Here is a 57,671-nt window from a genome sequence, read left to right on the forward strand (position 1 = left end):
TTCTACTTGCGTACACGGCCAGATCAACCCTGCCGAACTGGCGCGCGACGGTAGCTCACAGCTTCACCGCCAGCCTTGGCCAAGCGTGGACACGACCAAGACACGTTCTGACGTGGAGATCCGAAGGTCGCCGCGCGAGGCGCAACGGCGAGACCGTCGGCCTCCTTTCGGATCTGAACCGATGGCCGCCCGGCGTGTCTTGCTTGGTGCAGAGAAATGGCCCAGGCCACCGTCGCACTGCTTGCACTCGCCCACTCCAGCGCACGCACCAACACCGCGCCCACGCACCGCAACAACCCTGGCACACCGCAACAGAACACCCGATCCTCGGCAGCCGAATCTCGCCGCCGTGCGCACGCACCAGCTGGCGCTCGCGCGCGCACGCCGCACGCTGGGCAGCCCGGCCGCACGCCCGGACGAGCGCTGAACCAGGAGGAGGTGACCGCGATCGCGCAAGCCTTGTGTGCACGCGATCCCAGCGGCCGCCGCGACCCCGCTCTGGTCGCCAAAGCACTGCAGCACCATCACCTCGATGGCTGGAACCCGACCCGCATCGCCGCCGAACTGAACAAGAACCGCTCCACCATCAGCCGAATCCTCCGCGATGCCGACACCATCCCCACGCCGGCACCGGCGTCTTCGAGCCCTCCAATCAGCAAGATCGGAGCCACCGAATCTCCGGGGGCCACCCGTTCGGAAGCCGATCTTTCCCGCGCCTTCTGAACGCCTTCTCGAAAGAAGCGGGTGCAGCGAGTGTCTCGACATCAAGGAGCAACCAGTGTTGGATGATACGACCAGTGTTCTTCCGAGTGCCCTGCAATCTGTTTCGCCTCACACCAGCGTTGTCGGTTTCCGGGCGGACGAGGGGGAGATCCGCATGGATACCGATATCACCTGCCCGCACTGCCACAGTCTCGATCTCGTGCAAAGCGTTCCTGCCCTGCACGCCGACGGTGTGTCCACCAGCTTCAGCAGCGCCAACCACACCGGCGTCGGCATCTCCACCCACGGGTTCGTACCCGTCATCGGCACCTCCGACATCGAGCGCACGAATACCAGCGCCCTCGTACGGGCTTTGCCGCTGGGGCCCCGAGAGCAACCACTCGGCACCCTTATCAAGTGGGGCTTACTCCTCCTCATCCCCGCCTTGCTTTTCATCGCACCGACCGTCGCCACAGTCGCTGACCACCCACTATGGAAAGCGGTGATCTCGGCAAGCCTGTCTCTGGGGTGCATCGCGGCACCTGCTGGCATTGTCCTGTTGTTCGCCGCGCTTCGTGCTCGCGACAATGCCAAGATCCGACGGGGCCGTCCGGCAGCGTGGGCGGTGTGGAGCTCAGCCTGGTATTGCCACCGTTGCGGTCTCGCGTACTGGCCGGTCTCACCAGCCCCATCCATCCCGGCGCGGCAGGGTTTCGCACCGGGACAGTTCCAGTGGTTCGTATGGAGCGCCGGGCACTACGCCCGGGCGTGACATCGATGCCCTAGCGGTTCACGTCGGATTCCCGCTTGGCGCCTCTATCTGAGCTTCGCTCTCTTCGTTGACAGCATCGCCAGGAGCAGTATTTCGATTCTTTCCGGACTGCGTAGTCTTCGGAGCGCCCGCAGGAGCACGTGGCGGGCTGCCGCCCACGATGTCGGCTTTGCTGCGAGCTGCGGCCAGCAGTTGCCGGACCTGCCGTGGTGTGATTTCGAGCAGGTCGGCAATATCGCCGTCGGGGTCGCCGTGGTGTTTGATCGCCGCGACAGCGCTGGCTTGCCGATCACGCTGCACCTCCACCTGTTCGGTGGCCGCAGCCTCGAGTTCAGCTATCCGGTTTCGAAGCTGCTCGATCTCAAAGTCACGGCGCGTGATGATCGCGTTGATCGCCTGCCAGGCAGCGATGTGTTCCGCGACTGCCGCTTTGATCTCTTTCTCCCGCTGACGCTCCCGCACACGGCGCTGCCGTAGTCGATCCCGGGACCGTTCCAAACGTTCAGAGACTTCCGGCGACTTCGCTCCGCGTCTCGGATTAGGCATCACAGGCTCCTATCCCAGCCTGCCAGCCTGATGCTTCCCCGACCCAAATTCTACGCCCCTGAACGCATCCCCCACAAAGTTCCTCCTGTCCTGAGTCGCGCCTGCATGCACTCGGCCCCGTCCCACGAGAGGAAGTCATGCTCGACAAAAATCGCTATGCCACCACCACGCCGGACCGTGCTGTATGGATCGACGATCCGGGCGAATTCATGGCCTCGGTACCCGCGATCCTCGGTTTCGTCCCTCACCGTTCCCTGGTCGTCGCGCTACTCGGCCTGGAGCCCAACCGGCGCATCGCTGCCATCAACGCGGTGATCCGCTCCGACCTGCACGACCCGCAGGACATGGCCGACGCCGTCGCAACAGCGGCTGCTACCAACAGCGCCGACGCGGTCCTCGTTTTCGTCATCGACGACCGGCAGCCTCCGCTGCACCCCTACGACGCCGTCGTGATCGCTGTGCACGATCGGCTCGCCGAGTCCGGTATCGAGGTCAAAGGCGCCTGGACCGTGCACCGCATCGCCGCCGGGCAGCGGTGGCACAGCCTGCGCCCACCCCACCGAGCCGGGCGGCTTCCCGATCCATCGACCACCGTCACCGCGGTCGACCGCGTCTACCGAGGCGGGTCGGTCGCACCCGACCGACGGACCCTCAAAGACCTGTTCACCCCGCTGCCCGCACTGGGCAAGCAGATCTCCGAGCATCTCCCCGACGCCGAAACCCGCCTCCATCAAGGTGACGCGGGCGCGCGTACCCGCCTGCGGATCCGAACCATGCTGCACAATGTGGCCACGGCAAATGCCAGTGGGAAACCCGGGCCGCGTGCACTCGCCGAGATCGCCGTCGCCTGGCGCGACACCCCGGTCCGCGACGCCGCACTCGCCCTGGCCGGCACGGTCCACTCCAACGCCGCCGAGCAGGTAGCACTCACCTTGACTCGCACGCAGACCGGGCAGGATCGCGCCCGTGCCGCGGCGGTACTGGCGTTCCTGACCTATCACCGGGGGGAGGGCACCCTGGCAGGGATGGCGCTCGAGGCGGCCCTCACCGCCGACCCCTACAACAGCCTGGCAGCGCTGTTGCGCACCGCACTCGATTGCGCCCTGCCCGCCGACCAGTTGCACTTTCTCGCCCAGCACGCCCGCGATGCCCTGGCCACGGCCGGTGTGGAGATCTCGCCGGTTGCGCTCCCCGACCTGCTGTAACCGCGATTGTCTCGGCGGCATGAGGCAGGAGCAGCCGAGCCCGTGGCACCCCGCCGAGTCCATTTGGGCATCTAGCCCTGACTTCCAGCCGAGGAGATTGCATGTCGGAGGAGTTTCGCCTTGTGCACTTGCCGCTGCGGCTGCTGGTGCGCAATGAGTTCAATACACAGTGGCACGCGTTCGGACCGAATTTTGATGACTTCCACGACTTGGTCCAGTACATCAGGCAGTCCCAGATCTCACGTGCGCGAAAGCGGATTGTGCAGGTCTGGATGCGCGACCGGCGAGAAGGCGGTGAGGCGCGGTACCGGATGACGACCGTGTGGGAAGGGACCCGTCTGTCTTCCGGCATGGGCATGCGCTTCGCCGTGGAAGTCCCCGAATTCCCCCGGGACTACGATGGCCCCGGCTGACAGTCCGGAGACCAAGCTCTGCATCCGAGGACCCGTCATCCGCCTGTCCGCCCCATACGCAGTCCCGGCGAACGTACTTCAGGTCAGTTCTTGTCCTGGCCGGATCTCCCATGTTCCGACATCTGTGTAGAAGCGACCGAACTTTCGCAACCATGCAGCGATCGTCTCGGTTGCCCTCCTGGCGAGTTCGTCGGTCATGCCGGTGCTTTGCTGGAGTGCGGTTTGCAGCTCCACGTTGGTGAGGGTCCCTCCATTTGCCAGAGGCTTCAGGAGGGGAATGGCGTGCAGCCGAGCCTCGATCCAGGCGGAAAACTCGGGTTCGGGTAGCCCGGGCGGGACCCCGAGGAACGCCAGGTCTCGGAGAATGGCCGCTTCGACCGATCGGCTGTATTGTGCCCGCCCGCAGTAGTATCCGTAGACGGCTTCCGGGCGCCGTGTTACCGGGTACCACTCCTGTCGTGGGGAGTGTTCTGGCTCGGCTTTCAGTAGATCAGCTTGCTTTCGAGCCAGTTCCGCCATGTGCGGTGATGCTTGGATCGCTTGCATCTGGATGTCGGTGAGCGCCCGGCTGACCTCGGCGTGGTCTGCGGGGACCTCGACCAGGATCTCAATATTGGAATATGGCGCCAGCCCTGTCGCCTTGCCGGTCAGGTTCGCCGACCCGAGTAAGCACAGATTATCGGCGAGATAGAGCTTCGCGTGTAGACGCGGGCACAACGCGATATGTAGGCGTTCGTCCTCGGCCGCGAGTTCGATAATCTCGGGGTCGGAGACACCGGCCGCGATCTCTTCGGGGATCCAGCGGGTCACACATGTGATGCTCTCGACGGCGCCAGGGACGATAGCGAGCGTGGCGGCCAAGACCTCTTTTTTGATGAACGGTGCCACCAGAGTGACCTGCTCGCGAGCTCCTGCTACGAGTTCTGAGACCTGCCGCCAGATATGGGCGGAGTCGGTCACTAGTCGGTCCCTCCGTCTACGAAGTCGCGGGCATATCGGCCCCACTCTCGTCGGGCGTCGGCGATCCGTTCACGGTCTTTGTCCGGGTAGGTTTCGTCCTCCATGCGAGCCCAAGAGAAGAGCAGGAGCTTGAAGGTTTCGGCTGCTTGTTTGAGCCGGTCACGCAGATCGTCCGCGTCGGCATCCTGGGGTACTTCCTCGAGGACCGCCATCAGCTGGTTGTGGACCGGGTGCCTTTTGTTGAAGATCACCTGAAGCATCCCGGCCATCAGGTCGATACTGAAGAACGCGGAGGTGTCCTGGAAACCGGAGATCCATCGGACCCGCCAGTCCTGTTCGAGGGCTTCCTCGACCATGGACTTGGCGGTGTCTTCGTCGACATGGTGCGACTTGGTGAGGGACTCGACCTGTTCGTGCCGCTTGCTCTCTTCGGTAGCGTCTTTGTCCAGGTCATCGGTCTTGCCGGTGTAGCCCTCCGCTCCACGGCGTTTGACGGTGTCGGTTGCCCTGGATGCGACGTCGTCGCTGTAGCGCTTGTTACCCTTGCGGTTACCGACCGTTTGCTGCTTCAGCTTGCTGCGCATGCTCTTGAGCAGCTTGTTCTCCAGGTGTTCAACCAGGTCGATCAGCGGAAGCCTGGGGTCTCCGAGCTCTTCGAGTCGCTGCTTGAACTCTTTCATGCTTTCGCCCGCTTCGGCGTGGGCTCGCCAGTCGAAGTGCGCCAGCGACGAGAACACCGTGGCGCTCTGCTTGTTGTTCGTCACCCCGAAGACCGAGTCGAGCTCCTGTGGGAACTCGACCTCGATGCCCCACCACCGCTCCGTGGGGTCGTATCCGATCGCCCATGATGTGTCGAGCTCGAGCTCTCGTCCCTGACGGACCAGCGAGATACCGATATTGCGGCCGGCGTGCTTACCCCACGGCAGCCGGCCAGCGTCGGCAGTGGGACTCATTCCGGCGGGCCATGGGTGCCCGTCCACGTCGCCGCGACGAGCCTCGGGCCGGGCAATCGATGCTCGAACCGTAATGGTGTACTTCTTGCCGTTGTGGGTTACCGGGATGTTTTCCACACCTGGCTCGGCTTCGTTGCCCATGAAGTGCGGCATGAACATCGGTTTGCCCGAAAACGGCTCTGGGACAGATTGGGAAGCCATCAGGTAGAGCGGGTCATTGGGTTCTACCCGCTTGAGGGCGCTGTCGACGACCTCCCCGTTGCGGACCGGTGCCAGCCGGATTTCGACACGGCCGTCATTAATGTAGTGCCGGTATATCCGGCCGATCAGGTCCGCGGTGTTCCGCAGGGTAGCTGCGGCGCCGTACCAGTTGACCCTGTCCAGTTCAGACCAGACGACAAGGGTGCCTGTGGGGCCGAGTCCTTCGCTGAGGTCATGCCAATAGGCCGGCAGCGGCTGGTGTGTGGGCTCAGGTACATCGTCAGCCTGGCCCTTTTCTATCTGTTCGAGGCTGAGGTAGGTGTGCATGGCATTGGCTGGCCCGTTGGTCCAGGACCAGACGTCGAGTCGGGTGCACTGTGACATGCTCGAGTTGGGCAGCCCCATGCCGAAGCGGCCGATGCGCGTGGGATCGGCGCCGCGCCCGTCACCGTACTTGAGCGCACGACGTAGCGTTGGGGGATCCATGCCTTCGCCGTTGTCGAGGACCGCAATTTTCTCGACGCGGTAGCTGGTGCGCGATCCGGCCTTCACGGGCGCTTCGCAGGCGAAGACCTCCACGAGTTCAGCCTGCGCGTCGATGCTGTTGTCGATTAGTTCCGCGAGGGCATAGGCGGTGTTCTTGTAGCCGCTGTCTCGCATGGCTTTGACGGTCAGCGTGGGGCTGACGATCCGATAGTTGCCGTCTTCGCTGGTCACGCTGTCTCCCATACGTCTTCCCAGTTGGTGAATGCTTCTGCCACGTCGCCGAATCCGGGCAGTTCCGGGTTGACGACGGTAACGATTTCGCAGGTGGCGGTGCCGCCGGCCTTCGGTCCACGGATCACCCGGCCGACCATCTGGCTGTAGAGAACCAGGGATTTGGTGGGCCGGGCTATCACGGCCGCGCTCGCTGCCGGCGCGTCGAATCCGGTGGTCAGGACACCGAAGTTGCACAGGACCATGGGGCGCCGACCGGCCCCTTTGAAACGAGAAATGACCTGCCCCCGGTGCCGCGGGGAGGATTCACCCGTGACGAATTCTGCATCGACCCCGGCAGCAGACAACACGGCTGCAATCAGGCGGCAGTGCTCCACCGATGCCGCGAATACCAGAATCCGATTGTGCTGCTGAAGAAGGTCGGTGATCGTCTCGATGATCTTGAGGTTCCACTGCTCGTCCTGGGCGAGCTCGGCCAGCATCGTATGCGAGATGTCGAATGACTTCGCCAGGAGTTGCTGCTCGCGGACGGACAGGTGCATCCCTGCCGCGGCGGCCACGGTACGCATCTCTGGTTTCGCTAGGTAGCCCTGTTCGATGAGAGCCGTGACCGGGTTGGTATAGCCCTCGATCTCCAGCATGACTTTCTGCCGGGAAAAGTACTCGGAGAGTTCTTCGTCTTTGGATATATCGGCCCATGTCCGCCCGGGAGTGGCAGTCAATCCGAGAAGCCCGGCGTCATAGCGGATCGTCAGGTCATCGACGACAGCCTGGTAGGTCGGCGCAATGATCTGATGCGCCTCATCGAACACCGTCAGCGTGCTGCGGGCCGCCAGTGTGGTCAGGAATTGTGGGTCGGTTTTTGCGGCGGACACGGCCTTTTCCAGGCCCAGGACAACGAGGCCGTCGGTGAGGCCGTCCAGGGCGGCCGGGGTGTTGCCCCACAGCCGGACTGCCGACAGTGGTCGATCGCCGAGATTCGCCCAGGCCCTGTCGAACTCGGCGGCAGCCTGCTCCAGGAGTTCACGCCCGTGGGCCAGCCACACCACCACGGTCGGTTCGTTCTGCCGCAGATGGTCACAGATCAGGCTCATGCCCGTTCTGGTCTTGCCGACGCCGGTGGGCAGGTGTAGTACGACCCGCCTTGGGCTGTCGTAGAGAAGTTCCTTCACCCGGGCCGCGGCGCGCCGCTGATGCGGAAACAGGGCATAGTCCGGATCGGTTTGCACGCTGTACGCCGGAGGAAGGCAGGGCGCACGGTCGACCGTCAATCCCAGGAACTCGAGGAGTTCGCGTCGCTGTTCCGCTGTCCAGTCGAGGTCACGCAGGCAATCCAGCGGTTGCCGACCGTCGACGAGCGCACCGAGCCTCTGCACCAGTTCGACCTGTTTCGGCTCGGGAAACATTGCGAGTAGCGTGCTGCGCTCGACGTCCTCGGCCACCAGCCGCTCAAGGTCGATATTGACCGAGGCGACCGCGCGGAGTCGATCGCTGTCGGCCGCACCACCATTGAGCAGATCGAGAAGCGCGCACAGCCGGTCACCGAGGCGCTCCCGGATATAGGGCATCGGCGCTGCCGCGATAAGTTCCTTGAAGGAGATGCCCGGTGACCATGTCGTCACTGCCCCTCCCATCCCCGCTGCGAACGGCGGTGCACGCACGCACCATTCGACGCGATCGCCGTCATCGGTCTCCCACCTCGTAGTCGGGCGCGCCGGGCACACCATCCCTATGTGCCGATCCGCTACGCCTCAGCGCGCATGCCATCCTAGTGGCGCTCACCGACAGCCAGGGTAACGCAAGCGAATAAACTTGGCAGAGAGTGGCTTTCGGCCCACCAGGCTCGCTTCGGGGCCATCCAAAGCGCCACATCGCGGGCGGACTCCGGTCCGCGGGGTCAGGGGCCGGCATCTCGATGCGCCGACCCGCCCGCAGGGCTCGCTCTCCGGCTAGGATCCCCATATGCTCCTGGTGGAACCCCGACAGTGGGGAGAGACTTCCACCAGGAGTAGATTGATGTGCATAACGACCGGGAAGGGGTAGCCACAATGGGCGGACCAATCGAGGCAGGCGAGTCCTACCTCGACTACAATGCCACCGCGCCACTCCGCCCCGAGGCACTCGCCGCGTCTGTCGACGCGATGCAAACGGTCGGGAATGCCTCTAGTCTGCACGGCGCGGGACGTCGCGCTGCGGAGAAGGTTAACAGGGCTCGCCGGCAGGTAGCAGGGCTCCTCAATTGTTCACCTGGTGAAGTCATTTTCACCTCCGGAGCCACCGAGGCGAACAACCTGGCCCTGCAGATCTCCTACACCGCCGGAAGATCGCTGGTGACAAGCCCCGTGGAGCACCCGGCCGTGCTCGCCGCAGCGCGGGCTCTGACCCGCGACCACCCTGATGACCTCGTGCTATTGCCGGTCGCCGCGGACGGCCTGGTGGATCTCAGCGCCCTCGACCGGGTCCTTGCCGCGCGTTCCGGCGGCACAGTGTCGTTGATGGCCGCGAACAACGAGACGGGCGTTCTCACCGATATCCGGATCGCTGCCAAGTCGGCCCATGAGGCCGGTGCCGTGATTCATACCGACGCCACACAGGTCATCGGGAGACTCCCTGTGGATGTCGCCGAACTCGATGTGGACTTCCTGTCGCTGTCGGCTCACAAGTTCGGCGGCCCGCAAGGCGTCGGCGCCCTCTACGTCCGCCGCGGAGCGCGCGTGCTGTTTCGTCCACTGCTTCACGGCGGTGGGCAGGAACGAGGCTGGCGTGCAGGCACTCTCAACGTCGCCGGGATAGCAGGGCTGGGTGCCGCTGCTGAGGCAGCGCGTATCAGCATGGAAGAAGAGGCTGCACGAATCGCTGTGCTGCGCGACCGGCTCGAGAGCCAACTGCTCCGGAACGTTCCCGGCTGCCGGATCAACGGCCGACCCGACCAACGCCTACCCGGCGTGATAAGCATCACATTTCCTGGTGTTCCCGCCGACGCTGTTCTGGCCGCTATGCCCGATGTCGCAGCCTCGGACGGTAGCGCCTGTTCGTCCGGTGCCCCGACTCCCAGCCATGTCTTGTTAGCGATGGGACTGTCGCGAGAAGACGCTGATTGCACTATCCGTTTCTCGCTGGGGCACGCCACCACCAGCTCCGAGATCGAGCATGCAGCACAGGCCGTCGTGCGGGCCGTCGCGCAGGTCCGTTCGGCTATGACATAGCCCGAACCTTTCGGGTCGGACCATGCCACGGCCCGCGCCATGCCAGAGCAAACCATTGGACTACAGAGAGGTTCGGATGTCGGACGGTCGACTCGCGGATGCTGCCCATTTCGCCTTCGCGCGCCATGAAACCTTCGCGCCGCGCTTCGGCTGGTTACACAAGTCGTATGTGCAGGTCAGAGACGACCCCAGCGCGTTCCTCGCCGACGATGCGCCCGTGTTGTTCGGCGTGGGCAAGAACATGGTCTACGCGATGCGGTACTGGTCGCGCGCGTTCAAGCTGACTCGTGAGCACTACCCCGCCCCCGGTGCCCGGTCGAAGTTCGCTTACCCGACGTGGGAGGCCCGCTGGCTCCTCGACGAGGACGGCGCCGACCCGTATCTGGAGGAGCACGGCAGCCTGTGGCTGCTGCACTGGTGGCTGGTGTCCTCTCGCCCCGGGGCGAAAAGTCACGCGCCTACCTGGTACACCGCGTTCCACCTCGCTCCATTTTCCCGATTCACGGTGGCAGACCTGACCCAGGTCGTGGTCCGGCATGTCAACTTCTCCTACAAGGAGAGCCCGGTCGAAGCTTCGATCGTCCGTGACATCGACTGTCTGACCAAGATGTACGCCCGGACCGCCCCGGAGAAAGCCGGATCCCCGGGCAACTACGAGGACCTACTCGCCTGCCCCTTCCGGGACCTCGACCTCCTCACGTTCGTCGGGACACGCGGGAAACCCGAATGGCAGTTCACCAGTGGGCACCGCACCACCCTGCCTGCACCAGTCCTGGCCTACGCCTGCCTCGACTACGCGGCCACGTTCACACGTCAGGCCAATTCGATCTCTGTTGCCCGCCTCGCGAACGAACCCGGTTCTCCGGGTCGCGCATTCCGGGTGAGGGAGAACGAAATCGTCAATGCCCTGAAGAAGGTCACCGCAACCCATGGGCTGCTCAACCTGACCGAGACGGTCGGCCAACGCAGCCTCACATTCGCCGCTGACCCGCTCGACTTGGCATGGGAAGTCTTGGACGAACAGTACGGCGGAGTCACCCGCCGCCCCGGATTTCCCAGCCGTGACGAATGGACCGCACGATTCCCCCAGCTGACCGCAGCCGAGCACAGGGAACACGCCACCACGTCCGACAACACCGAGTCGCTCTTCGAGGAGACCGCGTGACCACCGCATCGCCCACGCGCCCCCGCACCAGCGTGACCAGTCCTACGCCACGCTTCCCCGCCGGTATCGAACTCGTCGGCTCGCACATGCGCTCGACCAACCTGGAGCGCGACGTCCGCGACTCCCTGCACGACCCCTACGTCGGCGCCCAGGCCGTCGACGTCATCGAACGGGTCGCCAGTGCAATCGCGGACAATCGACGCACCAGGGCATGGTCGTTCACCGGACCGTACGGGTCCGGAAAGTCCACCCTCTCCAACTTCATCGACGCGCTACTGGGACAAGACCTCGAGCGACGCAAGGAAGCCGAACGCATCCTCAACGAGGCCAGCCCCGCACTCGCGCAGCGTCTCGGCACGGCACGCGACGCCGCGACCGCAGAAGGGTTCCTCGGCGGTGTAGCCACCGCACGCCGCGAACCTCTCGTGGTGACGCTTGCCCGCGCCCTGCATACCGCCGCGGAGCGGCGCTGGGGCAAGCGCATTCCCAAACCGGTCGCCGCGGCGCTCGACAGATGTGCCGACCCGGATTCTGCGGGCGCCAAGGAAATCCTCGAGGCGGTCACCGTCCTGACCTCCGACGGACAACCCCTTCTTCTCGTCATCGACGAGTTCGGCAAGACGCTCGAGCACCTCGCCGGACACAACGAGTTCAGCGGCGCACAGCACGATCTGTTCCTGCTACAAGAACTCGCCGAGAAGGCCGCCGGCGCCAAAGGGCTGCCTGTCTATCTGATGACCTTGCAGCACCTGTCGTTCATGGACTACGCCTCGCGGTCGAGCGAGCTCAAGACCCGGGAATGGGCCAAGATCCAGGGCCGCTTCGAAGACATCACTTTCGTCCCACACCACGGGGACTCCCTAGAGCTCCTGCGCCGAGCCCTCGATCATTCGAACGTGAGCCGCTCCGGACATGCCTTGATCGCCAAGTCGGCGGAGGCATCCGCAGACATCTGGACTCAGCACGGCCTCGGGGTCCTCGCCGACCTCGGGCCCGCGCATTTCGCGGACCTCTACCCGCTGCACCCCCTCACCGCTCTGGCCGCGCCGATCCTCGCCGCGCAGATCGGGCAGCACGACCGCAGCCTCACCGGATTCCTCAACAGTGGCGAACCCAACACCGTCCGATACACGCTGGCCCGTCACTCCAAGCAGAAAACCGACACCGCCGGCACGGTGCAGCTGCCGCAGCTCTACGACTACTTCCTGAACTCCGGTCGCACGACCCTGCTCGCCTCGGTCAACGCAACCCGGTGGATCGAAGTCGATATGCGCATTCGCGAAGCGAACGGCCTTCCGGACGCCGACCAGGACATCGTCAAAACCGTCGGAGTGCTCAACCTCATCGACTCCGACGGCGTCCTCAGCGCCACGGCACCGATGATCCACTTCGCCCTGCACAACCCGACCGAGGTGGACGATCCCGACGCCTTCCTCGCCCTCCAAGAACGACTCACCGGCCTCGTCAAGAAGGGCCTGCTCGTTCGTCGCGAATTCAGCGGCGAGTACCGCGTTTGGCAGGGCACCGATGTCGATATCGACGGCCGGCTCAAAGAGATCACCGCTCACCTCGACGAGGTATCGGTAATTCGCCGCCTCGGCGACTTCGTCCCACAGGCCTTCGTCGCAGGACGCCACAGCCAGGTCACCGGGATGATGCGCGTGTTCTATTCCGCGGTCAGCGGGCCGGAAACCAACCGCATCGCCGCTCCCGACAACCTGAAAGAACCCGCCGACGGTCTCCTCATCTTCCACCTCGGTACCGACGCCGACCGACCGAACGTCGACTCATCCCTGCCGGTACTCGTCGGTACGACCCCCGACCCGAAATCAGTGGTCGCAACAGCGAAATATCTGGTCGCGCTGAAAGAACTCAGCAACGAGCACGACCTCGACCATGTTGCCCGACGCGAGATCACCGAACGAATCGTGCAAGCCGAGGCCGAACTACTCGATCTGGTCCAAGAAGCCTTCTATCCACCGTCGGCCCAGGCGTCGTGGTGTTTGTGGCACAGTGGAATCGCCCCCGCCGCAGAGCCTGACGCCTCAAATCTCCGAGCGCGCAGCCTCAACGGGCTGGTCTCCTTGGCCTGCGAGGCGGTATATCCGCATACGCCGCACATCCGCAACGAGATGCTCGGCCGTCATGTCCTGACAAGTCAAGCTGCCCAGGCCCGCGGCGTACTGCTGGGGGCCATGCTCTCTGGGTCCGCGCAGAAGAATCTCGGCTTCAACGACGGATACCGTGCCGAACGCGCTATGTACAGCGGTGTACTCGCCTACCTCGGCCTGCATCGAGAAAATGGAGTGACGCAGGCCGAAACTCAGCACGACAGTCTTCTCCCCTACGGTTTCTCGCCCCCGGGCCCGGGCCACGAACATGCCCAGCCGGCCTGGAATGCTTTGAACGAGACTTTGACGGCAGCCACCAAGCAAACCAGCCTCGAGCAGGTCATCCGGGTATTGATGAGTCCGCCCTTCGGACTGAAAGCTGGCGTCGTTCCTGTCTTTCTGATCCCGGCCTTGGTCATTCGCCAGCACGATGTCGCCCTGTTCGAGGAGGGTACCTACCTTCCGCGACTTGCTCCTGAGGTGGTTGAACGTCTCGTCAAAGCCCCGGCGCGCTTCTCGATCAAGTGCACCCCGGCCGGAAAGGGCCAGCGTGGTAGCGTCCTCAAGAAGCTGATGGTCTCACTCGGCGTGGAGCCGACGCGTTCCAAGGCCGTACGCAACCCCGACATCCTTCCCGTGGCCCGTGCTTTGATCGCCCGCGTAGCCGGCCTCAACAAGTACGGCAGGACAACCAAGAACATCTCGGCAGACGCTCAAGCTGTGCGTGCGACCATCACCAAGGCGCTCGACCCCGACGACCTGATCTTCAACGCCTTGCCCAGGACGTTAGGGCTGCCCGAAATCGCCACTGACGCGCGGGTAGACGCAGAGGCTGCGAAAACGTATGTCGACCGTCTCACGGCAGCAGCCGATGAGCTTGCCTCCATCAACACCGAACTGCGCACCGACGTCGTGCGTTCTCTGGCCGAGGAGTTCCGCCTGCCCGCGACGCTGCCGACTCTTCGCTCCGAGCTCGCGGCCCGACTTCAGGGATTCAGCGACGCAGCCCTGACATCAGAGCTGCGGGGCTTCGTCGACTTCGCTCTCAGCGAGAGTCTCGAGGACGAGGACTGGCTCGATCCGATCGTCGTCCGGTTGACCAACTCTGCGCTCGGCGACTGGGACGACCGCGAAGCCGACGCCTTCCCGCAGAAGGCACGGGCCATGGCCTCCGCGCTCGACCGCGTCGGGCACCTCCATAATTCCGCCCAAGAATTGCACGGTCCGGAAGAAAAGCTCGACGCGCAGTTGTTGACCTTGACCGACAGCAGCGGCGTCGAACAGCGCACCTTGATCTACATACCGGCACAGGTCCGCAACGACGCAGACACTATGGCCGCGGATGCCGTGAAACAGGCCGAGAAGATACTCGGTCCAGACGGCGCACGCATCCTGCTCGCCGCCCTCGCGCAGCGCGTCGCCGACGTCACGATCGCCGCAAGCGAACGAAAGGACCGGAAGTGACCGACACAGACAACCCCCAGAAGGTCAGGCACGTACTCGGCATCTCCGGCGGCAAAGACTCTTCGGCACTTGCCGTCTACATGCGCGACCGCGTACCCGAGATGGAGTACTTCTTCTGCGACACCGGCGCCGAACTCCCCGAAACCTATGAGTACCTCAACCGCCTCGAAGCCGCCCTGGGCAAACCCATCGTGCGCCTCAACGCCGATCGCGACTTCGACCACTGGATGCAGGTCTACCAGGGAACCCTCCCCAGCCCCCAGATGCGCTGGTGCACCAAGAACCTCAAGATCAAACCACTCGAAGAATGGGTCGGCGACGACAGAGTCATCTCCTACGTCGCGATCCGAGCCGACGAAAACCGACTCGGATACGTCAGCACCAAACCGAACATCGAAGCTGTCTTTCCCTTCCGCGAGGATGACATCGACAAAGACGGCGTCATGCGCATTCTCGACGAGGCCGGCATCGGCCTGCCCGCATACTACGAATGGCGCACCCGCTCCGGCTGCTATTTCTGCTTCTTCCAGCGCAAGCACGAGTGGGTCGGCCTCAAAGAGCGGCACCCCGAACTGTTCGACCGAGCAGTCGAATACGAAGAAAAGGCCCGCTACCGCCACACTGCCATGAAAGGCCGCAACTACACCTGGTCACAAGGCGAGTCGCTACCGGAACTCATCGACCGCAAGGACGAAATCGAGGCCAAACACCAGGTAGCCCTGGAACGCGCCGCCCGGCGAATCAAACCCAACCGACCCCTCCTTGAGGTACTGAACGACGCACTCGACGAAGACGACGATGAGGCAGGCTGCTCGGTCTGCCATCTGTAACGGGGTGCCGGTGCAAGTCCAACACTCGGAGCAGCCGCGAAACACCCTCAGGTCCCTCGCATTACTGGGGCCCTCCACGAAAGCGGAGGGCCCCAGCCCCACCGACCGTTCGCACTCTCTCGTCGCGGGCCCTAATCAGATCATGCCCTGTGTCTTGACTTAACCGACACTCAAGGCATGCGACGGACTGCCACTGACGACTGACGAGAGGGTTTCTCGCCCCTAAGTGCCGCCCGGTCGGGACAACACCGCCTTTATGGGCTCAGAGCGTCCCGATTCCGACGGGTGGCCGACAGGCTTACTGGTTCGCCTGCGGCCGACCAACTGACTGGATGGCGAGCGACCTGGCCTGGTTTGTTGCCATTCATCGAGTTTCAGAGATTTGTAGTCTCTTCGCCAGCTCGTCGATCGCTACCGGATATCGGTCGTTCTTGAGGTTGCGATAGTTTCGCAACGCGCGTTCAATCTGTGCGCGAGAGTTCGGCGCCAAGTGCGCGAGGAGTAGCTGATGCAGGGCCTCGTTGTTCTCTTTTGCAGTGATCATCTTGCCAGCGCGATTGCCACCAGGCGTGTCTTGCCATACTGATGAGAATGGCGCGGAAGTCATCTTCCAGTCCAGTTCTCCCAGTCGACGAAGGAGTTCGGGCCACTCAAGCAGACGCTGGTCCATGATGTGACGGACGGCCTTCGCCACCTGAATCTGGACCGCAGGGCGCATGAACGGATGCCCATCGCCATCACGCCCCTTAGGCGCGCGGAGGTCCCTCGGGGCCGGATGGGCCTCGTAGCGACTACGGACGTTTCCGCAGGCAGCAAGAAGTTCGTCGATACGTTTGACGATTATCTCGTAACTCTCATCGAGAATGTCATCCGTGGCCCGCTGGGAGATCTTGCTCATACTGTCGTGGAGGCCGTATCCAAGGTTGGTGACCAGGTCGTACAGTATCCCGATCGTCGTCCAGGCAGTGCCCGTGACGCCGACCTGGCGGGTGGCCAGCTTGAGTTCGCCATCATGGCCGACCTTGTTGAACACCTGCACCACATTGTCGTGGCCCAGAAAGGGATGGTCATCCAGCAGTCGGCGAGTAAGGATTGCGAACCCGTCGTCTTCATCGAGAGCTATGTTCTCTTGAGCAGTTGTCTTAACCGCGTTGCGATTGATGTTAGTGAAGAGACGGCGAGTCCTACGGCGCCCCGCGTCATCATCGAAATGCGGGACGACTATCACACTAATATCCTCACGCCCCAACTCTGGATTCCGCTTAACCGCATCCTTGATTGCCTTCAAACGATGCTGCCCGTCCAGCGCGAAGAACTGATGGGTGCCGTCAAAAGTGAGCACACCAAAGTTGCGGTCCATCCCTGCCAGTACATCACCATTTTCGGAGTTTTTTTCCATCTCCAGCGGAAGGTACTCCGGGGCCCCTCCCCAGGCTGCGACGATAATCGCACCAAGGAATCGATTCTCGTTTGTCAGTAGGTAGTTGGTTATCTCAGCTGTGCGTGTACCGACCCCCCGCTGGATCATGGTCGCTAGATCTTTGTTGCCACCCAGCTCATGCGCGAAGTTGATCTCACGCGCCACCGCCGCATAGCTCATGAGACACGAATAGTAGGTCCAGTTACCAACTCTTGCTTCAAAAGCCGGCACGAACGTCTTGGAGGGCATAGCGTCTCTTCCTTGCATAGTGTTCTCAGGATGTCCAGGCAGCTCGTGCAGCGCCCAGGCGTCCGCGTAGTTTGGGGCGGTCTGAGTCGTTGAGCGGCGGGTTCCACAAGCGGATGAGCCTCTTTTCCAGACCTCTGATTTTGGTTCGATCGGAGATTGTGGTGCACCAAAATTCCATCGGGCGCAGCGGAAGGTAGCGGCTCAGCTTCTGTTCACGGGTTATCGGTTCGGTATCGGTCCACAAGGCTTCCGGGCTTGCTCGTAAGTAACGACGGTATTCCTTGTACCGCCGACGGATGGTATTGCCGTCACCGGTTCTCGAAGCGCCCGCTTGTCCTACGTACAGAAGCTGAGGGAAGCTGCCATGAGAAGAAGGACGGCCATCCACCGCAAACGCAAACTGAGGCCGCCAGACGAACATGTACAGGCCCGGCTCGTCGGGAAGGCTAGAGGCCAGATTTCCGGTTGCCTCGTAGACCTCCCATGGTGACGCAAACTCCCGCAGGTCATCGTCAAGTTGCGTACAGCTGGCCGCATCCAGCATACGAAGCAGACCGACCTCGATCGGGAGCGCAGGGCTATCTTCTTCACGATACCGGTGCACTATACGGTTCAGCGCGTCCCCGCCCGGCGCACTGGATACAGACATACGCACTTCTCCCGAAAAATCCTGTTGCACAGATGATCCAGTGTGCCAGACGGAGCCGACAGCCCCTGAGCCTCCGCACGCCGCAGCTACGAAATCAACTTCGACACCGACCGGCCGCCCCGGAGGCACCGATCGCCTCCGTTTCGTTGCTCGATTCACGCCACCGGAAACCAGGGAGCAGTCGGACCAGTTGGCGAATCCGCAGCGGCTCATGTCCACCTGGACCAGGGGGCCATGTATCAACTCATGTCGGAGAGGAGCCCAGATCGCACTTCGAGCTTTCTTGCGCGCGCTCGAATGCTCTCAGCCGAGCCAGCGCATTGCGACCGCGTAGCGTCGCGCTTGCTACGCGATGGCCCGCCTTGTTCACGTGGATCCAAATCAAGCCCGACCGTTGCAGTTGACTGAACCGTCACGGGTTTGGGGCCGCTTCCTTCTTTGAGGAAGATGGTCTCCATCATGTCGAAGCGCTACCCGCCCGAGGTTCGTGACAAGGCCGTGCGTCTGGCCCTCGAACGGCTCGATGAGTACGGATCCGCCTACGCTGCTGCGCGTGCGATCGGCCCGCTGGTCGACGTGCATCACGAAACTCTACGGTTGTGGATCAAGAAGGCCCTCGATGAAGCGCCGTCATCGAGTGCGCCGGCCTCGTCGGGCTTGTCGACAGCGGAGCGAGAGGAGCTGGCTCGGCTTCGGAAAGAGGTCCGAGATCTCGAGCAGACCAACGAGATCCTGAAGCTGGCCTCGGCTTTTTTCGCGCGGGAACTCGACCCGCGACACCGCTGATCGTCGGATTCATCGACGAATACCGCCAGGTCTACGGCGTCGAGTCGATCTGCTGCGCGCTCTCGGCGCACGGCGTGCAGATCGCGCCCCGGACCTACCGCAAAGCCCGTCACCGGCCACCGTGTGACCGTGATATCACCGACGCGCTGGTGGAGAACTCATTACGCGATCTGCACGGCGCATACGAACAGATGTATGGACGCCGCAAAATGACCCGCTACCTGCGCCGTCAGGGCCACGAGGTGGCTTTTTGCACCGTCGACCGTCTCATGCGCGAACTCGGCCTCAACGGTGTGGTCAGAGGACGCAGGCAACGAACGACCGCCCCGGCGAAGGACGGTATCCGTGCTGGTGACAAGCTCAACCGCGACTTCACCGCCGCGGCGCCGAACCATGTGTGGGTCGCCGACTTCACCTATGTGTCGACCGGGACCGGATGGGCGTATGTGGCGTTCGTATTCGACGCCTACTCGCGCGCGATCGTCGGCTGGACCACCTCGGCAAGCAAAACGACCGCTCTGGTGTCCAAGGCCCTCAACATGGCCCTCTGGCGGCGCGATCACTACGGGCATCCGGTCGAGCCCGGCCTGATATTCCACACCGACGCCGGGTCGCAATACACGTCGGTGAAGTTCACCGAATCGCTTGCATTGCAGGGACTCTCCGCATCCATCGGTTCAGTCGGGGACGCCTATGACAATGCTATGGCGGAGTCGATCATCGGCTTGTTCAAGACCGAGGTCGTCAACCGGAGTCGTCTGTTCAAGACCCTCACCGAGGTCGAGTTCGCGGTCATGGAGTGGTGCGACTGGTACAACAACGCACGCCTCCATTCCCGGCTGGACTACCTGACCCCGGCCGAGTACGAGTCCGCCTACTACGCTCAAAACCCACCACGCCGACCGGCGCTGGTCTGAACACGAAGCCGGTCCCGAACCCGTGACGGTTCAGACTGAGATAGTCCTCGTATCGCCAGAGTCCGCGACGATCTCGTTTCGGGGCATGCTCACGGAGCAGATAGGTCACACGGACGACTCGCTGTCTAGCTACATCTTCCAGAAGCGCACGTTGCCGAGTGCGTTGCTGAAGGTATCCAGCCATCCCGCCAATGCGCGGTCGTCTCACCGATCGCCTCTGCGGGAAGAAAGGATCCGCAACGCCCTGAGGGCGTCCGAGCGCCGCGCGGAGTCTCGATGCAGAGTGGCCACAACCATCGCGATCATAGCCGGAAGTTGAGTGAGGCAGCTGATGGCCATGAGCACACCAGCCAGATGAGGTATCGCCATGAGCACGATGATCAGCGGGGGCACGCCTTTCGCGCAACGACGGCGGTTCGCACCCAGGAATTATTGGAAAGTACTTATATTCCCTGTTCAACCTGCATGAATTCTGATTATTATGATGCGTGTCACACCGCGTCGTAGAGCCCTCGTGGGCCGCGGAGGCACAAGCCGGTGATCAACTCACTCGCCGCATCAGCTGCCGCAAAGAGCTGCGGCACACAGAGACCACCGGTGTTGATACCGGGCATTGCGCCCTAACTCTGTTGGCCCCACATATCCCCAGCGCCTGGGGATATGTGGCCCACGGATTGTGGAAATATCTCATACCTGCTCGCTCTCAACGCACGTCGTGTTCCGCCACGCGATAGTGGGGATTCGTCGCCGTCACAGCAAATTTCAGCCCACAATCAACGCCGCAACAGCGGCCGAACACGGCAAGGCCGCGGGCCGCTTCAACGACGCACCACTGCCGCTCACACGTAGCCCTCTTGCGAACAACCGCGGCTATCCAGCCCGAACTCACCTCACCCCTTCAATGCCGGCGCGAGGCCATGCCATTCGCGCTGGCCTTCCGTCGTTCCCGGAAGGTGCATCCGTCATGCCTGACACCGTTCCAGCAGCCCCCTGCTCAATCTGTCAACGACAGGACCACCCTGCGAGGCACCTCATTGGTTCCGACGGCCTCTGCCGGCCCTGCTTCACCGAACTGGCCTCCTGCGGCAGTTGCCGGCAACCCGCACTCAACCTCATCACCGTCACCGGCAGCGCCCGGTTGTGCGAGGGGTGTGCGACCCGCTACCAGCCATGCGTGGCCTGTGCGGAACTGACCGGTCCCGGGATGCGCACCGACCACGACGAACCGGTCTGCCCGAACTGTGCCTACGGGTTGTTCGACAGCTGCTTCGGCTGCGACCGGTTCAGTGCCGCAGGCCGGTATCTGTCCGGCGGCTACCGTGCTTGCGCCCAGTGCGCGGCCACCCGCTACCGCGAGTGCAGGGAGTGCGGGACGTTGTTGCGGGAGAACGGGTCCTGCGACCTGTGCGCGCATCCAGGGCGGGTGCGGGCCTACAGCTACAAACCCGACCCCCGCTTCCACGGCGAAGGCCCCTTGTATTTGGGGTTGGAGCTCGAAGTCATCGTCCCCGAGGACCGCTACAGCGAAGCCGTCGCCGCGGCCACGACCCGGCTGGGCAGGTTGGGGTACCTGAAGAAGGATTCCTCGATCCAGCCCACCGGCTTCGAACTGGTCACTCACCCGCTCTCCTATCGCTTCGCGATCGACGAGTTCCCCTGGACCCTGCTCAGCGAGCTCGACGACCTCGGCTGCACAGTTGATGACACCGTCGGCCTCCATGTGCACGCGAGCCGGGCCGGGTTCGCTTCTCCTGCGCATGTGTATCGGTGGATGAAGCTGCTGTACCGCAACGAGACCGAGGTCGCCACCCTCGCGCGCCGCCGCTCCCGCTATGCCCCCTTCGACCGCGCTGCCCGCGCTCGGGCCCGTGATACTGCCAAAGACCATAAGCATGCGGTCGGGTTGGACCGGTATCAGGCGATCAACCCGCACCCACGTCACACGCTCGAGCTGCGTGTGTTCGCGAGCTCTCTGGATGTGGGGCAGGTGCAGGCGGCTCTCGCGTTCACCGCGGCCTCCATCGACTACACCCGCCACCTCACCATCGGCCATATCCGATCGGGCGGCTGGGACTGGTCCCGCTTCGCCGAATGGGTCGCCGACCGGCCGGAGTATGCACCACTGGCGATGGAGATGGAGGCCCTGGCATGTGCCTGCTGACCTACTACCCCGCCGGCATCACCCCGGATCCGACAGCGCTGCACCTCGGCGCGGTGGCCAACCCGCACGGTCACGGGTTCGCCGTGATCGCCGAACCCGAAGGCCGCATCATCGTCGGCCGCGGCATGCGCGCGGAGAAAGTGATCGACCGGTTCCTGGCCATGCGCGACCGCTACCCGCACAGTCCGGCATTGTTCCATTCCCGCTACGCCACCCGCGGTGTGCACACCATGGAAAATTGTCACCCGTTTCGGCTCGGCGGCGACCCGCGCACAGTGCTGGCGCACAACGGGACCATGCCCAAGCGGGTGTGGCCGCGCGCCTATGACTTGCGCTCCGATACCCGGATCGCGGCGGAGGAATACCTGCCCACCTGGCCATTCGGGTCGATCGACACCCCTCGCGGTTTTCGGGGGCTGGAGTCGTGGCTGGGGCCGAGCAGGCTGGTCCTGCTCACCAACGACCCCACGTATCAACGGTCCGCGTATGTGTTGAACGAGCGGGGCGGGGTGTGGGAAGACGGCATCTGGTACTCCAACACCAACTACAAGAGCGCCTACCTGACCCGGATGCGGCGGGCGGTCTGCCGCTACTGCCTGCACCTGGACCTCGACCGGGCGGGCCGGTTCTGCACCCGCTGCGGATGGTGCTTCGGCTGCGAAGCCATCTTCCCGCACTGCTCCTGTGTCCGCCCTCGTAGATGTACAGCGGCCGTGCCGTTGCGCTGACGCCGGCTTCTCGCTTCCGCGCCCGCGTCGGCGGGCTCGATCCCTCTCGATTCTTGACCACTGCATTTCTCGCCCCGCTGCGCTGCCCTCTTCGGGCCGGTGCGGCGGGGCTTTCTCGTTTTTCGCGCTTCTGACCCGATCCCTGTGAAAGGTCGTGATCTGCCCATGCCCTCAGCCCTGCTCACCGAGGTCGCCTGCGGTGACTGCGCGCATACCATCCCGCCCAACCAAGACCCGATCGTGGTCGATGGCGAGTCGTTGTGCTCGGACTGCGCCGCGGACGCGGTGTATTGCGACGAGTGCAGTGAACGCACCCGGGACCCGCAGCTGACCGTCGACGACACCGAGTTGTGTGCCGACTGCGCCCGCCGGTGGACGCAGTGCGACGACTGCAACCGGCACGCCCGCCATATCACCGCGATCATCGACGGTCCGGATGTGTGCGAAGGCTGCGCCGAGGACTACCCGGTCTGCGATGACTGCTCCAACCGTTGCCACGGCACCGACCCGGTCGAGGGCGGTGATGACGTCTGCCGCAACTGCCGCCTCGAGGATTACCACGAATGCGAGGACTGCTCCACCCTGATCCGCTGGGACGACGACTACTGCGCCTCGTGCGCCCCTGATCATCCCAGCCACGACGGAATCCACGACTACACCTACAAACCCGAACCGGTCTTCCACGGCCACGGTCGGTTGTTCCTCGGGCTGGAACTGGAGCTGAAAACCCCGAACTACGCGCTTGTCGAGGCCGCCGAGACCGCGCTCGCCGAACTCGGAGACCTCGGCTACCTCAAGACCGACTCCTCCATCCACGGTTCCGGATTCGAACTCGTCTGCCACCCCATGGATTACTCCTACGCGCGCAGCGAGTTCCCGTGGTCGCTGCTCCCGCGGCTGCGGCTCCTCGGTGCTTTCACCGATGACTCGGTCGGTATCCACGTGCATGTTTCCCGCGACGGTTTCGATAGTCCCGCTCACGCGTATCGGTGGATGAAGTTCGTCTACCGCAACCAGGACCCGGTCACCGTCCTGGCACGCCGCGACACCTCCCAGTGGGCCGACTTCGGCACCTATGCCCGGGAACGGATGGCCGACTACGCCCGCGGTCGACGCAACGGCCTGCGCTACGAAGCGATCAACGTCTGCCCGGCCGACACCTTCGAACTGCGCGTGTTCGCCAGTTCCCTGCACCGCCAGCAGGTCCTGGCCGCGCTCGCCTTCGCCGACGCGTCGGTCGAATACACGCGCGGGCTGACCGCGGCGCAGATCGCGCGCCGACGCGGCTGGGAATGGGCGGCGTTCACCGCCTGGATCGCCACACGCCCCCACTACGCCGCCCTCACCTCCGAGCTCGAGGACCTCGCATGTGCATCCTGACCTTCATCAAACCCGGGATCACCCCCGACACCGACCTGCTGCTGCGCGGCGCGCTGGTCAACCCCGACGGACACGGCTACGCCCTCCACGCCGGCGACCAGATCTTGACCGGCCACAGCCTCGACGCACCCGAGCTGATCGCCGAGTTCACGAAACTGCGCACCCGCCATCCGGACGGCCCGGCATTGTTTCACTCCCGGCTGGCCACCCACGGCGTCGAAGACCTCAGCAACTGCCACCCCTTCGCGGTGGGTGGTGACCAGCGCACCGTGCTCGCTCACAACGGGATCCTCCCCAACAACGTCCACCCGGCGAAGGGGGATCCGCGCTCGGATACCCGCATCGCCGCCGAAGACTTCCTGCCCCGCCAGCCATTCGGGTCACTGGATTCCTGGGCCGGCCGGGAGCGTCTGGAGCGATGGCTGGGCAGCGACAAGCTCGTGCTGCTCACCGTCGACCCCGCCTACAAACACCCCGCCTACATCTTCAACGAACATCGCGGGCACTGGATCGAAGGCTCCTGGTACTCCAACGACACCTACCGCTGGCGGCTCTGGCTCGACGAGGCCGGCTGCGAGGCCTGCGGGGAATACGAACCCGACAGGTTCGGGCCGCATTGCCCCACGTGCGGGCATTGCGAGGAATGCCGGAGACCGTTCCCCGCGTGTGTGTGCCCTGATCTCGACGGGCTCGAACGCTACGCCGACCTCGAGCTCGATCACTGGCTCTACGACACCGCCTGACCCACACCCGGCTTCCGGCCTCTCAGACCCGCGTGCGAGCGCACTTCGCGCGGATCCCGCCGCGCGGCACTCGCGCGCCCGAATTCGAGGTGATCATGAATTCCTCCCCCACCAACGGCTCTGACGATGTTCCCGAGCGGCTGGCGGGTTCACCGACCGCTCAGGGCATGGCGGTCCCCTATATCACCGTGGCCCATCGTGATCGTTCCCGGCCGGTGTGGGGTCAGCTCGATCCCGCACGGCTGCTCACCGCGCTGGTGGACCGACTGTGTCAGATCTGCGGCCAGCCACTCGAGGACCCGGCCGTGCTGCATCTGCGCCCCGCCGACTACCTCCGCGGTATCACCCCCGAACCGGCGACCCACCAGGATTGCGGCGCGTATTCGACCCGGATGTGTCCCATGTTGGCCGGGCAAATGCAGCGCTACAACCCGGTCGTCCGGGACGAGTTCACCCGCTGCGACGACCCTGCATGTGGTTGCCGGACCTGGGGCCGTAGCGAACCCGACCCGAACCACACCCCACGCGAAGGCCAACCCGCCGAAGCCTGGTACCGGGTCGAGATCGGATTATCCGACTACCGCATCATCACCGATCCCGGCAACGACCACCAGCCCTCGATCGTCGGAATCGACCTACGAGACCTGCGCTTTCGCAGCCTCCACCGGATCCGCGACGCCGCGCCCGGCACCGGGGATCGGCAGCCGGTCGACCTGCTCGCCACGCTGATCGTGGTGCGCACCCTGTTCGGCGAAGGCGGTGTGCTCTCGTGACCGGCCTTGGCGCGGACGAGACCGATTCGCACCAGAAGTTTCTGCGACTTCGCTGCTCGGGTCGCGGAGGCGCTCGGGCCCGGCTGGACCGCGGGCCGCAGCGGCCAGGGCCTGCACCGTACGGTGCTGCACGGTCCCGTTGGCCAGTGCCTGAACCTGGCCCATGGTGATGACTCGCATCGGCGCAGCGAGCACGGACGCAACCAGATCACCACCGACTACGGCGATCTGGACCAGTATCTGGCCGTCGCCGAAGGCCACCAGCAGATCACCGTCGCCGCCACCCGCACACCCACCGAGATCGCCGCGGACATCAGCCGCCGTCTGCTACCCGAACACGAAACGTTGCTCGCGTCGTGCCGTGAGCGCGCTCACCGCGATGATCTCGCGCGGATCCGGCGCAGCCAGGTCCTCACCGATATGTGCAAAAGGCTGGTCTCGGTCACCCCCTTCGGGGAAGACAGGCTGCGGTTCGGATCCTTCGACGACCCGGTCTCCGGAGAACTGCGTGTGCGCGCCGGCGGCACCGTCGAATGGAAATTCACCGCCGACAGCGACCTCGCCCTCGAGCTCGCCACGGTGATCGGCCGCCACCGAGGGTCGTCCACCCGCTGAACCGGCCCCGCGTCGACAAACCCTCACCGTCTTCTCGCCCCGGCAACCTCCAGGAGCCCCGAATGTCCACGACCCTCGCCCCACCAACCGTCCCCGAACCGCGACGGCAACTGGCGTGGGCGGTGGCAGCCCGCGCCGCGCTCACCGACCCGGTCACCGTCCACGAACTGCTCGCCACCCGCGATGTCGAGGACACCGCAGCCGACCTCATCTCCGGTGCGGCCGGCGGGTTTCCTCCCAACCTGCGGGACCATGCCACCGAGGACCTCAACCGCGCGCACCGGTGCGGCGCTCAGTTGCTGACTTGTGAGAACGAGCAGTGGCCGCGTCACGAATTCGACGCCCTCGATACCCCCGGTACCGGTACGGTGAGCCCGGTCGCGCTGTGGGTCCGCGGCGCCGGTCGCCTGGACCTTTTCACGCAGTATCGGATTGCGGTGATCGGGGCCCGCGCGGCCACCGACTACGGCGTCCGGGTCGCCGCGGACTACGCCGGGACTTTCGCCACCGCCGGATGGACCGTGATCGCCGGTGGCGCATTCGGTGTCGACGCCGCAGCCCATCGCGCGGCGCTGGTGCGCCAGACGCCGACGGTCGCGGTCCTGGCCACCGGTGTGGACCGCGCCTACCCCTCCGCCCACGCCGGCCTGTTCGACCGGATCCGCGAAAACGGGCTGCTCGTCTCCGAATATCCGCCCGGGTCCCCCGCGGCAAAATCACAGTTTCTGCAACGGAACCGGCTCGTCGCCGCCTTGTCGCGGGCGGTGGTGATCCCCGAGTGCGGGATCCGCAGCGGCTCCCGCAACACCGCGCACTGGGCCCGCACGCTCGGGCGGCCGGTATTCGCGGTCCCGGGCCCCATTCATTCGGCGGCTTCTGCTGGGTGTCACGACCTGATCGCCACCGGCGACGCACTGCTCGCGACCGATCCCGAGCAAACCTTGCGCGCGATCGTCGGCGAGCCGATTCCCGGCCTGCGCCGTAGCTCACCGGTCTCGCTTACACCACACCACACGCCCCGCCTGACCAATTCCCCCTGACCAACCACTGGAGGTAAACCCGTGTCCGAATCGTTCTCCGATCCCCGCACGTTGACCCGCGCCGACTACGACCGCCTCGAGCATTACGGCTACGCCGGACCCACCACCGCACTCACCACCACCGCCACCGACGTCGTCGACCGGTGGCAGCAGCAATCCCCCGACTGGCGGGCCCGGCACTGGGCCTACCTCAACGACGACGGAGTCCTGCGCCTGGCGGCAGTCAACGTCGCCCGCCGCACCACCGCCACCGCGGCCTGACACACCAACCCAGCGAATCCACTCCCGCGAAGGAGCCCACATTGAGTTCGACCTCGCTCACCGTTGTCACCGACCCCGACGAAACCCCCGACTCCACACAAGCCACCGCGGAGAACCGTTCACGGCCGGCCGATGCCGCCTACATGCACCCCGACGACGTGCTGATCGCCGACAACGTCCGCACAACCTACGATTTGGCCGATCACCCCGAACAGATCGCCTCCATCCGGGAGTTCGGAGTCGGTCTGCCGATCCGCGCCGAACGCGACCCCGACGGCACCGTCCACGCCATCGACGGACAACTGCGCGTCCTGATCGCCCGCGAGGTCGGACTCGCCGAGATCCCAGTATGGATCGTCGACGCCCCCACCGGGGACGACCGTGAGCGGCGTATCGCGCGGACCTTGACCCAGATCAACCTCAACGACCGCCGCCTTCCGCTCACCGCCCGAGATCGGGCGGCCGGTGTCGCGCAGATGCTCGACCTCGGCGCGTCGGTCACCCGAGTCGCCAAAGGCCTGCAAACCAACCGCGCCGAGGTCAAACGGTCAGCGGCCATCGGGCGTTCGGCCACAGCGCAGCAGCTGCTGGGTGGTCACCAGTTCGGTCTCGACCAGCTGGCGGTGATCGCCGAATACGAAAACCTCGGCGACACCGACGCCGTCGAACGACTGTCCCGCGCCACCCGCTACAACTTCACCTACACCCGCAACCAGATCGACGCCGAACGCGCCGAAACCCGCGACCTGCTCCACGCCGCTTTGCCGTGGGCGACCTACGGCTTCGGTGTCCTGACCAACGAACCCGACACCGGCAGTGCTGAGGCCGCCTATGTCCCGGACGAGCTGCTCGCCAGCGCCGATGGTGAACCGGTATCCGAGTCCACCATCCTCGCCGACCCGGATCGCTGGGTCGTGTACCTCACCGTGGAGGAGAACGGGCTGCTGGTCGACACCACCACCGGTGAGATCGTCGATTACGACGCCGTCGATTGGAACACCGACAGCGATTCCGAGGCCACACCCGCAGACGGGTATCGACATGCCGACACTGTCGAATACCGCGACCGGTGGTCCCCGCACTACTACCTGCCCACCGCACAGCTGTCCGGCAGTGGCCTGCACCGGCTCACCGACCCGGCCCCCGAGGTAGCCGAGCACACACGGCTGGCCGCCGAACAAGCGGTCGCCGCCCGGGAAGCCGCGACCCGAGAGCGGCGGATGGTGCGCGAGCTCAACCGGCGCGGCCAATCCGCCAAAGACCGCCGTCTGGACCTGCTGCCCAAGCTGGTCGCCAAAGCCACCGCGCCCGCCGGCGCAGCGGCGTTCGTGGCACGCGCTCACGCTCACCGCTTGGCCCCCAAACCCCTCGCACTGGTGACCGAACTGCTCGGGTTGTCCGGCGGTCGCGACGCTTTGCTCGCGGCGATCGACGACGCTTCGGAGAACCGGGCCGCGACGATCAGCGTCGCTATCGAGCTCGCCGTCCACGAAACCGACATCGACAAGACCCTGTGGCGGCACCCGACCGCGGCCACCGGCCGGTACCTGCGCTTCCTCGACGCCATCGGGGACTCCTACGAGTTCGGGCTGGTCGACGTCGAGCACGCCGCCCTCGGTGACGTCGAACCCGCCGATATCGACCTCGCCCCCGCCTGACCTGCCGCCCTGCCGCCCGCGGTCGCCCCTGCCGCGGGCCGTAGCGCGGCCACTGTCCGCCGCGACCTCAAGAAGGAATTTCAACCCGTGAGCAACGCCGACTCGATCGATTTGTGGTTCCTTCTACAAGAGGTCATCTCGGTCGCCAAACACGCGATGGCGGCGAGGGAGCATTCCCGCTGTCCGTTCGCCGCCGACGAAGTTCCGACGGCGCCGTCCATGATCTGGACGAAAAACGACGGCACCTACCTCTGGAGCAACGGAGTACCTCGCCAGCAACGAGACCCCGCCGATCCGGATTCGGACCCGCTGACGGTGCATGCCCTGGGCTGGGGACCGGGCACAGGGCCCGAGGTCGGCGCGACTCCGGTCGGTGGTGATGATTTCCACGAATACATCGACCTCACCGAACAGTATTCCGACGGGCACACCCTCATCGGACTGATCCGCGACTACACCGCCGACAACGGGTGGCTGATCATCACCGCGATGCCCGGCCGCTTCGAAATCTCGTTCACCACGGCCGCACCGGCAAACGGCCGGCCGCTGAATGACCACGGCGAAGGCGGGTGCGCCCCTTGGAGGGGGGCTCATATCAGGCGCACCCACCCGCGCCACACCAGCAACCGGCTTTCAAGGGGGGATAGTGGCCCCGCCAGTGACGGGCGTCCTGCAAGGAACGAAAGCTTGCGGTCAATCCCCCGATCCCCCAGTGACGCCCACTCCACGATAGCGAACCGGCGCACACACCGAAACCCGAAACACGGCGTCTGTGGATAACTGTGCCTCAGTCGCCGCTACGGCCTCCTAGGGCTCGCCTCCTGCTTCCCAGGCAGGCACCCGGAATGTACTGGCCACCCCACCGGTGCCCCCGGCTCCTTCTGTAGGAGTTCTTGTGCCGAACTGGTGTCACAACACCCTGACTGTCCTCGCCTGCTCCGGCTCCGAGTTCGAACGATTCACTGCTGCCGTCCGGCCGACCGAAGCGCTGGCCCGGGCACACTATCCGGCCGAATCGCAAGTGCCGTTTGCGCAGTTCGTACGACGTCGCACCCACCGAAGACAGGTGGCTCTGACTACCCGCCCTGGGCGCGATGCGTTCCCTGGTTCTGCCCGAGGCCGCAAGTCACAGCCAGATGTGTTCAGCCGTCTCCCATTTCTCAGGAGGTTTCAGTGCCCGTACTCGTGTTCACCGCCCTGGTGGTCGGCTATGCCTGATGATCCCCGCACGACCGCCCCCGACGACCCCCGCGCGACCCGCAGGGAACTGGCGGCCCGGTATCTACGCGCCGCAGGTTTCGACATCGTATGCCGCCGCTGGCACAGCCCCTACGGCGTCCTCGATCTGGTAGCGCGCGATGCCGGCACCACCGTCTTCGTCACCGTCAGGACCGCGATCGGGTCCGGGTCGGGCGACGGGCTCACCGCGGGCTCGATATCGCGCGACGATCAGCAGCGGATCCGCCGGCTCGCGTTGCTGTGGCTCACCGACCACGACGGGCCCCGCCACCGCATCCGCTTCGACGTCCTCACCATCAGGTCCCACACCGACCGTGAACCGACGATCGAGCACCACCGGGGCGCGTTCTAGACGCCGGTCGGACAGGCCCAAGCACAGAACTCGGGCCCAGTCTGTCGATTCCATCGATGTGTTCGCGGCGGCCGACACCGACGCGCCCGAGCCTCTGGCGTGCGGGGCTGCCGTTGTGTCAGCACCCCTTTGAGTGAAGGAGAGAACAAATGTCCTGGGACACCTTGCTGATACTGAAGGGGAACCTCGCGGCCGATGTGGAATTGAAGTTCACACCGGCCGGTCACGCGGTCGCGAACTTCACCGTCGTCTCGACGCCACGCTATTTCGACCGCGCCGCCGGCGAGTACCGCGACGCCGACCCGATCTTCACCCGCTGCACCGCCTGGCGCCAAACCGCGAAGAACCTCGCCGAATCCGTGCTTATCTGGATCTCCAGAAGCAAACGCGCCTCTTACCAGCTCATTTCCGATATGGACATGTCCATGTCGAGCGCTTTCCGCGCTGCACCGATTTCTGTGCATTGACCGGTCAGTAGATCAATCGACTATCTGGAAGAAGGAGTTCGTCATGGCTGGAGACACGGTCATCACGGTTCAAGGAAACCTGACAGCGGATCCGGAACTTCGGTTCACGCCTCAGGGTAAGCCGGTTGCGTCGTTCACGGTGGCGTCGACGCCGCGCCGCTTCGACCGCCAGACCGGCGAGTGGATCGATGGTGAATCGCTGTTCCTGCGGTGCATCGCATGGAATGATCTGGGCGAGCATGTCGCGGAGAGCCTCACGCGGGGCGCGAAAGTGGTCGTGGTTGGGCGACTCATGCAGCGAAGCTTCCACACCCAGCAAGGCGAGAAGCGCACTGTGGTCGAGGTGCGGGCGGACGACGTCAGTGCTTCGTTGGTGTTTGCGACCGCAAAGGTCGACCGGGTCAGCAGAAACGGCCATGTGAGCGGTAGCAGCGGCTCCGGTGGCAGCGCCTCCGGCGACGATCCGTGGGCTTCAGCCGCGACTGGAGAGGCCGCATTCGCCGGCGCGCTGTAACTGGAGGTTTCGCCGATGGCCGCGAGCGGCGACGAACCGCAGTTCTGGTGCTCTCGGGGCTCCGGTCGAGCGTTGGCGGTGCCGGAGCCCCGGGTCATCGGGGCGGCCGAGCGTTGCGGAGGGCTCGAAGTTCGCCGTATGCGGTTTCGAGTTGGGCGGTCAGCTGCGCGACCTGGGTGCGCAACTGTTTGTTGCGTTCGTTGGCTGCCGTTAGTCGGGTTTGCAGCGATTCGATCGTCGCTGAGCTCGGTGTCGGCCGGCCCGCTGGCGGGTTCCGTCGTTGCAGAGCCGATATCGCGTCGACCAGGTCGGCTTTTGTGTAGATCCAGGAGCGCGAAACGCCGGCGGTCTTGGCGATGCCGGCGACGGTGACGCGACCGACGCCGCGGGCAGCTGTGGTGATCGCGGCTTCGGCCCGCTGGCGCGCGTCCGCGCTGCGCCGATGGGTGGCCTCGAGCAGGAACCGGGTGTTGTCAGCCGGCGGCATCGAGTTCTTCGACCTTCCCTCCGGCAACGATCTGGCCGTCCTGTGCCGATTCGAGCGCTTCGATGATGGTGTCGAGCTTGATCAGGGTCCGGGTGTTTTTCTCAGCGACCCTGCTGTGCCCGGCGGCTTCGGCGTCGTCGATCATGCGTGCGGTGTCCTCGCGTTGACGGCGATGCTGGCCGAGGAATTCGGTGGTGGTGATGAAGAATCGGCAGTCCAGGCAGGGGTTGGCATATTCGCAGTCGGTTTGGACCGGGGCGCCGCAGTATCCGTTCGGCAGGGTGACCTTCGCGCGGACCATGCTGAGCTTCGCCCAGGCCGCGTCGGCGAGGGGGTGATCGGCGGTGATCGTCGCGGGTTCACCATCAGCGTTGAGCTTGACAGCCTTGAGCCAGTGCTCACGCAGTGTTTCGTTGTGCAGGCGCGCGCGTAGATGGCGGTCATGTCCGGGGACATGTGGTCGAGCAACGCCTGAACCACCGGTTGCGGGACACCGGCGTTGATCAGCCTGGTCCCGACCGTGTGCCGGAACTGGTGGAAGGTAACCCGGATCGGCCGACCGTGCTCGTCGACGAGGTCCAACTCCTCGAGCCACCGCTCCAACTGCTGGCGCAACCGCGTGCCACTGGCGTATCGGCTGCCGTCGATATTGCTGTGGATCGCCGGGAACAACCACGGCGATCCGCCGGGGAATCGCTCGAGCACCGCTCGCTGCCGCGTGAAGACCTTCTCGGCCAGCAGATATGTCGGTTCGGACTTGTAGCCTCCCGCAAGTGAAAATCGAGACTGCCGTTTGCTCTGACTCCGACTCGAGTCTGCTTCTGCGCCCTACCCGAGTGCGACCCATCAGGTACGACGAGACCGTGCTGAGACAGCACATAGGCGGGCAAATCGGCAATGCAGACTCAGACAACGTACTGGCGGCGTACTTGTGGGTCCTCGAGGGGCAAGCGGCGAAACTGATGCTGGACGCGATCGCCGAGGACGAAGCATGGATCACCGACAAGCACATAGAACGCTGCCGCGCCCATTTGGAGTCGGAGAGTCCATTCGGCAAAGCGTGGACATGCACTCGACGTGAACTGGTCGCAGCGCTCGAGGCGCATCTGAATGTGTGCGAGACCGAACTGAATACGGTCCGATCGCTTCGAGACAAAGCCGCGTCGACGTTCGATCAACTGCGCGCCATGTTCGGGACAGACATCATGTCTCGATTCACCGACGATGCGGATGCGGGTGGGCTGCTCAACGTAATTAGCGACAGCTGGAACGCCTCGGGCGACGCACACGGCCGAGTGGGGCGCAGCCTCCGATCAACCAATCGGCGGATGACTGAGCTGGAGGCGCTGGAAACGAGCCGACTCGCGTTCCTGGAGTCCGGCAAGTCCGTATCCAGATCGACCATCGATCACTTCGAGGGGCCGGAGCTAGAGCGGTTGACCGCCGAGTTGCTGCGTCGAGACGGTCTGACCGTCCTGCGGGACAGCGGCGGTCCCGACGAGCATGCGATTGACGTTGTGGCACTGTGCCCGGACGAGCGAAAGGTCGTAGTCCAATGCAAGATCCGGCACAAAGGTCCAATCGGTCCTCAAATCGTGTATGCAGTGAACGGCACCGCCCGCCCGCACTATCAAGCTGACATCGCAATCATTGTCACAAACAGCCATTTCTCATCGCGCGCGATTGGATTCGCCGCGAGCCAGGGAATCCATTTGATGGACGGCCACCAATTGGAATGCTGGGCGACCTGGGGCGACAGCATCTTCGACCTGCTCGACCTACACAGTCCGAGAGTCGATGGACGCGATCAGAGCGAACCAACCAGCTGAGCGCTCCGTGTCGCCCAGCCAGACCCCCAGGACCTGGCCGATATCGGTCGCAATGATTCCTCGCCGCTTGCCTCCGAGCTGTATCCCACCCACCCCAGGCATAGCCGCGAGGACCGGAGTCGTTGCCTCGACCGAACTGTGGTGCTGTGCCATTGCCGATTCCATGACAACGAACTTCCCCTCCACGACATAGACACCACACGACCCAGTGTCTATATAGCAGCGACTCTCATCGAGCTCCTAACCGACTGAACGTCGAAGACACTCGGTTAGGAGCTCTACTTAACGGTGACACGGGGATCACGCGTGATCGTCCTCGGCAGGTTGAAACAGCGGTCGTGGCAAACCGCGGACGGGCAGACCCGCAGCATCACCGAACTCGAGGTCGACGACGCCAGCCCTCGCTACGGCACGCGACCGCGACCATTCGCCGCAACACCCGCCGCGGCGCTGAGTTCACCGGCCAGAACGGTAGCACGACCCGGGAGCCGGTCGGCGCCACCGCAGGCGATGCGTGGAGCAACCCGCCCGGGTTCTAACCGGGCTGTCCTGATGAGGAGGGAGGCAGGCGATGTCGGCGTTCATCGTGAGCAACGGGCACATCGACGTGGTGGTCAACGCGATCGCCCAATACGGCATCACCCCGAACGACGCCCGGCGCCTCGACTACCGGGCGCTGGGTCAGCTGTTGTGGGACGAGAACGTCCGCTCGGTCGATCACCGATACCGGGAATCCAATCCGCGCGACCGCTACGTCCTGCACACCACCGAAGGTGACCTGGACCCCGTAGCAGTGCTCAAAGCCGTCGATTGCTACGTCTACCAATCCTGCGAACACCCCGGCTGGGCCGACAGCGACGCCCACACATGGATGACGCGGCTGCGCGAAGCGATCTACACCGCCACACCGGGTTACCGCACCCCGGTGCCGAGCCGCTACTCCTTCGGAGAGACCGAGCCCGCCTACCTGCATGAAGTCGAGTACGAGCGGCGGCCCTGGCCGTTCCCCCGACTGGAGGACGCGCTGGCGGTCCGCGCCGGCGCATCGGCGGCAGTGGGTGCGGTGACCGCCGAAGCCTAGGCGCTTCGCCGCGTCCGCGTCCTTGCCGGACCGGTCTCCTCGGCCGGCGGGCTTCTCAAGAAGTGGTGGTGGGGAGGGCTGGCCGTCTGGTCGGCTGCCCCGCCTTCCCGAGTGCTACCAGGGTGGGGGCCCGACACGGCTCCGGGCCCGCGCCCGGTCACCACCGAATTTCCCCGGGCGCCTCGACCTCCATGACACCGCCGGTAGGCATGGGAGTGCGCGGAAATTCGGTGCTGTCCGGTTGGGCGCGTTCCCTGCGCCGTGTCGGGCCCCCACCCTGGTTGGTCGCACTCAGGCGGGTCACCCGACCAGCCACCCAGCCCCGTGTCGGGGGTTCGTGCCATCGCGCGCGAGCTTCCCCGGTACGGGGTTGCGTCGTTTCTCCGACCAGACGGGACATTGTGATGACTACTGCTGCGAATGCCACCGCCACCATCGACTCCGAGGCTGATAGCGAGACCGGGGTGTCGCCGTTCGCCGAGGCACTGTGGGAGGTCGACTACCTGCTCGACACCGACCCCGACCGAGCCCGCGGCTACTTCACCTTCGCGCTCACCCTCGCCACCCCGGCCGAACGTCAGTTTCTGGAGCGGACCGCGGACCTGCTGGCCCGCTCCCCCTGGCCGGTCGCGGCGCGTCAGCTCGGGTGGATGGCCAAAAGCCGACCCCAGCTTCGCGCGATGGTGATCGACTACACCACCGACACCGACCCCGGCCTCCACATCCCCAGCATGCCCGAGATCAGTGAAGTTCCGATCGAGACCGCCGAATGGGTGCGCCGCTCCATCCGCGACCAACGCGACCGCGAACGCCTCACCGCCACACCATCCCCGGCCACCGATGCCGCGCGGCTGCGACCCGAGGCCATCGCCGCCCGCCGCGCCCGCACCCAGACACACGCACCGGAACCCGAGGCAGTGGTGAGCTTGCGCCACCACGACCGCGACCTGCGTATCGCACGCCGCTACGAGAGCGAGTACGCGACCTACGCCGCACACCGCCTCTACGCGATCGACACCGCCGACGAACCCCGCAACACCGAAGCGGTTCCGGATCCGCGCAAACCCGCGCAGGCGGTGTGGTCGCATGTGCAGGCCGAACTGTGGGACCGCAGCTACATCCGCCACGTCGCCGAAAACTACACCGACCGCGACCGCGAACTCCTCGACCCCGAAACCCCCGCCACCACCCGGGTCCGGTCCGGCCGCCACACCGCGCTCGACGATCGCGCATCAGCGTTTCTGCGCGAGCACGGCGCCGACACCGGAACGACCGACGAACGCCCGGCCCGGTCGCGGCGGCGCCGCGGACCCGCACGGCGGCCGCGAATCACTACGGCCGACCAGATGCGATTCGCCGCACGCCGGACCGGGCTCGCGATCCCGAGTGACTACGACATCTTCCTGCCCTACAGCGAACTCGACGTCCCGAAATCGACGTGGCAGGGCTCCGGCTTGGATTACGACCTCGCCGCGATGGTCCCCTACCTCGGGTGGCCGTGTGTCGGGTGCTGGATCGACCGGCCCGATAGCGAGCGCCGCTCGGTCCACATGCGCGAGGATCGGCCGGTCAGCGACGACGGGCTCTGCGATGTGTGCCGCGCCGACGGCCACCCCGGCATCCCCGCACTCACCACCCCCTGGGGAGTGCGGGACTTCGTCGAATCCCGCTGCGCCCACATCGCCGCCACCCACCCCGCCCAGGCGCGGGCACTACTGGACCGGGTCCGCGCAGCCGCGGCGAACACCGGCCCGACCTGGCGGCTCATCACGCGCTGGATGGCGATGAACCTCGACGCGCCCGAACCGCGCCGGGCGGCGCGACCGGCGACACCGCGTCGGCGGCGGCCTGCCGCGCTCGGGGCCGGGCAGCGAATCGGCCGCTGCGACGCCTGCGCCCGATCCGCGATCGTGCACTCCGACAACTACTGCACCCAGTGCCGTATCGACCTCGGCGTCGCCACCGGAGGTGAGCCGGGCCGCCGCGCGGCCTGACCTGTCGTCTCACCCCTCCTGTACTCCGGTCCGCCGCGGTGACACCTCCTGCGGCGGACCGGCCGCCACCCTCTCACCGTCAGGAGACCCTGTTGCGTCAACGTCTGACTTCCCTCGCGTCGCGCGTGTTCACGATCGGCCGCCGCCCTCCCGCCGTCGTGGTTCGACAGGTACGGGTGTTCCTCAACCGCAGTCGCGTCGCCTTCTCTGGGTACCAGCCCGGCGCACCGCTCGTGCTCGCCTACACCTTCACCTTGCCGGCCCCGCGCGCTGTCGACGACCTCGAGGTCCTCGATCGTGTCTTCGCCATGTTCAACGACCACCCGTTGCACGCCGAGGACCAGCAGCACACTCGCGCCTGGTACGACAGCGGCCTGCGCTCGCTGTCGGTCGGCGACGTCGTCGCCCTCGACGACCGCTCATATGGGTGCGCCTCCTTCGGCTGGCACCTCGACACCGCCCTCTGGAGCCCACGCCTCTGACGACGCGTCGACGGACCACCGTCCACCGGAGCCACGGATACGGAATCTCACTCCGTATCCGTGGCTCCCCACCCCATACCGCACCACACACCCGCCACTACCCCCTGCCTCACCTCCAACTCATCACCCCTCCACACCGCATCTCACCCCCAAATCGCCTCCTCCACCCCCTTCTCACCAGGCAGACCTCTTTCATCTAGGGTAACGATTCGATAACGACCAGGGGTTTCGGTGGATTTGCCACAAAATAGGCAAATCCGGGCTCTGGAATTCGTTGCGGGAATGGGTGCTTCATGGGGGTATGACCGCGACGATTCATAAAGTCGTGGCAGGCAATGGCTATGAGTATTACCTGCGCAAGGTAGCCGCGAACGACACCGACTCCCGCGGCCGCTCCAGCCTGGCCGATTACTACTCCGCCGTAGGCGAATCCCCCGGCCACTGGCACGGTACCGGATTGGCCGCACTCGACCTCACCGCGGGTGCTGAAGTCACCGAAGATCAGATGAAGTCCCTGTTCGGGTTGGGTCGGCATCCGAACGCCACAGCCATGGAAGCCGCGGTCTATGACGAGCAGATCAGGCTCGGCGCGAAACACAAAGACGCGGTCCGCGCCGCCGACAAAGCCACCCGTTTAGGTAATCCGTTCCGGGTCTATTCCGAGAATTCCGCGTTCCGGAAACGGTGCGCGAAAGCTTTCCAGGAATACAATTCCGAACACGGATTGGACCCACACGAGGCGATTCCCGAATCCGAAAATATCCGGATCCGCACCCATGTCGCGTTCGATATGTTCACTGACGAGTACGGGCGCGCACCCCTGCATGCACGCGAGCTGTCGGGGTGGGTGGCCAAGGCCTCGCGCCCGAAGACGGCGGCGGTCGCTGGATTCGACATCACGTTCTCTCCGGTCAAGAGCGTGTCGGTGCTGTGGGCGTTGACACCGAAGGCGGTGTCGGAGAAGGTTGAGGACGCGCATCGGCGGGCGATCACTGACGCCCTGACATGGCTGGAACGACATGCCGTGGGCACCCGGTTGGGCCGCAACGGGATCCGTCACGTCGATGTCGACGGCATCGTGGCGGCCTGGTTCGACCACCGCGACAGCAGAGCCGGGGACCCGGACCTGCACACCCACGTCCTGATCGCCAACCGGGTCCGCACCCTGGACGGACGCTGGCGAACCCTCTACGGCGCCGATATCTACCGGGCGCTGGTCACGGTTTCCGAGATCTACAACACCCGCCTGGAACATCACCTCGAACATCTCGTCGGGGTCCAGTTCGCCACCCGCCCCGATACCGCTGCCGACAAGCGCCCGATCCGCGAAATCATCGGCATCCCCGTCCAGGTCATCCACTCGTGGTCACGCCGCGACGCCGACATCACCCGTCGGCTAGAAGAACTCTCAGCCATGTTCCAGCGTGAGCTCGGGCGTGAGCCCACGCCTGGTGAGGTGTATGACCTGGCCGAACGCGCCACTCTCGAAACCCGGCCCACCAAGCACCTGCGTCGTTCTTTGGCCGAGCAGCGCCGCACCTGGCGCGCCCAAGCCGTGCAGATTCTCGGCAGCCGCGAAGCAGTCGCGGAAATCGTCACCGTCGCTCTGCATCCTCTTCGCACACCGCGGATATCGGCCACGACCGAGTGGATTTCCCGTACTGCCGACCGGGTGTTGGAGGTGGTGTCGGCGCAGCGGTCGACCTGGCGCAACACCAATATCCGGGCGGAGACAGAGCGGCAGCTCCGCGGACGCATAGAGCCCGAGGAGTGGGAGTGGGCCGCCGAAGCGGTCGCCGCCGAGGCGCTCTCGCCCGCGCGGTCGGTGCAGCGTGGCGATCCCGATACCGCCGACGAACCCGAACTGGCCTCGGTGCCGGTGGCGTTTCAACGCCGCGACGGTCGCAGTGTCTACGCCGACTCCGCGCACCGGCTCTACACCTCGGCGGCGGTGTTGTCGGTGGAGCAGCAGCTCATCGGCCTCGCAGTTCAGCCAGGCGGACGGCAACTCGCACCAGACCACATCGCCACCGCGGTGCGCGAATTCAACACCGCGCACCCGGACCGGCCTCTCAACGCGGGCCAGGCCGCGGTCATCGAAGGCTTCGCCACCTCCGGTTTGCGGGTCCACGCCGCCAACGCCCCCGCCGGATCGGGGAAAACGACCGCGATGCGCGTGCTCACCACCGCATGGCACAACAACAACGGCACCGTCCTCGGACTAGCTCCCACCGCCTCCGCAGCGGCCGAACTCGGTGAGGCGATCGGCGCCCGGGTGGAGACCGTCGACAAGGTCCTGCACGTCCTCAACCAACACCAACCCGGCGTCGACAACGCCGTGCGAGCCGCCGAGAGACCGCCTGTGTTGCCGCAGTGGATCCTCGATATCGACGCCGGCACGCTCGTGATCGTCGACGAGCACGTCAAGGTCGGCAATCTGAAACGGCTGCGCCTGCTGCAATTCCTCTCCGATCGCGGCGCGACCATCCGCTGTATCGGCGACGACCGGCAGCTGCCGGCGATCGAAGCCGGCGGCGCGGACATCGACATGCACAACGCCGCGCCGGAGAACACCCTCACTCTGACCCATGTGGTGCGGTTCGCCTCAGCCGGGGAAGCCACCGGCAGCGTGCAACTGCGCGACGGGGATCCGAGCGCGTTGGCTTGGTATCTCGACCACGGTCGCATCCACGGCGGACACACGGGGTCGACCCATGACGATGCCTACACCGCCTGGATCGACGACCACCTCAACGGCCGCGACACCATCATGCTCGCCGCTACCCACGACACCGTGACTGCGCTCAACGCGCGCGCCCGCGTCGATCGCCTCACCCGAGACGGCAGTGAAACCGGCGCGGAAGTGGCGCTGACCGACGAGCTGCGCGCCTCGGTCGGGGACACGATCCGCACCCGCCGCAACGATTCGACGCTACGACTCGGCACCCGCGACTGGGTGCGCAACGGCTACACCTGGACCGTCACCGCCGTTCACGACGACGGAAGTATCACCGCCCAACACCTGCGCTCGGGCACACAACTGGGCGACAGTGTGCGGCTTCCCGCCGATTATGTGGCCGAGAATGTGCGTCTCGGGTACGCGGCGACGATCGATTCCGCGCAGGGAATCACCACCGACACCTGTCATATCGCGCTCACCGGAGGCGAAACCCGTCAACAGTTCTATGTCGCGATGACCCGCGGCCGGCACGCCAATCACGCATATGTCCCGACCGCGCTGGACGGCAGCGAGGGCTCTTTCTGGACCGAACCCGCCATCTACCCGCGCACCGCCGTGGAAGTCCTCCTCCACATTCTCGACCACGACGGAGCACAGAAGTCTGCGCACACCGCGCTCCGTGACGCTCTCGATCCACATCGCCGGATCGGGCGCGCACTCGATATCTACCTCGATCAAGTGGGCCTGGCCGCCGAAGACGCACTCGGTGCCGACGAGCTCCAACGCCTCGACGACACAGCCGAAATGGTTCGTGCCCATCTGACCGACAGCCCCGCCTACCCGGTTCTGCGCCAGCACCTCGCGCTCATCGCACTCTCCGGCCACGACCCCATCGACGCACTAACGACGGCTGCGGCCGAACGCGAACTCGACACCGCCATCGACCCCGCCGCCGTACTCGACTGGCGCCTGGACCCCACCGGCGCGCACTCCCTCCCGGCCGGGCCGCTCCCCTGGGCACACGGACTACCCGCCGGCCTCGACAACCATCCTCTCGCCACACAGTTGCGGGCACGCGAACGCATCGTTGCCGACCTCGCCGACCAGATCCGCACCACCACCCAAACGTGGACTCCAGCCACCGCCCCGCACTGGGCACGCCCTCTGATCGGCATCAACCAGGACCTGATCGCCGATCTGGCCGTGTGGCGCGCAAGCCTCCACATCAAAGACCGCGAACCGCACCCGACCGGACCCCGCCGCTACAGCAATATCGAACGCGAACACCAAGAAACCCTCGACGCCCGCCTCACCGCGTGTCTCGGTGACCGCCACCTACCCACCAATCTGTGGTCCCCACTCGCCCACGAACTCGAACCGCGGATCACCCGCGACCCCTACTGGCCCGTCATCGCCGACAAGATCGACGTCGCTCACCGCGCCGGAATCGACATCACCACCCTGCTCACCGATGCCGCCGCCACACGTCCACTTCCCGATGAAATGCCCGCCGCCGCCCTGTGGTCCCGGCTCGAACTCGAACCTTCCGCCCTCGACAACACACTCACCGCCGGACACTTGCGGCCAGGTTGGCTATCCGACCTCCACGCAGTTCTCGGTCACTACACCGCCGACCGGGTCACCGAAGACCCGGCGTGGCCCCGGCTCGTCGCCTCCGTCGACCGCGCCACCGGCACCGCCTGGTCAGCACGCGATCTGCTGGCCACCGCTTATGAGCTGCTCACCAGCGCCCAACCCGATGAGGCCCCCGGACTACGGCCCGACCAGCTCGCTGCCGCCCTGGCGTGGCGTATCGACGCACTGCTGCGCCATCTCCCCACCCTCACCACACCACCGCACACCACCGAAACCCAGCCGGAACCCACCAGCAGTACCGCATCCACCAGCCCCGAACACGATCAGGAACCACGCATGAAACCCGAGCCACAACCGCACCCGGCCTCCACATCAGCGACAGATCCCGCGAACCGAACCCACACCTCGGCTCTCCCCGACACGATCACCGCAGTGGCGCAGATGTTCGCCGCCGGCCGCGTCGAGGACGCCACTGCGGCCTTCCAACGCCTTTCACGCAGCGCGACCGCCGACCAGAAGTGGATCATCGCCGCTGTCGCCGACACCCTGTACCGCAACGCCTACCCGGTCGCGCGGGCCCGCCTGGAGTGGGCCGCCACCCGGTACCCGGACCAGGCCGCACTCATCCGCGCATGCACTCCGACAGCGGACCCTCGCACCTATCAACCCGATACCGATAGCCGACCAAGCACTTTCCGCCGCGACCGTGCGGCGCGCGATCACGAACCCGCAACACCCAGGCAACGAAGCGAACCTCTGCCAGCCGACGAACAGGCAGGCCGCGACCTGGTCCAGAACTACCTCGACAACCGCGACGACTCTCCCTTCGAGCTGCCCGATCGCACCGCCCTCGCCGATCCACCCGCCCGTGTGCCCACCCGCGACACCCTGCATCCTCGTTCTCACCGCCGCGATGAAGCCCCCGACCCGACCCCTGATGCCTACGTACTCGACTTCGACCTCGCTGCCGTGCCCGATACCCGCAGGTTCGGGTGTGTGTCCTGCGGGATCGAACGCGCCCCGGCCGAAACCCTCCCTACCCCACCACGGCGCAGCGACGACGGACTGTGCGAGGACTGCCGCGACACCGGCCACCCTGGCATCCCCGACCACGACCCCGCCGACCACATCCACACCCGGTGCACCTATATCACCGAAAACCACACGCCAGTTGCCGCCCGCGCGATGCTGCGCCGCGACTGGTACGGCTCCTTCGTCCACCGCGCCGCCATTGAGGACTGGGTCGCTGCACACCCATTCCCCGAACCAGATACCAACCCATCCGCCCAACCCGCCCCGGACAATCCACTACTAGTGCTCTCCGATGCACAGCTCGACCAGCACATCGACCAGCTCGAGCTACGTCTTGCCCTCGTTGACACCGAGACCGCGATGTATCACCCCGGGGACCAGCCGACCGACGAACTCGATACCGAGATCACCAACCGAATCGACGATATCCAGCATGAGCTCACCGCGTACCGCGGCGAACAGGAGCGCCGGAGCGCTCTAACTCCGGAGCAGCACAGATACGAACGCAGTATCCGCGCTGTCACCAACGTCGAGGACGCGGAGCCGGAGAGCTTCGCCGAGCCGAGCTTCTACGAGCCCGATCTCGATCCCTGTCTGTAGCAGCACCGAAGCTGGTCGACCCCACTCGAATAGAGACACGGCCTGCGAAGACTGGACCTGCTACCGGATCCGAGACCAGATCGGGCGCGACCCGCCGCCCATTCCTATCCATATAGTCCCGGGAATCACCCGGTGACTGCTGTCGATACCGGATCCCCGCGCACATGTCTCGCGGCTCGCCGCCTGGCTGTCTGGTCGCTACGGATTCCCGGAACCGCTGTACCAGCGGAGCGCCGCGTAACCCGCCGCGGTACAGGCCACGAGGACGGCGATAGCGATCACCACGCCCGCCAGATCCAGATCAAGCCGGAACTCGTCTCTGGCCGCCATCGACAGATGGGTGGCCATCCACGGGATCCCGACACAAGCCGCGGCCAGAAGGAGATCGGCCAGGCGCGTGCGCTCGGTCATGCAGGCCACTCCTTCCCGGGGTTCATCCGCTATCGATCGCGACCGCACCGGCGGTTCCTCGGCGCTGGCCGGTTCAGCGTAGCGGCTACGGTCGGTGCTCGTGAGCTTCAGTGCGACTCCGGTTTCCCGGGTGATCAGCGTGGTGACCGCCGCCTACCGTGTCGACGCGCAGCATATGGCCGAGGCTTACCGGTCTCTGTGCACGCAGACCCTCCCGGCGGGTTGGGAGTGGGAGTGGGCTGTTCAATCCGACGGCACCGATCACAACGAGCTACCGTTACCGGCCGAGGCGCGACAGGATCGCCGTGTTCGGCCCGGTAGCCAGCCTCGTGGTGGGCCGGCGGTCGCGCGCACCACGGCGTTGGCCCGCTACCGTGGCGAGTTCGTGCGGGTCCTCGATGCCGACGACCAGCTGCCCGGCACTGCACTCGCGGACGCGATCGCGATGCTGTCGGCGGATCCGTCGGTGGGCTGGACCGCCAGCGCGGTGCTGGACCTCGCCCCGGATGGCACGCTCACCGGCTGGCACGACAACCGCGACCAGGGCCTCCTCCCGCGCGGAACCACAATCACCGCGTGGGCTGCCGACTCTTGCGCACTCCGGATTCACCCCGCCACCCTCACCGTCCGGCGGCGTTTACTCATCGCCCTGGGCGGCTGGATGGCACTACGGCCAGCGAGGACATGGGACTACCTGCGGGACTGGACAGCCTGGCCAACGGATATTTCCTCGCCCGCCCGGGGCTCGTACGACGCTCACACCCCGGGCAAATGACCCGCGCGCCCGGATTCGACGCGCGGGTCACCGCCCTACGCGGGTTGATCGCCGAACGTGCCACCGTCCTGCACGAACTGTTTCCTGACCCCTGACCTGGACCGCTCAGGACACGCGGGCGCCCCGAGTCAAGCGGGTGCGTCCCAGGAACGTTTGTCTCGGACATAGAGCGCCGAGCCGCCGGTGCGGGGATGGCCTTTGCGGATCTGGAACAGTCGCGTGGCCTTGATCAGCCGGGTCAACCCGCTGTAGCCGTAGGTTTCACACCAGAAATCGGGGGCCAATCGTCGGATCGCGGAACCGATTTCCGGCAACGCCGCCCACCCGTCGGTGTCGGGGCAGTCGGCGATCGCGCGGCGCAGAAGGTCGATCAGGTCACGGTCGCTGCGGAGTTCGTCGGTGCGCCACTCGTGCGCGTCGGCCGCGGCTGCGTCGCGTTTCATCTGTTTCGGGGAGGAGACGACGGTGCTCAGTTTCCCGTCCCAGCAGTCACAGATCTGGGAGGACATGGCCACTCCTACTGCCAGCGCTTTGCGGTCCCGGGGATCGCGTGCGTGCGGGATACCGGCAGAGAGGCCGAAGTTGAGTGTGAGCCCGAGTTTCGGGATCAGGTCGATGACCATCTGTGACCCGAATACTTCTATCGCTGTCTCGGCGAGATCGTCGGGCAGAAACCGGATGTCGTAGGGCACGGGAATCCGGCTCGAGACGTCGGCACGGGTGGCCCAGCCTGTGACCTGTTCCGGGTTGCGGTCGGTCGGCGGCAACGACGGCGCCTTCTCCAGATACTGCACCGCCACTGCCGAGGCGGTGTGGTTGTGGTTGCGGGCGAAGGTGTACCAGTCGGGCATCGTTTCCAGGTCGGGCCAGTGCTCGACCAGCAAGATCGTCGCGGTCGTGAGCATCGTGAACCCGTTCCATCCCGACAGCAGCACCGCGGCGGTGTCGGTGACGGGTGCCCGGTAGATCTCGGCGATGGTGCGATACAGAAGTGAAACGACAGTGGGTTCGGCGGATTCGGTGTCGGCCACGGAAGGCTCCTTAGGTGGGAGGAACCATGCCCGAAGCACCACAGCCGCGAACGCGCGCGACCGGTATCCAGGCATGGTTGAGTACGACGGCCTTTCACCACCTGGATCGACTACCTCAGGAGTCCGCGGGGTGCGTCCCTGAAATTCCCGTTGCCGGAGCAACGGTCGCTTGTGTTCACAGTTTCCGTCGTTTGTTTCCGAGGCGGGCCGGCCGACGAGCACGCCTTGCCACCGGGAACAGCGCGTGAGTGCACGGCGGAGTCTTCGCCCACGTCCCGATTCCGGTCATTATGAACCACCACAAGAGATAAGGAGGCAGGTTCGCTATGCTGATCCCCCAGGGGCGTTCAGCAGTTCCTGTCGCACCGAATTGTTCACCACACTGGGAATCCATCCGGATGGTGGAGTTGCGCTGCGCCGGGTGGCCTGTTCTGCTGTGTCTGCTCGCTGCTGCATGGCCGGGGATGTCGTGGCTCTGACGTACGGTTGTTCGTATGGTGCGCATGGATGGGGGCGCTCGCGCAGCTTCCGGCCTCTTCTATCAGTATTTGTTCACGATCGAGTGGTTTCTGACGCTCATCGAGCGGCAATGGCCGGACGACACGTCGATCTGGATCGAGGACAGTACCGGCGTCTCGGTCGACGATCCGGATGTCATCGACTTCGCCGTCCACCATCGGGAACGGGGCATTGTCGCTGTTCATCAAGCGAAGTCCACGGTTGATCCCTCCAGCCGGACGATGACTGCCGCGGACGCTGTGACCGTGCTGGTTCGGCTATCGCGCTCGGCCGACTGTCCGGGCTACGTGTTGACGAACAACGCCCGGCCGGGCCGCGGGATCGCCGAATTGAGCGAGATTCTCGGCCAGGACCGGCGTTCGCTGTCCGATGACGCTTTTCTGTCGCGATTGCGGCAGCTCATCTCGGGTTCCGAAGCGGCCACCGCCGCCGTCGCGTCGGTCGGTGATTCCGATGCTGTGGACCGCCTTCGGCGATGCCGCGTTGAAGCATCTGGTGAGACCTCCGCCGCGATCCGAGCAAGGATCAGTGAGCGGATACGTGCGTGGCGCGGCGCGCGCGGGCTCGCTTTGGGAGACCGGGCCGCACGTCTACTGACGAACTCGTTGATCACCGAGGTGTTCGGACGCGCGGCGGGCGCCGTGGAGAGGGACCCGGGCTACAGTGGCGCGCCGGTGCGGAAGGTGTCGTTGGCTACCTTCGCCGGCTTCCTTGCGCAGTCCCCTCACCTGCTCGCCGAGGGCGTGGGCTTGGATGAGACATCGGTCGGGATCCATCATGTCCCCTCCGGCGAAGGAGTTGTGCGGCCTGAACAGCTGGCGGCGATCGGCGAACGCTTCGATAACGTGCGATCCCGGAAGACCCACCGATGCGCGCTGGTAGGGCGATCCGGGATTGGTAAAAGCCGACTGGCAGCGATGTATGCCCACAACACGCGAGAGTCCTACGATCGAGTCTGCTGGATCAACGCCGAATCACCGGACTCGATACTCGCCTCGATCATCAGCCAACGCCGCACGCTAGGTCTGGACGGACTCGAACAGCGTCCCGCCGACGAGCTGGCCGGGTTGTTCCGAGAATCGGTTTCCACCTTTACCGGTCGCTGGCTCATCGTGTTCGACAACGCCCGCCACCCGACCCAGATCGAGCGCTGGCTACCGCAGGCAGGTGCGGCGAACATCTTGATCACGTCGAACAACTCGGTCCATTGGACTGCGTTCCGGATGCTCCCCATACCGCGAATGAGCAACGATCAAGCGCTCGAGCTGCTCCGTTCGCGCCTCGAACACGACACCCCAACGACCGATTCCACGATCGCCGCCGAGAACGCCATCGTGAACAAGTTCCACGGATGGCCACTCGCGCTTCAGATCGTCGCGGCGCACTTCGGCTCGGTGTCGAGGCTGGAGCGCGGAGTGCATGCCTACCTGGCCTATATCGACGACTACGTTCTCGATGACGAATCACTCGATCGAGACGGCTATCCGCGCACGTTGCAGGCAGCGATCCATATCTGTATCGATCGTCTGGGCGACCATGCGGTTCGATCCGAGGATCCGGCCGCGACAACGGGACTCATCATGCTCGGGATGGGGTCGGTCTTCGCGGCCAACGACATACCCGAACAAATTCTCTACGCAACGGCAGCGATCCCCGAAGAGTTGCTCGAACACGATGATGGTCGTCCCGCCATGGTCCCCGACTACGAACTCCCCCAGGTCGACCGTGCGGTGCGCGGCATCCGCACGGAATCGCTGATCGACCAGAGCGAGAGCTCCGAGGACACATCCACACGGGAACTACGGACCCGGATCGATATCAACGACATCATCCAGCGCATCGTTCGCGAACGATTCGAACTCGAGGTATTGGTCAGCCGATCTGCCGCGCACCTGACATCATGGCTCGTCCACTACCTCATCCAGGGGCGATACGCCGAGGCCGTGGCGATCCAACCCCACGCACGCGCCGTCCTCGAACACACCACACAGTGCGCAGACCAGTTCGACAAACTCCGGTGGTGCGCGGTCCTGGCCGGCAATCTGGCCGAACTCCTCGACGTGCAGGGCCAGATCCCCGAAGCGATGCGATGGCTGACCCTGGCGCTCCAACTCCAGGATGCATTCCCCGGATCCACCCACCGGGCAAAGGCCAAGGCCTCACACCAACTGTTCAAATGCTCGACCCGCCTCGGCGGCAGCCGCGACGACATATACCCCTACGCCGAAGCCACCGTGGATGCCTTGGAAACCGCAGCGGCAGCACAGGATGCCCACTGGGAGGCAGAGAGCCTGCGGTTCAGTATCGAATCCTGGCTATCCACATCCATTGCCAAAGCCGAATTCGATCACAGCGATACGAGCCAGTTGATCAACCTCAAAGGGCGGGTCGATGCGCTTTCCGAACCGTTCCGGTCCAGCGCCACCGAGCCGCATCATGGTCTCATCCGCGCGGTCAACGGCCTCTTGCGCGACCACCGTGACACAGAAGCACTGGCCCTGATCGACGCGACACTCAGCCAGCTACCGGCCCATGAACACTTTCCCCGCATGATTGTTTCCGCCTACCGAATCGAAACGCTGACCTACCTCGGAAGACTCGCGGATGTATCGACTCAGCTCGACCAACTCGCAACGGATATGGCGGCCCACCCACAGGTACGGGCCGGGATCGGCACCATCGTGCTCGACGCAGGCACTGGGCTGTTCACCGAATGGGTAACCGGTAAAGACAGCCGGGTCGTGCCACTCATCGAACGAGTCGTCAGGCTCTGTGATCGTCTCCTCGTCAGTGACTACGACCGATACCGTCACGCTCTCCTGACCGCGTTCGACGCCAGCGTCCGGGGCGACTACACAGGTGTCCACTCGATCCTGCAGACCGCAGACTCCCTGCGACCATCCCAGATGCCGGACAACGTGCTGTCCTCACAAGCGCTCGAATACCTCATGTCCTGGCTGCATTACTGGCTGAAATGCAAAGACGTGGACAAGACCGCGCGGCTGATCCTCGCCTCACCTGTTGGATGGAGACCGCTCGACCTTATGGCCAGCTCGGCCACCGACTTGCTGGTGACGGTATCAAGCCGTGACATCGAAGGACTTCGCTCTTCTGATGTCTACCTCGCACAATGGACCGACCTCACCTATGGCGCAGACCGGATCGCCGAGCTCCGCGAACCGAACACGAACTCGCCGATCGCGCGCCTGCATATAGGGGCACCTGAAGGCATCGACGAGCATTCCGGCATGCCTGCCGACATCGACCTCGGCACGCTACGCAGACTGCTACTCACTACCAATGACCACCCCTACTGGACCGCCGAAGCTCACTTCATCAGCGCCCAGTGACCACCCACGGTGCGGCGCAGCACCACAGTGGTGCTCCACGCTCAGGCTGAGTGGGCTGTCGGCGTCTAGGGAGCGTTCTATGCACGACCGCCCATTCGAAGAGGTCAGGCACTCATCGAGGTCCCTGGTCCCGTCCCGCACGGTCCGGTCGCCACCACCGCGGTCGGCACGAGCAGAGCCGAGAACCCAGGCGGTGAATACGCACCGCAGGACGGTCCGCGGAGGCAGGAACCGAAAGCGTGCCCTGAAACCCTGGGCTTCACGGCACGCACCCCTCAGCGCGGCGACGATAGCCACAACCGCAGGAACAAGGCTGGATAAGGCGTGCGATCGTCACGGGTCGCTTCTTTCACTATCAGGAAGGGTCGGTACCGGAGTCTCGGGGCGTGGAAGCCCCCGCGTCCGGGTACCGGGGTTCGGGTCATGGGTGTAGACGGCAGGTTCGGACAGGATCGGGTAGGGGTGGCGCAGGAGTTGGTGCATGGCCAGCGAATTCAGAATCATTCCCGAACGCGAGTCTCAGGCCGACCGCTCCGGCCGATGCGAACTGGATGGGACGACAGGACAGAGGACGACTCGGCCCGCGGTAGCGAGAGCTGAGGGGATGACACAGAAACCTCCAAGAGGAGAAGCGGTTGCTATTCGTAGTCGTCGTTTCTGCACCCGGCGACATAGGCGTCCGACGCCAGCCACTGCCGGCACAGTGGCCCGTGCCCGCCGTGCTCGCTGCACACGAACAGTGCCTCCCCCAGCGACCCGAACCCGACATCACCATTAGCGCAGTCACTGTGACGTAACCGCCACAAGTCCCGCGCCGCCGAACTGACGCCCCCCGCAGCCGGATTCATCGCTGCCCGCGGGAAACTGTCGGCGGGCCAGCCGGTCCAGTCCGCGATCGATTCCAGGTAATCGGGCGCGAAGATCGGGGCGCCGGGCAACACGGGGATATCGAAGCCCGCCACGAACACGGGCAGCTGGCCGGCCAGGGCGAGGCGGTGTTCTCGCAGTTCGGTGAGAACTTGTTGAGCTTGTTGCGGGGTTTGCAGGTTGCGGGCGTTGTACCAGCCGCTGTGGTCATAGAGATACTCCAGGGCCACGACCGCGGCAGCCAAGCGAGCCAAGCGAGCGGCCTTCGGGTCGGTCATCGCGTTCGCGGCGATGAAAGCGGCGGTGACCATCAGTCGCACACCGGTCGTCCGGGCGAGATCGACTCCAGCCGAATCCCGGCCCAGCGCAAGCCCCTCCGGCTCGAATTGTGCGGCGCCGAGCGCCGAATACAGGTCCTGGCCCAGGATCTCTTCCCGCTGGGTGATCAACTCCAGCCACCACGGTCGGGTTTTCGGGGTGCCGTCCAAGGTCAGCACGCTCAGGGTACGGCCTGCTCGCCCGGCGGCGAGCAGCAGGACCCGATTGTCGCCTTCAGCGGTACCGGCGCCGGCTTGGTTGGCCAGCGAGTCCGAGATGTAATTGACCCGCAAATGGCCTTGGGCTCCGGCCAGGCGGCGGCAGGTCAGCAGAATCTGCTCCGCCCCCGCAATCAGAGTGGGTTTGACCACCATGAACCACAACGCGGGCAGGTCCTCGGACCGGGCGGCCATATCCCGGACCATCCGGCCCAGCACCGAGCCCGCGTACGCGTGCGCTGCCACGGTGGCGAGGTCGCGGAGCACGTCATCGCTGTCACCGTGCGGTCGCTGAGCCTTGTAGCTCACCATCGCGGCGACCGTGGCGAGAGCGGCGGCCTGGCTTGAGGTCGCCAGGTCCAGGCGGCCGCCTTGGAGTGGCCTGATCGTGTGGTGGAATCGCTGGCGGATCTCGATGTCGGACAGGAAACGGCCGTCTTCCCCGACCCGACCCCACTCACCGGCGAGCAACGCATCCGCGGGTACCAAGGTGCCGTTGAAGCGGATCGCGCCATGATCCATCGCCGCACCCAGTTTCGCCGACAGCGCCACCACCTCGACGCCCTCGGCCAGCCCCGCTTCTTCGGTACGCAGTCGGACCACGAACGCCAGCACTCCCTGCTCGCGGTCTGCGCCCAGTTCAGGGTCGTATTCGAGCAGTCGTGCGGTGACCACGACGATCTTGGGCACCGTCGGGTCGGCTACATTCGGCATGAGCTTGATCGCGCCGATATACGGAGTGGTCAACCGGAAGCCACCTGCCTCGGCATCCCAGCGGGCTTCGGTGTTCTGGTTGGCGCCGTTGGTGCCGGCCGCCTCGGTCAACGCCAGCACGCCGAGCGCGGCACCGATATTCAACTCGGCCAAGCACTGCCGCTGATACTCGCTGCCGTTACCCAACACGAGCAGTGACCAGATCACGAGGTCGAAGTTCCCGGTCCACACCGCATGCAGATGATGAGCTCCGATATGCGCCGCATCGCACAGCGCGCCTCGCAGGTGAACATCGGCGGCGATATCTTGTGCTGGCATGCCCACAGCGGCCAGCATCCCCCGCAGCAGATCCGGAGCAAGCCCGGCCTCCTGGCCTGCCGACATATGGTCCTGCGGGACATCGCCGAGGCCGAGGATGATCTCCCGTGCCTTGCGGTGGGTTTCCAGGTGCGGGCCGTAGATCGAGTCCCGCACCGCGGCGACGGTCGGGTCGTCGCCCTGATATCCCAGAGCAGTGATCGGGGCGGAAGCGATGGTGGTCATGGCGGGCAACTCTTTTCGTGTCGAGTCGATCATGGCGTCCTCTTTCCCGAGTGCGGGATCAGGAGATAACGGGTGCGAAGGTCGGTGGACCGGCACACCCGGGGTGTCATCGGAGGGCGGGCGCTGGCGGAATGATCAGTGGCGGTGTGGGTGGGAACGCGACGGGCACGGCCGCCGGTGCACGGTGGAACGGGCCGGGCCGCCACCCGATCTCATCGGCAAGTTCGGCTTCGGGGAAGGCGTCGAAGAAGTATCCGATGGCCTCGATCGCGATCTGTTTGGACATCTCCCGCGCCATATCCGGGCAGGCATGCGGGCCGCTGCCGTAGGCCAGATGCGCGCGGTTGTCGGTCCAGCCCCGGTTACCGACGATCGCGGGGTCGGTGTTGCAGGCGGCCATGCTCACCAGCACCGGCTGATCCGCTGGCAGCCACACTCGATCGACCAGAACCGGCTGGCGCGGGTAGCTGTTGCAGAGGTTGGCCATCGGCGGATCGTCGGCGAGGGTTTCTTCGACCGCATCACGCACCGGGGGCGTGAAGTGAGCGTTGTCGTGCCGATAGCGGACAGCGGTCAGCATCCGCCGTACCGTGTTCGCGATCAGATTGCGCACCGGTTCGATCCCCGCGGAGTAGATCGTGACCAGCTGATGCATCCGCTGCTCATCGGTGAGGTTCGGGCACCGGTGGACCAGCCAGGAGGCGATATCGGCGGCGGGGGTGCGGCGTTTGAGTTCGATCAACTCGAACAGAGCAGACGCGACCTCGGCGTTCACGTGCTCGGTGTCGACGCCTTCGAACATGGCCGCGATCGCCACACGCAGCCGTTCGCCGATCCCGGGTGGGCAGCCGACGGTCTCGTTGAGCACCGTGAACACCAGCGGGGTGATGAAATGCTCGATCAGTTCGACCTTCCCGGCCTGGCAGAACTTGTTGATCAGTGAGGCGGCGATCCGGATCGTGCGTTCCCGCACCGCGTGCAGATCGACTACCGACAATGCGGTCTGGAGCGCATCCCGGTGGCCGGTGTGCTCCTTGCCCGCGGTCCGCAGCGCGTTGGGCCGCCAGCCCAGCATCGGCAGCAGCGGATGATCATCCGGAAGGGATTTCTCCCATGTCCGTGGATCGGCCGGGAACCGGTCGGGGTCATTGAGGACCCGCACCGCGGTGTGGTAGCCGATAACCAGGGTTGCCGGGACATTCGGGGCGAGTTCGACCGGGGCCAGGGTTCGTCCGCCTTGGCGCATGCGCTCGTAGGCGGCGTAGGGGGCGATAGCGAAGGCGGGAGTATAGAGCTTGGTCTTCGGGCCGAGGCTTTCGATCGAACGGCTGCCGGCTCGGGATTGCTGGGTGACCATGATTTTTCGGTGTCCTCACAAAACGGGCATCAAGACGAAAGGCGAAGCAGCGGGGCAGCAGGTCAGTACGGCCGGGACCGGGCAGGTTCGAACCGCACCGGCACCGCGGTCGGCGACCGATGAAACGGGCTCGGTCGCCACACCAGCTCCCCAGCGAGCTCCATATCCGGCACCGCGTCCATGAGCTGGTCGATCGCGACCGTGGCGATCAACAGTGCGAGATCGCTGGCCAGGCAGGCATGTGCCCCGGCGCCGAACGCGATATGCGACCGGTTGCCGCGCCGGTCACCGCGGGCGATGGCCGGGTCGCGGTGAGACGCTGCGAGTCCGATCACGACCGGCCGGTGCGCGGGCAGCCACACGTTGCCGATCAGCTGCGGGACCTGCGGGTAGCGCACACACCATTGCGCCAAGGGCGGATTGTCGAACAACACCGCATCCAGCACGTCCCGTGTGGACATGCTGCCGCCCAGCGCGGCGTCCATCCGGTCATCGGTCAGTATCGACGCGATCGCGTTCGTGATCAGGCCGATGGTGGGCTCGACAGCCATCTCATAGATCAGAATGAGCTGCGCGACGACCTCGGACTCCGACCATCCTGGGTCGTCGTCGGCCAGCAGCCACGACATCACATCCGCGCCCGGGGCGGTGGTCTTCCATAGCACTGCCTCGCCCAACAACGATTCCAGCGTTCGACGCCCGGCCACCGCCGCAACCGCATCCCCTGCCTCGGCCAGTGCGGGGACCACTCGTGCCACCTCGTCCGCCATTTCCTCCGGGAGACCGACCAGCCGATTGACCGCGGCCAGGACCAGCGGGGCTGCGAACTGCCCACGCAGCTCCGCCTCGCCGCGATGCCAGAACTCGTTGATCAGCGCGACCGCGTCCCGTTCCACTTCCGCCTGCACCGCGTGCTGGTCCACGCGGCCCAGCGCCGCCATATGCGCACCCCGTAACCGGGAATGTTCGACACCGGAGGTCCGCGCGGGAGTCTGCCCCGACGCCAGCAGGGGCCGGACCGGGCACTCGACGGGCACCTTCTTCTGCCACTCCGCAGAAGTGGCCGGAAACCTCTCCGGGCTCTGAAGAACGTGCAGGGCGTCCTCATGCCCCATCACCAACGTCGCCGGTACACCAGGCGCCAGCTCCACCGGCACCAGCGACCCGAACTCCGCCCGCCACTCCCGGAATAACCGGGCCGGATCCGCAGCGAACTCAGCCGTGTACAGCGGTACAGCGCGGTCGTCCGGTGCAACCGGTGACCCCTGAACAACTGCAGGGTCGGCTGGCGGGGCACCCGATGGACGGGCAAATGGCATGGTCACAACACTCCAAACGGGGGTCGGTGCGCGTGGCGGCATTGCCGCATACGACCGGAAGATCGGGTGGTCCGGCGCAGTCCAGCGACACTTCGCTTGAGCTCTTGAATCAGCTCACCGTCGCTACTACCGGCCGCTTGTCGGCTGGAATCGACCCTGCCGGGACACGGTGTCGCATCTCCACACCCACGTAATGCCCATCTGAAACTTCTTGTGCCCGTGATGTCCCCTCTACATCCCTCTACGATGAGCAGAGCCAGCAGACGCAGGGAACCGAAAGGTCTGAAGGGGCAAAAGGGGAAACGGCGATGGCAACACGCCTCAAAACCGTGCTGCAGCAACAGCACCTACAAACACACACGGCGTTCTGCCGCGAATACGACAAGATCGCCGCCAGCATCGACCCCGACCTCGTCGGATCGGCCCCGCGGCGATCACAGTTCCACCGCTGGCTCTCCGGCGATGTGAAAGGACTCCCCTACCCCCATCACTGCCGGGTCCTGGAAAAGATGCTGCCCGGACACACCGCCACCGAGCTGTTCGCCTCCGATAGCGAGGTGCCCACCGAACGTTCACTATCCGCAGCGGCGGTTTCGGTCGCCGAGCAACATGGGGAACTGTCAGAATCTTCTCCCCGGCCGCGCGCTGTCGGTCCCGCGCCTACGACGTCCCCGTCTCTGCGCGTTCCTCAGTTGATGCAGTTGCCTCCTGACACTCACGATTTCACCGGCCGTGACGAGCAAGTATCGGTTCTGGTATCGCAGCTGGCCGGAACTCCGGGCCGGGCGGTGCCGATCGCTACGATCGTGGGGCCCGGGGGAATCGGGAAGACCGCCCTGGCCACGCACGTCGCGCACACGCTGGCCGACGTCTTCGCCGATGGCCAGCTCTATGTGAATCTCCGCGGCGTGGAATCGCAACCACTCTCCCCGGGAGAGGTGCTGTCCGGATTCCTGCGTGCTCTCGGTCTGAACGGGAGCGAAATACCGGAGGATCTGGACGAACGGGCACGGTTGTTCCGCGCCCAGCTCGCTGGCCGCCGGGTACTTGTCGTGCTGGACAACGCTGCCGCCGAGAACCAGCTGCGCCCACTGCTTCCTGGTTCACCCACATGCGCGGTCCTGGTTACGAGCCGCTCGCCGCTGGCCGCGCTGTCCGGCTCTCACACACTGAACCTCGGTGTCCTACCGAACGATCGAGCAATCGCTCTGCTCACCCGTCTGATCGGTCCCCATCGCGCCGGAGCAGAGCCGCGCGCGGTTGCCGATATCGCCCGGTTGTGTGGCTATCTGCCGCTGGCACTTCGTATCGCGGGTGCGCGACTGGTGTCACGGCCAGGATGGACGGTGGCATGGTTTGCCGACCGCCTGGCCGATAAGAGTCGCCGCCTGGATGTACTCAAAGCCGGCGATCTCGAGGTTCGTGCTTCGTTCGACCTCAGCTACCACGGCCGGAACACGGCCGAGCGAGAGACATTCGGACTGTTGTCGCTGACAGCCGCCACTTTTCCTGCCTGGAATGTCGCAGCCCTACTCGATATCGATCTCGCCGAAGCCGAGACACGGCTGGAGCAGCTGGTCGATGCGCAGCTCGTAGAGCTTGCCGGCACCGATGTGAACGGAACCGTCCGGTACCGGCTGCACGACCTGATGCGCGACTTCGCCCGGGAACAGGCAACCTCGCAGGGCAGCGCGGATGACCGTCGTGCCGCTGCGGCACGTCTGGTCGATCGGTACCTGCAGTGCGTACACGTCGCTGCGGCCCAACTGCACCCCGACGCGAACGAGCTGCCACGTGACGTCTTTTCCGGGCATACTCCCGCCCACATCGCCCGGGTGGACCCACGAAGCTGGTTCACCGCCGAGCGGTCGAATCTTCTCGCCGCCGTTGAGCTCGCCCATGAACTCGAGCTGTGGGATTCCACGTTCCGACTGACAGAAGCCCTTCCCCCGATGTTCGATTGGCGCGCCGACTGGCAGACCTGGGACCGTACCCACGAGCTGGCGTTGCACGCAGCGCAAAAGGCGGGCAACCACCGCGCCGAGGCCGCCATTCTCCGCAGTCTCGGGGCCTTATACCGCGAACTCGGCCGCTACGACGATGCCGTCGACAAGCTCGGCCGCGCCGCAGCCATTTTCCAAGACCTCGACGCACGGTCGGAATGGGCCGCTACCCTGCGCCTCCTCGGTGACACATTCCGATACCAAGGCCGACTACACGAAGCCATCACCCATTTCTCCACCGCACTCGACCTCGCCGATTCAGGCAGCGACACACGAATCGCGGCCGGAATCCACAACGGAATCGCCGACGCCAGCCGCGGACTGTCCCGCTGGGGCGATGCACGACGGCATTTCGATACGACCCTGGCGATATACCGCAGCGTCGCAGACCGACTCGAGGAAGCACGCGCTCGCGTCCGCTACGGCCTCGTGCATCGCGACCGCTGGCACAACGATCAAGCACTACAGACATTCGAAACGGCCCTGCCCATCTTTCACGAGTTCGACGACCAGCGTTGGCTAGCTCGCACCCAGCGCCACATTGCCGTCATCCACCGCAACGAAGACAACATCGCCCGCGCTCTGCCCCTGTTCGCCGAATGCCTCACCCGGTTCGCCAAGCTCTCCGACCGACGCGGTATCGCCGTGACACTACGTAATCGCGGAGACGCCTACCGCCTCGCGCAGGATTACCTGGCAGCCTCCACCGACCTCGCAAAGGCCCACGCCATTTTCCGATCTCTGAGTGACCAGCGATGGGTCGCCCGAACCCACCTCAGTCTCGCCGACCTCGACCGCCGGAACCAACGGTGGGACGACGCCATCCACGGCGCCAAGACCGCCCTGGACACATTCACCGCCATCGGTGACCGCCCCGGCGAAGCCCGCACACTACGCCAGATCGCCCTCATACACCGCGACGCCGGCGAACTGACCGCCGCAACCACCGCATTGGCCTCCGCCCACAAGATATTCGCCGAACTCCACGACCACCTGTGGATCGCCCGCGTTCAGGCCGGCCAGGCAACCCTCGCCGAAGCACAGGGCACAGATCCGACCCCCGAGATGCACGCTGCGCATGCCACCTGCCAGGGGCTCGGTATCACCGGACACCGGTTACAACTCGTGTTGCGAGAATGGTGACGATGCCCGAGCCGACCCGCACCCGCTACGAGCAAATCATGCTCGACCACTCCCACCACCCCGATGACGCCGCAGCACTGCTTCACACCGCCGCCCGCACCGCCCGCACCGCGATACCGGCCGAC

General features: G+C 65.2%; 45 protein-coding genes and 1 other annotated feature (1 of these 46 running past the window's edge). Of the genes, 31 read left to right on the plus strand and 14 right to left on the minus strand.

From position 1 onward, the window contains the following. Positions 1-438: 438 nt before the first annotated feature. A complete protein-coding gene (locus NF4_RS38770) occupies positions 439-723 on the plus strand; it encodes a helix-turn-helix domain-containing protein (RefSeq protein WP_063129838.1) in 285 nt (94 codons plus the stop codon). Between the two features lie 55 nt (positions 724-778). After that, positions 779-1,474, plus strand: a complete 696-nt coding sequence (locus NF4_RS25070) for a hypothetical protein (protein WP_063129839.1) — start codon at positions 779-781, stop codon at positions 1,472-1,474. An 18-nt stretch (positions 1,475-1,492) separates the two neighbouring features. Here the strand turns inward: NF4_RS25070 and NF4_RS38040 are convergent, their stop codons facing one another. Continuing rightward, positions 1,493-1,936, minus strand: a complete 444-nt coding sequence (locus NF4_RS38040; protein ID WP_157120569.1) for a hypothetical protein — start codon at positions 1,934-1,936, stop codon at positions 1,493-1,495. 221 nt (positions 1,937-2,157) lie between these two features. On the opposite strand from NF4_RS38040, the gene NF4_RS25080 reads away from it, so the two are divergent. Continuing rightward, positions 2,158-3,225 (plus strand): DUF4192 domain-containing protein, encoded by a 1,068-nt coding sequence (locus NF4_RS25080; RefSeq protein ID WP_063129841.1) that lies wholly within the window; start codon positions 2,158-2,160, stop codon positions 3,223-3,225. A gap of 101 nt (positions 3,226-3,326) precedes the next feature. After that, positions 3,327-3,638 carry a hypothetical protein gene (locus NF4_RS25085; RefSeq protein ID WP_063129842.1) on the plus strand — a complete coding sequence of 104 codons (312 nt, stop codon included), beginning with the start codon at positions 3,327-3,329 and terminating at the stop codon, positions 3,636-3,638. A gap of 78 nt (positions 3,639-3,716) precedes the next feature. Here NF4_RS25085 and NF4_RS25090 read toward each other — a convergent pair whose 3' ends face one another. Genes NF4_RS25090 through NF4_RS25100 form a run of 3 tightly spaced genes read right to left on the minus strand, consistent with a single transcriptional unit; the run spans position 3,717 to position 8,091 of the window. Then, complete coding sequence (locus NF4_RS25090) at positions 3,717-4,598, minus strand: phospholipase D family protein (protein WP_063129843.1); 882 nt, start codon at positions 4,596-4,598, stop codon at positions 3,717-3,719. After that, positions 4,598-6,469, minus strand: a complete 1,872-nt coding sequence (locus NF4_RS25095; protein WP_063129997.1) for an ATP-binding protein — start codon at positions 6,467-6,469, stop codon at positions 4,598-4,600. Before NF4_RS25095 ends, NF4_RS25090 begins: the two co-directional genes overlap by 1 nt. Beyond that, the gene (locus tag NF4_RS25100) at positions 6,466-8,091 is read right to left on the minus strand and encodes a DEAD/DEAH box helicase (RefSeq protein ID WP_198165470.1); all 1,626 of its coding nucleotides are present in this window, start codon (positions 8,089-8,091) and stop codon (positions 6,466-6,468) included. Before NF4_RS25100 ends, NF4_RS25095 begins: the two co-directional genes overlap by 4 nt. A 426-nt stretch (positions 8,092-8,517) precedes the next feature. On the opposite strand from NF4_RS25100, the gene NF4_RS25105 reads away from it, so the two are divergent. From NF4_RS25105 to NF4_RS25120, 4 genes are all read left to right on the plus strand, one after another. Next, the gene (locus NF4_RS25105; protein WP_063129845.1) at positions 8,518-9,675 is read left to right on the plus strand and encodes a cysteine desulfurase family protein; all 1,158 of its coding nucleotides are present in this window, start codon (positions 8,518-8,520) and stop codon (positions 9,673-9,675) included. A 76-nt stretch (positions 9,676-9,751) separates the two neighbouring features. After that, positions 9,752-10,840 carry a DUF4007 family protein gene (locus tag NF4_RS25110; RefSeq protein WP_063129846.1) on the plus strand — a complete coding sequence of 363 codons (1,089 nt, stop codon included), beginning with the start codon at positions 9,752-9,754 and terminating at the stop codon, positions 10,838-10,840. Beyond that, the gene (locus NF4_RS25115; protein WP_063129847.1) at positions 10,837-14,415 is read left to right on the plus strand and encodes an ATP-binding protein; all 3,579 of its coding nucleotides are present in this window, start codon (positions 10,837-10,839) and stop codon (positions 14,413-14,415) included. The genes NF4_RS25110 and NF4_RS25115 overlap by 4 nt, the downstream gene beginning before the upstream one ends. Further along, positions 14,412-15,245 carry a phosphoadenosine phosphosulfate reductase family protein gene (locus NF4_RS25120; protein WP_063129848.1) on the plus strand — a complete coding sequence of 278 codons (834 nt, stop codon included), beginning with the start codon at positions 14,412-14,414 and terminating at the stop codon, positions 15,243-15,245. Before NF4_RS25115 ends, NF4_RS25120 begins: the two co-directional genes overlap by 4 nt. 364 nt (positions 15,246-15,609) lie before the next feature. Here NF4_RS25120 and NF4_RS25125 read toward each other — a convergent pair whose 3' ends face one another. Together NF4_RS25125 and NF4_RS36850 are read right to left on the minus strand one after the other, a co-directional pair. Then, positions 15,610-16,914, minus strand: coding sequence for a DGQHR domain-containing protein (locus tag NF4_RS25125; RefSeq protein WP_084533442.1), 1,305 nt, complete (start codon positions 16,912-16,914; stop codon positions 15,610-15,612). A 25-nt stretch (positions 16,915-16,939) separates the two neighbouring features. After that, a complete protein-coding gene (locus tag NF4_RS36850; protein WP_084533443.1) occupies positions 16,940-17,563 on the minus strand; it encodes a hypothetical protein in 624 nt (207 codons plus the stop codon). A gap of 459 nt (positions 17,564-18,022) precedes the next feature. On the opposite strand from NF4_RS36850, the gene NF4_RS25135 reads away from it, so the two are divergent. The 14 genes from NF4_RS25135 (at position 18,023) to NF4_RS25205 (ending at position 31,197) form a co-directional block, all read left to right on the plus strand. Continuing rightward, a protein-coding gene (locus NF4_RS25135) for an IS3 family transposase (RefSeq protein ID WP_157120570.1) occupies positions 18,023-19,266 on the plus strand; the annotation gives its coding sequence in 2 pieces (ribosomal slippage) (positions 18,023-18,317 and positions 18,317-19,266; 1,245 coding nt in all). After that, positions 18,310-18,438: a sequence feature (AL1L pseudoknot), on the plus strand. (Overlaps the previous gene by 129 nt.) A 1,174-nt stretch (positions 19,267-20,440) precedes the next feature. Continuing rightward, positions 20,441-21,427 (plus strand): hypothetical protein, encoded by a 987-nt coding sequence (locus NF4_RS25145; RefSeq protein WP_232330644.1) that lies wholly within the window; start codon positions 20,441-20,443, stop codon positions 21,425-21,427. Next, the gene (locus tag NF4_RS25150; protein ID WP_063129851.1) at positions 21,415-22,155 is read left to right on the plus strand and encodes a class II glutamine amidotransferase; all 741 of its coding nucleotides are present in this window, start codon (positions 21,415-21,417) and stop codon (positions 22,153-22,155) included. Before NF4_RS25145 ends, NF4_RS25150 begins: the two co-directional genes overlap by 13 nt. 165 nt (positions 22,156-22,320) lie before the next feature. After that, complete coding sequence (locus NF4_RS25155; RefSeq protein ID WP_232330645.1) at positions 22,321-23,535, plus strand: amidoligase family protein; 1,215 nt, start codon at positions 22,321-22,323, stop codon at positions 23,533-23,535. Next, positions 23,523-24,278, plus strand: coding sequence for a class II glutamine amidotransferase (locus NF4_RS25160; RefSeq protein ID WP_063129852.1), 756 nt, complete (start codon positions 23,523-23,525; stop codon positions 24,276-24,278). The genes NF4_RS25155 and NF4_RS25160 overlap by 13 nt, the downstream gene beginning before the upstream one ends. Positions 24,279-24,373: 95 nt before the next feature. Further along, a complete protein-coding gene (locus tag NF4_RS25165; protein WP_157120571.1) occupies positions 24,374-25,051 on the plus strand; it encodes a hypothetical protein in 678 nt (225 codons plus the stop codon). Between the two features lie 6 nt (positions 25,052-25,057). Next, positions 25,058-25,666, plus strand: coding sequence for a hypothetical protein (locus NF4_RS38045; RefSeq protein WP_063129854.1), 609 nt, complete (start codon positions 25,058-25,060; stop codon positions 25,664-25,666). Positions 25,667-25,728: 62 nt separating this feature from the next. After that, complete coding sequence (dprA, locus tag NF4_RS25175) at positions 25,729-26,706, plus strand: DNA-processing protein DprA (protein WP_198165472.1); 978 nt, start codon at positions 25,729-25,731, stop codon at positions 26,704-26,706. A 21-nt stretch (positions 26,707-26,727) separates the two neighbouring features. Then, on the plus strand, positions 26,728-26,967 hold the full coding sequence (locus tag NF4_RS25180) for a hypothetical protein (protein WP_063129856.1): 240 nt from the start codon (positions 26,728-26,730) through the stop codon (positions 26,965-26,967). Positions 26,968-27,008: 41 nt separating this feature from the next. Beyond that, positions 27,009-28,625, plus strand: coding sequence for a ParB/RepB/Spo0J family partition protein (locus NF4_RS25185; RefSeq protein WP_063129857.1), 1,617 nt, complete (start codon positions 27,009-27,011; stop codon positions 28,623-28,625). Positions 28,626-28,712: 87 nt separating this feature from the next. Further along, positions 28,713-29,405, plus strand: coding sequence for a hypothetical protein (locus NF4_RS25190; protein ID WP_063129858.1), 693 nt, complete (start codon positions 28,713-28,715; stop codon positions 29,403-29,405). 430 nt (positions 29,406-29,835) lie between these two features. Continuing rightward, entirely contained in the window at positions 29,836-30,216 is a 381-nt protein-coding gene (locus tag NF4_RS25195) for a YraN family protein (RefSeq protein ID WP_063129859.1), read from the plus strand. 149 nt (positions 30,217-30,365) lie between these two features. After that, positions 30,366-30,683: a single-stranded DNA-binding protein gene (locus NF4_RS25200; RefSeq protein ID WP_063129860.1), complete on the plus strand. Its 318-nt coding sequence runs from the start codon at positions 30,366-30,368 to the stop codon at positions 30,681-30,683. Positions 30,684-30,726: 43 nt separating this feature from the next. Beyond that, positions 30,727-31,197, plus strand: a complete 471-nt coding sequence (locus NF4_RS25205) for a single-stranded DNA-binding protein (protein WP_063129861.1) — start codon at positions 30,727-30,729, stop codon at positions 31,195-31,197. A 94-nt stretch (positions 31,198-31,291) separates the two neighbouring features. Here NF4_RS25205 and NF4_RS25210 read toward each other — a convergent pair whose 3' ends face one another. Genes NF4_RS25210 through NF4_RS36855 form a run of 3 tightly spaced genes read right to left on the minus strand, consistent with a single transcriptional unit; the run spans position 31,292 to position 32,389 of the window. Further along, positions 31,292-31,684, minus strand: a complete 393-nt coding sequence (locus NF4_RS25210) for a DUF6262 family protein (RefSeq protein ID WP_063129862.1) — start codon at positions 31,682-31,684, stop codon at positions 31,292-31,294. Then, positions 31,671-31,829 carry a hypothetical protein gene (locus tag NF4_RS40140; protein ID WP_198165473.1) on the minus strand — a complete coding sequence of 53 codons (159 nt, stop codon included), beginning with the start codon at positions 31,827-31,829 and terminating at the stop codon, positions 31,671-31,673. The genes NF4_RS25210 and NF4_RS40140 overlap by 14 nt, the downstream gene beginning before the upstream one ends. After that, entirely contained in the window at positions 31,826-32,389 is a 564-nt protein-coding gene (locus NF4_RS36855; RefSeq protein WP_369690951.1) for a tyrosine-type recombinase/integrase, read from the minus strand. The genes NF4_RS40140 and NF4_RS36855 overlap by 4 nt, the downstream gene beginning before the upstream one ends. 158 nt (positions 32,390-32,547) lie before the next feature. Between NF4_RS36855 and NF4_RS25225 the strand changes: the two genes are divergently transcribed. From NF4_RS25225 to mobF, 5 genes are all read left to right on the plus strand, one after another. Beyond that, positions 32,548-33,513, plus strand: coding sequence for a restriction endonuclease (locus NF4_RS25225; RefSeq protein ID WP_198165475.1), 966 nt, complete (start codon positions 32,548-32,550; stop codon positions 33,511-33,513). 571 nt (positions 33,514-34,084) lie between these two features. After that, positions 34,085-34,594 (plus strand): hypothetical protein, encoded by a 510-nt coding sequence (locus tag NF4_RS38785; protein ID WP_063129866.1) that lies wholly within the window; start codon positions 34,085-34,087, stop codon positions 34,592-34,594. A 404-nt stretch (positions 34,595-34,998) separates the two neighbouring features. After that, positions 34,999-36,588: a hypothetical protein gene (locus NF4_RS25235; protein ID WP_063129867.1), complete on the plus strand. Its 1,590-nt coding sequence runs from the start codon at positions 34,999-35,001 to the stop codon at positions 36,586-36,588. A 92-nt stretch (positions 36,589-36,680) separates the two neighbouring features. After that, entirely contained in the window at positions 36,681-37,070 is a 390-nt protein-coding gene (locus NF4_RS25240) for a hypothetical protein (RefSeq protein WP_157120573.1), read from the plus strand. A gap of 301 nt (positions 37,071-37,371) precedes the next feature. Continuing rightward, a complete protein-coding gene (gene mobF, locus NF4_RS25245) occupies positions 37,372-42,978 on the plus strand; it encodes a MobF family relaxase (RefSeq protein ID WP_063129869.1) in 5,607 nt (1,868 codons plus the stop codon). A 198-nt stretch (positions 42,979-43,176) separates the two neighbouring features. Here the strand turns inward: mobF and NF4_RS25250 are convergent, their stop codons facing one another. After that, positions 43,177-43,389: a hypothetical protein gene (locus NF4_RS25250; RefSeq protein ID WP_063129870.1), complete on the minus strand. Its 213-nt coding sequence runs from the start codon at positions 43,387-43,389 to the stop codon at positions 43,177-43,179. A 100-nt stretch (positions 43,390-43,489) separates the two neighbouring features. Here NF4_RS25250 and NF4_RS25255 point away from each other — a divergent pair, with 100 nt between their 5' ends. Then, positions 43,490-44,164 (plus strand): glycosyltransferase, encoded by a 675-nt coding sequence (locus tag NF4_RS25255; protein ID WP_157120575.1) that lies wholly within the window; start codon positions 43,490-43,492, stop codon positions 44,162-44,164. A 128-nt stretch (positions 44,165-44,292) separates the two neighbouring features. On the opposite strand, the gene NF4_RS25260 is transcribed toward NF4_RS25255, so the two are convergent. Then, positions 44,293-45,195, minus strand: coding sequence for an OST-HTH/LOTUS domain-containing protein (locus NF4_RS25260; protein ID WP_063129871.1), 903 nt, complete (start codon positions 45,193-45,195; stop codon positions 44,293-44,295). 494 nt (positions 45,196-45,689) lie between these two features. Here NF4_RS25260 and NF4_RS25265 point away from each other — a divergent pair, with 494 nt between their 5' ends. Next, on the plus strand, positions 45,690-49,064 hold the full coding sequence (locus NF4_RS25265) for an ATP-binding protein (protein ID WP_063129872.1): 3,375 nt from the start codon (positions 45,690-45,692) through the stop codon (positions 49,062-49,064). A gap of 638 nt (positions 49,065-49,702) precedes the next feature. On the opposite strand, the gene NF4_RS25270 is transcribed toward NF4_RS25265, so the two are convergent. From NF4_RS25270 to NF4_RS25280, 3 genes are all read right to left on the minus strand, one after another. Continuing rightward, positions 49,703-51,757, minus strand: a complete 2,055-nt coding sequence (locus NF4_RS25270) for a hypothetical protein (protein WP_157120576.1) — start codon at positions 51,755-51,757, stop codon at positions 49,703-49,705. Positions 51,758-51,830: 73 nt separating this feature from the next. Continuing rightward, on the minus strand, positions 51,831-53,081 hold the full coding sequence (locus tag NF4_RS25275; RefSeq protein WP_063129874.1) for a cytochrome P450 family protein: 1,251 nt from the start codon (positions 53,079-53,081) through the stop codon (positions 51,831-51,833). A 62-nt stretch (positions 53,082-53,143) separates the two neighbouring features. Further along, entirely contained in the window at positions 53,144-54,238 is a 1,095-nt protein-coding gene (locus NF4_RS25280) for a cytochrome P450 family protein (RefSeq protein ID WP_198165476.1), read from the minus strand. 470 nt (positions 54,239-54,708) lie between these two features. Between NF4_RS25280 and NF4_RS25285 the strand changes: the two genes are divergently transcribed. Together NF4_RS25285 and NF4_RS25290 are read left to right on the plus strand one after the other, a co-directional pair. Next, positions 54,709-57,546 carry an ATP-binding protein gene (locus NF4_RS25285; RefSeq protein ID WP_063129876.1) on the plus strand — a complete coding sequence of 946 codons (2,838 nt, stop codon included), beginning with the start codon at positions 54,709-54,711 and terminating at the stop codon, positions 57,544-57,546. A gap of 2 nt (positions 57,547-57,548) precedes the next feature. After that, positions 57,549-57,671, plus strand: the 5' portion of a protein-coding gene (locus NF4_RS25290; RefSeq protein WP_063129877.1) for a hypothetical protein. Its footprint extends 1,197 nt past the window's final position; the window shows 123 of its 1,320 coding nt (coding positions 1-123); it begins with the start codon at positions 57,549-57,551; its stop codon lies beyond the right edge, outside the window.

This window comes from Nocardia fusca NBRC 14340, assembly GCF_001618425.1.
Classification (GTDB): Bacteria; Actinomycetota; Actinomycetes; order Mycobacteriales; family Mycobacteriaceae; genus Nocardia; species Nocardia fusca.

What these genes read in the sequence shown, in the direction of transcription:
- NF4_RS25250 (WP_063129870.1), bottom strand. Translation starts at nt 43,389, where the DNA reads ATGACCGAGCGCACGCGCCTGGCCGATCTCCTTCTGGCCGCGGCTTGT.
- NF4_RS25275 (WP_063129874.1), bottom strand. Translation starts at nt 53,081, where the DNA reads ATGGTCACCCAGCAATCCCGAGCCGGCAGCCGTTCGATCGAAAGCCTC.
- NF4_RS25105 (WP_063129845.1), top strand. Translation starts at nt 8,518, where the DNA reads ATGGGCGGACCAATCGAGGCAGGCGAGTCCTACCTCGACTACAATGCC.
- mobF (WP_063129869.1), top strand. Translation starts at nt 37,372, where the DNA reads ATGACCGCGACGATTCATAAAGTCGTGGCAGGCAATGGCTATGAGTAT.
- NF4_RS25165 (WP_157120571.1), top strand. Translation starts at nt 24,374, where the DNA reads ATGAATTCCTCCCCCACCAACGGCTCTGACGATGTTCCCGAGCGGCTG.
- NF4_RS25110 (WP_063129846.1), top strand. Translation starts at nt 9,752, where the DNA reads ATGTCGGACGGTCGACTCGCGGATGCTGCCCATTTCGCCTTCGCGCGC.
- NF4_RS36850 (WP_084533443.1), bottom strand. Translation starts at nt 17,563, where the DNA reads ATGTCTGTATCCAGTGCGCCGGGCGGGGACGCGCTGAACCGTATAGTG.
- NF4_RS25235 (WP_063129867.1), top strand. Translation starts at nt 34,999, where the DNA reads ATGACTACTGCTGCGAATGCCACCGCCACCATCGACTCCGAGGCTGAT.
- NF4_RS25265 (WP_063129872.1), top strand. Translation starts at nt 45,690, where the DNA reads ATGGTGCGCATGGATGGGGGCGCTCGCGCAGCTTCCGGCCTCTTCTAT.
- NF4_RS25205 (WP_063129861.1), top strand. Translation starts at nt 30,727, where the DNA reads ATGGCTGGAGACACGGTCATCACGGTTCAAGGAAACCTGACAGCGGAT.
- NF4_RS25160 (WP_063129852.1), top strand. Translation starts at nt 23,523, where the DNA reads ATGTGCATCCTGACCTTCATCAAACCCGGGATCACCCCCGACACCGAC.
- dprA (WP_198165472.1), top strand. Translation starts at nt 25,729, where the DNA reads ATGTCCACGACCCTCGCCCCACCAACCGTCCCCGAACCGCGACGGCAA.
- NF4_RS25150 (WP_063129851.1), top strand. Translation starts at nt 21,415, where the DNA reads ATGTGCCTGCTGACCTACTACCCCGCCGGCATCACCCCGGATCCGACA.
- NF4_RS25195 (WP_063129859.1), top strand. Translation starts at nt 29,836, where the DNA reads ATGCCTGATGATCCCCGCACGACCGCCCCCGACGACCCCCGCGCGACC.
- NF4_RS25285 (WP_063129876.1), top strand. Translation starts at nt 54,709, where the DNA reads ATGGCAACACGCCTCAAAACCGTGCTGCAGCAACAGCACCTACAAACA.
- NF4_RS38785 (WP_063129866.1), top strand. Translation starts at nt 34,085, where the DNA reads ATGTCGGCGTTCATCGTGAGCAACGGGCACATCGACGTGGTGGTCAAC.
- NF4_RS25125 (WP_084533442.1), bottom strand. Translation starts at nt 16,914, where the DNA reads ATGCCCTCCAAGACGTTCGTGCCGGCTTTTGAAGCAAGAGTTGGTAAC.
- NF4_RS25155 (WP_232330645.1), top strand. Translation starts at nt 22,321, where the DNA reads ATGCCCTCAGCCCTGCTCACCGAGGTCGCCTGCGGTGACTGCGCGCAT.
- NF4_RS40140 (WP_198165473.1), bottom strand. Translation starts at nt 31,829, where the DNA reads ATGATCGACGACGCCGAAGCCGCCGGGCACAGCAGGGTCGCTGAGAAA.
- NF4_RS25270 (WP_157120576.1), bottom strand. Translation starts at nt 51,757, where the DNA reads ATGATCGACTCGACACGAAAAGAGTTGCCCGCCATGACCACCATCGCT.
- NF4_RS25085 (WP_063129842.1), top strand. Translation starts at nt 3,327, where the DNA reads ATGTCGGAGGAGTTTCGCCTTGTGCACTTGCCGCTGCGGCTGCTGGTG.
- NF4_RS25200 (WP_063129860.1), top strand. Translation starts at nt 30,366, where the DNA reads ATGTCCTGGGACACCTTGCTGATACTGAAGGGGAACCTCGCGGCCGAT.
- NF4_RS25210 (WP_063129862.1), bottom strand. Translation starts at nt 31,684, where the DNA reads ATGCCGCCGGCTGACAACACCCGGTTCCTGCTCGAGGCCACCCATCGG.
- NF4_RS25080 (WP_063129841.1), top strand. Translation starts at nt 2,158, where the DNA reads ATGCTCGACAAAAATCGCTATGCCACCACCACGCCGGACCGTGCTGTA.